General features: G+C 66.9%; 39 protein-coding genes and 3 tRNA genes (1 of these 42 running past the window's edge). 17 read left to right on the top strand and 25 right to left on the bottom strand.

Features of this window, described 5'->3' with window-relative positions; translation table 11 throughout:
* Positions 1–235: the beginning of a tRNA glutamyl-Q(34) synthetase GluQRS gene (gene gluQRS / locus ASE72_RS08485; RefSeq protein ID WP_056019615.1), read on the bottom strand. It extends 644 nt beyond the left edge of the window; 235 of the gene's 879 nt are visible here — the first part of the coding sequence; its start codon is at positions 233–235; its stop codon lies beyond the left edge, outside the window.
* A gap of 74 nt (positions 236–309) precedes the next feature.
* On the opposite strand from gluQRS, the gene ASE72_RS08480 reads away from it, so the two are divergent.
* The 3 genes from ASE72_RS08480 (at position 310) to ppc (ending at position 4,084) form a co-directional block, all read left to right on the top strand.
* Positions 310–876, top strand: a complete 567-nt coding sequence (locus tag ASE72_RS08480) for an HNH endonuclease (RefSeq protein ID WP_056019612.1) — start codon at positions 310–312, stop codon at positions 874–876.
* A 43-nt stretch (positions 877–919) separates the two neighbouring features.
* On the top strand, positions 920–1,297 hold the full coding sequence (locus ASE72_RS08475; protein WP_056019609.1) for an EF-hand domain-containing protein: 378 nt from the start codon (positions 920–922) through the stop codon (positions 1,295–1,297).
* 96 nt (positions 1,298–1,393) lie between these two features.
* A complete protein-coding gene (gene ppc, locus ASE72_RS08470; RefSeq protein ID WP_056019606.1) occupies positions 1,394–4,084 on the top strand; it encodes a phosphoenolpyruvate carboxylase in 2,691 nt (896 codons plus the stop codon).
* Positions 4,085–4,178: 94 nt separating this feature from the next.
* Here the strand turns inward: ppc and ASE72_RS08465 are convergent, their stop codons facing one another.
* The 3 genes from ASE72_RS08465 to ASE72_RS08455 form a co-directional block, all read right to left on the bottom strand.
* Positions 4,179–4,577, bottom strand: coding sequence for an acyl-CoA thioesterase (locus ASE72_RS08465; RefSeq protein WP_200916218.1), 399 nt, complete (start codon positions 4,575–4,577; stop codon positions 4,179–4,181).
* Entirely contained in the window at positions 4,574–5,119 is a 546-nt protein-coding gene (locus ASE72_RS08460) for a DedA family protein (RefSeq protein WP_235532301.1), read from the bottom strand. The genes ASE72_RS08465 and ASE72_RS08460 overlap by 4 nt, the downstream gene beginning before the upstream one ends.
* A gap of 223 nt (positions 5,120–5,342) precedes the next feature.
* Positions 5,343–7,430, bottom strand: coding sequence for a S9 family peptidase (locus ASE72_RS08455; protein WP_235532300.1), 2,088 nt, complete (start codon positions 7,428–7,430; stop codon positions 5,343–5,345).
* A 451-nt stretch (positions 7,431–7,881) separates the two neighbouring features.
* On the opposite strand from ASE72_RS08455, the gene ASE72_RS08450 reads away from it, so the two are divergent.
* The gene (locus ASE72_RS08450; RefSeq protein WP_056019594.1) at positions 7,882–9,717 is read left to right on the top strand and encodes an aminopeptidase P family protein; all 1,836 of its coding nucleotides are present in this window, start codon (positions 7,882–7,884) and stop codon (positions 9,715–9,717) included.
* Between the two features lie 4 nt (positions 9,718–9,721).
* Here ASE72_RS08450 and ASE72_RS20650 read toward each other — a convergent pair whose 3' ends face one another.
* Complete coding sequence (locus ASE72_RS20650) at positions 9,722–9,859, bottom strand: hypothetical protein (RefSeq protein ID WP_200916293.1); 138 nt, start codon at positions 9,857–9,859, stop codon at positions 9,722–9,724.
* 89 nt (positions 9,860–9,948) lie between these two features.
* On the opposite strand from ASE72_RS20650, the gene ASE72_RS08445 reads away from it, so the two are divergent.
* A tRNA-Thr gene (locus tag ASE72_RS08445) sits at positions 9,949–10,023 on the top strand.
* A gap of 85 nt (positions 10,024–10,108) precedes the next feature.
* Here ASE72_RS08445 and mdoH read toward each other — a convergent pair.
* The 3 genes from mdoH to ASE72_RS08430 form a co-directional block, all read right to left on the bottom strand.
* Entirely contained in the window at positions 10,109–12,025 is a 1,917-nt protein-coding gene (gene mdoH, locus ASE72_RS08440; protein ID WP_082445910.1) for a glucans biosynthesis glucosyltransferase MdoH, read from the bottom strand.
* Position 12,026: 1 nt separating this feature from the next.
* Entirely contained in the window at positions 12,027–13,559 is a 1,533-nt protein-coding gene (locus ASE72_RS08435; RefSeq protein WP_056019591.1) for a glucan biosynthesis protein, read from the bottom strand.
* 123 nt (positions 13,560–13,682) lie between these two features.
* The gene (locus ASE72_RS08430; RefSeq protein WP_327196480.1) at positions 13,683–14,258 is read right to left on the bottom strand and encodes a TetR/AcrR family transcriptional regulator; all 576 of its coding nucleotides are present in this window, start codon (positions 14,256–14,258) and stop codon (positions 13,683–13,685) included.
* Between the two features lie 142 nt (positions 14,259–14,400).
* Here ASE72_RS08430 and ASE72_RS08425 point away from each other — a divergent pair, with 142 nt between their 5' ends.
* Genes ASE72_RS08425 through ASE72_RS08415 form a run of 3 tightly spaced genes read left to right on the top strand, consistent with a single transcriptional unit; the run spans position 14,401 to position 20,318 of the window.
* Positions 14,401–15,624 carry an efflux RND transporter periplasmic adaptor subunit gene (locus ASE72_RS08425; protein ID WP_056019586.1) on the top strand — a complete coding sequence of 408 codons (1,224 nt, stop codon included), beginning with the start codon at positions 14,401–14,403 and terminating at the stop codon, positions 15,622–15,624.
* A 6-nt stretch (positions 15,625–15,630) separates the two neighbouring features.
* On the top strand, positions 15,631–18,801 hold the full coding sequence (locus tag ASE72_RS08420; protein ID WP_056019583.1) for an efflux RND transporter permease subunit: 3,171 nt from the start codon (positions 15,631–15,633) through the stop codon (positions 18,799–18,801).
* A gap of 5 nt (positions 18,802–18,806) precedes the next feature.
* On the top strand, positions 18,807–20,318 hold the full coding sequence (locus ASE72_RS08415; protein ID WP_443024743.1) for an efflux transporter outer membrane subunit: 1,512 nt from the start codon (positions 18,807–18,809) through the stop codon (positions 20,316–20,318).
* Positions 20,319–20,385: 67 nt separating this feature from the next.
* Here the strand turns inward: ASE72_RS08415 and ASE72_RS08410 are convergent, their stop codons facing one another.
* A complete protein-coding gene (locus tag ASE72_RS08410) occupies positions 20,386–20,973 on the bottom strand; it encodes an NADPH-dependent FMN reductase (protein WP_056019577.1) in 588 nt (195 codons plus the stop codon).
* A 173-nt stretch (positions 20,974–21,146) separates the two neighbouring features.
* Between ASE72_RS08410 and ASE72_RS08405 the strand changes: the two genes are divergently transcribed.
* From ASE72_RS08405 to ASE72_RS08395, 3 genes are all read left to right on the top strand, one after another.
* Positions 21,147–23,333: a transglycosylase domain-containing protein gene (locus ASE72_RS08405; protein WP_056019574.1), complete on the top strand. Its 2,187-nt coding sequence runs from the start codon at positions 21,147–21,149 to the stop codon at positions 23,331–23,333.
* 159 nt (positions 23,334–23,492) lie between these two features.
* Positions 23,493–24,494: a threonine aldolase family protein gene (locus tag ASE72_RS08400; protein ID WP_056019571.1), complete on the top strand. Its 1,002-nt coding sequence runs from the start codon at positions 23,493–23,495 to the stop codon at positions 24,492–24,494.
* An 11-nt stretch (positions 24,495–24,505) separates the two neighbouring features.
* Entirely contained in the window at positions 24,506–25,441 is a 936-nt protein-coding gene (locus ASE72_RS08395; RefSeq protein ID WP_056021977.1) for a DMT family transporter, read from the top strand.
* On the opposite strand, the gene ASE72_RS08390 is transcribed toward ASE72_RS08395, so the two are convergent.
* Complete coding sequence (locus tag ASE72_RS08390; protein ID WP_056019569.1) at positions 25,351–26,190, bottom strand: hypothetical protein; 840 nt, start codon at positions 26,188–26,190, stop codon at positions 25,351–25,353. The genes ASE72_RS08395 and ASE72_RS08390 overlap by 91 nt on opposite strands.
* Complete coding sequence (locus ASE72_RS08385; RefSeq protein ID WP_056019567.1) at positions 26,187–27,917, bottom strand: M28 family metallopeptidase; 1,731 nt, start codon at positions 27,915–27,917, stop codon at positions 26,187–26,189. Before ASE72_RS08385 ends, ASE72_RS08390 begins: the two co-directional genes overlap by 4 nt.
* 118 nt (positions 27,918–28,035) lie before the next feature.
* Between ASE72_RS08385 and pepN the strand changes: the two genes are divergently transcribed.
* A complete protein-coding gene (gene pepN / locus ASE72_RS08380; RefSeq protein WP_056019565.1) occupies positions 28,036–30,651 on the top strand; it encodes an aminopeptidase N in 2,616 nt (871 codons plus the stop codon).
* Between the two features lie 20 nt (positions 30,652–30,671).
* On the opposite strand, the gene ASE72_RS08375 is transcribed toward pepN, so the two are convergent.
* From ASE72_RS08375 to ASE72_RS08350, 6 genes are all read right to left on the bottom strand, one after another.
* The gene (locus tag ASE72_RS08375; RefSeq protein ID WP_056019563.1) at positions 30,672–31,031 is read right to left on the bottom strand and encodes a tRNA-binding protein; all 360 of its coding nucleotides are present in this window, start codon (positions 31,029–31,031) and stop codon (positions 30,672–30,674) included.
* Entirely contained in the window at positions 31,018–31,692 is a 675-nt protein-coding gene (locus ASE72_RS08370; RefSeq protein ID WP_056019559.1) for a glutathione S-transferase family protein, read from the bottom strand. Before ASE72_RS08370 ends, ASE72_RS08375 begins: the two co-directional genes overlap by 14 nt.
* 330 nt (positions 31,693–32,022) lie before the next feature.
* Entirely contained in the window at positions 32,023–36,537 is a 4,515-nt protein-coding gene (gene gltB / locus ASE72_RS08365; RefSeq protein WP_056021975.1) for a glutamate synthase large subunit, read from the bottom strand.
* Between the two features lie 88 nt (positions 36,538–36,625).
* Positions 36,626–38,068 carry an NAD(P)-dependent oxidoreductase gene (locus ASE72_RS08360; protein WP_056019556.1) on the bottom strand — a complete coding sequence of 481 codons (1,443 nt, stop codon included), beginning with the start codon at positions 38,066–38,068 and terminating at the stop codon, positions 36,626–36,628.
* Positions 38,069–38,220: 152 nt separating this feature from the next.
* Complete coding sequence (locus ASE72_RS08355; RefSeq protein WP_056019554.1) at positions 38,221–39,030, bottom strand: undecaprenyl-diphosphate phosphatase; 810 nt, start codon at positions 39,028–39,030, stop codon at positions 38,221–38,223.
* Between the two features lie 43 nt (positions 39,031–39,073).
* On the bottom strand, positions 39,074–40,051 hold the full coding sequence (locus tag ASE72_RS08350; RefSeq protein WP_056019551.1) for a complex I NDUFA9 subunit family protein: 978 nt from the start codon (positions 40,049–40,051) through the stop codon (positions 39,074–39,076).
* Positions 40,052–40,153: 102 nt separating this feature from the next.
* Between ASE72_RS08350 and ASE72_RS08345 the strand changes: the two genes are divergently transcribed.
* Positions 40,154–40,240, top strand: a tRNA-Leu gene (locus tag ASE72_RS08345).
* 139 nt (positions 40,241–40,379) lie between these two features.
* Here the strand turns inward: ASE72_RS08345 and ASE72_RS08340 are convergent.
* The 6 genes from ASE72_RS08340 to ASE72_RS08315 are packed head-to-tail and all read right to left on the bottom strand — an operon-like array spanning position 40,380 to position 48,035.
* Positions 40,380–41,831 carry a family 43 glycosylhydrolase gene (locus ASE72_RS08340; RefSeq protein ID WP_082445908.1) on the bottom strand — a complete coding sequence of 484 codons (1,452 nt, stop codon included), beginning with the start codon at positions 41,829–41,831 and terminating at the stop codon, positions 40,380–40,382.
* Positions 41,831–42,871, bottom strand: a complete 1,041-nt coding sequence (locus tag ASE72_RS08335; protein WP_082445907.1) for an arabinan endo-1,5-alpha-L-arabinosidase — start codon at positions 42,869–42,871, stop codon at positions 41,831–41,833. The genes ASE72_RS08340 and ASE72_RS08335 overlap by 1 nt, the downstream gene beginning before the upstream one ends.
* A gap of 52 nt (positions 42,872–42,923) precedes the next feature.
* Positions 42,924–44,501 (bottom strand): alpha-N-arabinofuranosidase, encoded by a 1,578-nt coding sequence (locus tag ASE72_RS08330; protein ID WP_443024742.1) that lies wholly within the window; start codon positions 44,499–44,501, stop codon positions 42,924–42,926.
* Positions 44,494–45,420 (bottom strand): Gfo/Idh/MocA family protein, encoded by a 927-nt coding sequence (locus tag ASE72_RS08325; protein ID WP_056019547.1) that lies wholly within the window; start codon positions 45,418–45,420, stop codon positions 44,494–44,496. The genes ASE72_RS08330 and ASE72_RS08325 overlap by 8 nt, the downstream gene beginning before the upstream one ends.
* Positions 45,421–45,422: 2 nt before the next feature.
* Entirely contained in the window at positions 45,423–46,415 is a 993-nt protein-coding gene (araD1, locus tag ASE72_RS08320) for an AraD1 family protein (protein ID WP_056019544.1), read from the bottom strand.
* A 54-nt stretch (positions 46,416–46,469) separates the two neighbouring features.
* The gene (locus ASE72_RS08315; protein WP_056021970.1) at positions 46,470–48,035 is read right to left on the bottom strand and encodes an aldehyde dehydrogenase (NADP(+)); all 1,566 of its coding nucleotides are present in this window, start codon (positions 48,033–48,035) and stop codon (positions 46,470–46,472) included.
* Between the two features lie 109 nt (positions 48,036–48,144).
* Here ASE72_RS08315 and ASE72_RS08310 point away from each other — a divergent pair, with 109 nt between their 5' ends.
* Complete coding sequence (locus ASE72_RS08310) at positions 48,145–48,906, top strand: FadR/GntR family transcriptional regulator (RefSeq protein WP_056019541.1); 762 nt, start codon at positions 48,145–48,147, stop codon at positions 48,904–48,906.
* A 37-nt stretch (positions 48,907–48,943) separates the two neighbouring features.
* Here ASE72_RS08310 and ASE72_RS08305 read toward each other — a convergent pair whose 3' ends face one another.
* The gene (locus ASE72_RS08305) at positions 48,944–50,263 is read right to left on the bottom strand and encodes a sugar MFS transporter (RefSeq protein WP_443024741.1); all 1,320 of its coding nucleotides are present in this window, start codon (positions 50,261–50,263) and stop codon (positions 48,944–48,946) included.
* 144 nt (positions 50,264–50,407) lie between these two features.
* Here ASE72_RS08305 and ASE72_RS08300 point away from each other — a divergent pair, with 144 nt between their 5' ends.
* The 3 genes from ASE72_RS08300 (at position 50,408) to ASE72_RS08290 (ending at position 56,842) form a co-directional block, all read left to right on the top strand.
* Positions 50,408–51,634 carry an aldose epimerase family protein gene (locus tag ASE72_RS08300; protein ID WP_082445906.1) on the top strand — a complete coding sequence of 409 codons (1,227 nt, stop codon included), beginning with the start codon at positions 50,408–50,410 and terminating at the stop codon, positions 51,632–51,634.
* A gap of 4 nt (positions 51,635–51,638) precedes the next feature.
* The gene (locus ASE72_RS08295; protein WP_056019532.1) at positions 51,639–53,441 is read left to right on the top strand and encodes an IlvD/Edd family dehydratase; all 1,803 of its coding nucleotides are present in this window, start codon (positions 51,639–51,641) and stop codon (positions 53,439–53,441) included.
* A 545-nt stretch (positions 53,442–53,986) separates the two neighbouring features.
* Positions 53,987–56,842 (top strand): TonB-dependent receptor, encoded by a 2,856-nt coding sequence (locus ASE72_RS08290; protein ID WP_162235470.1) that lies wholly within the window; start codon positions 53,987–53,989, stop codon positions 56,840–56,842.
* A gap of 649 nt (positions 56,843–57,491) precedes the next feature.
* Here ASE72_RS08290 and ASE72_RS08280 read toward each other — a convergent pair.
* A tRNA-Met gene (locus ASE72_RS08280) sits at positions 57,492–57,568 on the bottom strand.
* Positions 57,569–57,671: the final 103 nt, after the last annotated feature.

Below are 57,671 nucleotides of genomic sequence, written 5' to 3'. Positions count from 1 at the left end.
CATCCCAGTCGAGCCCGAGCCAGCGCAGATCCTCCACGATTCCCGCGACATGCTCGGGTCGGCTGCGGCCCACGTCGATATCCTCGATCCGCAGGAGGAACCGCCCGCCGCGTGTCCGCGCAAAGTCGTACGCGCGGATCGCCGACATCGCGTGCCCCAGGTGCAGCCGCCCCGTCGGACTGGGCGCGAACCGCGTCGTGACGAATGTCGCGCCGTTCACCGGACTTGACCCCATGTCCCGCGCCGTGCTGTCATGACACCGTCATCCCGGTGCGCGATAGCGGTTTCGGGAATTCTGTGGGAGGAGCCGTGTTTCACCCCGACCTGATACGCCACCCTGATGGGTGTCCGGCGCTCGTGCTCAATGCCGATTATACGCCGCTTTCCTATTATCCGCTGAGCGTCTGGCCCTGGCAGACCGCGGTAAAGGCCGTCTTCCTCGATCGCGTCGATATCGTCGCCAATTACGAACGCGAGGTGCGCAGCGCCAATTTCGCGCTCAAGCTGCCCTCGGTGATCGCGCTCAAGCAGTTCGTCAAACCGTCGCAATTTCCCGCCTTCACCCGCTTCAACCTGTTCCTGCGCGACAAGTTCACCTGCCAATATTGCGGCAAGCTGCGCGATCTCACCTTCGACCATGTCATCCCGCGCGCGCAAGGCGGGCGCACCACATGGGAGAATGTCGTCACCGCCTGCGCGCCGTGCAACCTCAAAAAGGGCGGACGCACGCCGCGCCAGGCCGCGATGCCGCTCCATCTCGAGCCGATTCGCCCGACCAACTGGCATCTGCACGAGCATGGTCGCAGCTTTCCGCCAAATTATTTGCACGAAACCTGGCACGATTGGCTTTACTGGGACATTGAACTCGAAGCGTGACCGGGCGATCGGCTGCGCGAAGTGGGTCTTGGGAGACTGATCGATGCGGGTGATCTTGGGTGTGATGGCGGCGGGTCTGGTCGTGGCGGGATGCGGCGACAAGGACGCGCAGCGCGCCCAGGCGGATGCCGGCGCGGCCGGGTTCGTGCCCCCTTCGGTCACCTCGCGGCTCGACTTCGGCGCCAGCATGGAGCGGCGGTTCCGCACGCTCGACCGCAACGCCGATGATCGCATCACCAAGGACGAGCTGCCCTCCCCCAATGCGCGGATCAAGGCGTTCGACCGCAACAAGGACGGCGTGATCACCGCGATCGAATGGAGCGAGGGGACGCTGCAATGGTTCGACCGGATGGACCTGAACCGCGACGGCACCGTCACATCGGAGGAACGCGCCGAATCGCGCAAACGCCAGCAGCCGTAATTTTATGTCGCAAACACGCCTCGGCGCAGCCAGAATTCATCGCGCGTCGAAGCGTCGACGGTTGACCTGATCCCTGTCGCAGCGCAGCAAAGGCGGATGGCAAGTCTTCCCGCAATCGCGAACAATCCCGACATCCGCTTCCTCGGCACGCTGCTCGGCGACGTCATCCGGCTCTATGGCGGCGACCGGCTGTTCGAGGCGACCGAGACGATTCGTCGCGCCTCGGTCGAGCGCCACCGCGATGCCTCGGCGGGCCGCGACGGCGATCACAGCGCGGTTGACCTCAGCCTCGAGAAACTCAGCCTCGACGAGACGCTCGACTTCGTGCGCGGCTTCATGCTGTTCTCGATGCTCGCCAATCTCGCCGAGGATCGCCAGGGGATCGCCGCCGAGGAGGGCGCCGACCTTGCCGCCGCGATCACCCGGCTCGAGTCCGAGGGGATCGACCGTACGCAGGTCCGCGCGCTGCTCGACCACGCGCTGATCGTCCCCGTGCTCACCGCGCACCCGACCGAGGTGCGGCGCAAGAGCATGATCGACCACCGCAACCGGATCGCCGAGCTCATGCTGCTGCGCGATACCGGGCGCGATACGACTCCCGACGGCGATCAGGTCGAGGACGCGATCCTCCGCCAGATCGCCTTGCTGTGGCAGACGCGCGTGCTGCGCCGCGACCGGCTCTATGTCGCGGACGAGGTCGATACCGCGCTTAGCTATCTGCGCGACGTCTTCCTCCCCGCGCTCCCCGCACTCTACCAGCGCTGGGACCGCGCGCTCGGCGAACGCACGCCGAGCTTCCTCAAGCCCGGCAGCTGGATCGGCGGCGACCGCGACGGCAATCCCTATGTCACCGCCGACTCGCTGCGGACCGCGCTTGCCAAGGCGAGCGAGGCGGTGCTCGGCTATTATTGCGAGGCGGTCCACGCGCTGGGCGCCGAACTGTCGATCTCGACCGAACATGCCACCGCCGACCCCGCGATCGAAGCGCTTGCCGCGGCGAGCGGCGACGACGCGACCAGCCGTGCCGACGAGCCCTATCGCCGCGCGTTGTCAGGCATCTACGCGCGTCTCGCCGCGACCCACCAGGCGCTGACCGGCAAGCCCGCGCCGCGTCCCGGCCGCCTGACGGGCGCCGCCTATGCGAGTCCCGCGGACCTGCGCGCCGATCTCGTCACGCTTGCGCACGGGCTCGGCACCGCGCTCAAGACCGGCGGCGCGCTCGGCCGGCTGATCCGCGCGGTCGAGACGTTCGGCTTCCACCTCGCCACGCTCGACCTGCGCCAGAACAGCGCGGTCCACGAACGCGTCGTCGCCGAACTGCTCAAGGTGTCGGGTGTCGAGCCGGACTATTGCGCGCTCGACGAGGAGGTACGCGTTGCGCTGCTCCGCCGCGAACTCGCCAACGCGCGCCCGCTCACCACCCGCTTTGCCGATTACAGCGAGGAAACCGCGGGCGAGCTCGCGATCCTCCAGGCCGCCGCCGACGCGCATGCCGCCTATGGCCCCGCCTGCATCACCAACTACATCGTCTCGATGGCGCAGTCGGTAAGCGACCTGCTCGAGGTCAATCTGCTGCTCAAGGAGGTCGGCCTCTACCGCCCCGGCGACACTCCGACCGCGGCGATCATGGCCGTCCCGCTGTTCGAGACGATCGGCGATCTCGAGGCCGCGCCCGCGGTGATGACCGCCTGGTTCGCGCTGCCCGAGATCGCGACGATCGCCAAGGCACGCGGTCATCAGGAGGTGATGATCGGCTATTCGGACAGCAACAAGGATGGCGGCTACCTCACGTCCACCTGGCAATTGTCCAAGGCGTCTACCGCGCTCAAGCCCGTGTTCGAACAGGCGGGCGTCGGCATGCAGCTGTTCCACGGCCGCGGTGGCGCGGTCGGGCGCGGCGGCGGCTCGGCGTTCGCGGCGATCCGTGCGCAGCCCAGCGGCACCGTGCAGGGCCGTATCCGCATCACCGAACAGGGCGAGGTGATCGCCGCCAAATACGGCACGCGCGACGCGGCGATGACCAATCTCGAGGCGATCGCCTCGGCCACCCTGCTCGCCAGCCTCGAGCCCGAACGCCTCTCGAGCGCCGACACCACGCGCTTCTGCGACGCGATGGACCGGCTCAGCGACACCGCGTTCCACAGCTATCGCGACCTCGTCTACGGCAGCAACGGCGACGACCGGGGCTTCCGCACGGTCTTCCGCCAGATGACGCCCATCGCCGAGATCGCCGGGCTCAAGATCGGCAGCCGTCCCGCCAGCCGCACCAAGTCCGACCGGATCGAGGATCTGCGCGCGATCCCCTGGGTGTTCAGTTGGGCGCAGGCGCGCGTCATGCTGCCGGGCTGGTACGGCGTCGGCCAGGCGCTCGCCGGGTTCGAGGACAAGGCGCTGCTCCGCGACATGGCGCAGGGCTGGCCGCTGTTCGCCTCAGCGCTCGCCAATCTGGAGATGGTGCTGGCGAAGTCGGACATGGCGATCGCCGAACGCTATGCGGGGCTGGTCGAGGATCGGGCACTGCGCGACACCGTTTTCGGCCGGATCCGCGACGGCTGGCAGCAGACGCATGACGGGCTGCTCGACGCGACAGGCCAGTCGCGCCTGCTCGAAAAGCACCCCGCGCTCGAGGCGTCGATCCGCTTGCGCCTGCCCTATATCGAGCCGCTCAACCTGCTCCAGATCGAGCTGATCAAACGTCGTCGCGCGGGCGAGGAGGATGCGCGCATCGGCGAGGCGATCCTGCTGTCGATCAACGCGATCGCCACCGGCCTGAGAAACTCCGGCTAATCTCCCTCTCCCCCCGGGGGAGAGGGAAGGGGCCCGCGGCCCTTGCCGCGGGAAGGGTGAGGGCAAGTGAGGCCAAAACCCTCACCCCAAACCCTCAGCCCGCCCCGTCAAAGAACGGCGCCGCAATCTCCGGCCGCACGCGCAGCAACCGCCCGCTCGCGCGGTCGAGCAGCGCCCATGTCGTCACCGCGTCGAGCTTCACGCGCCCGTCATCGCCGACGAACCGCACATGCCGGTCGAACCGCGCGCCCTTCGGTCCGCCCTCGACCCAGGTCTCGCCGGTCACGGTCTCGCCCGCGACCACGCTGCCGCGATAGTCGATCTCGTGCCGCGTCACGACCCAGACATAGGCTACCTTGTGCTCGGCGGGCGCGACCGCCTCCCAATGCGCGGTCGCGATCCGTTGGATCCACTGGACCCAGACGGCATTGTTGACGTGCCCCAGCTCGTCGATATCCGCCTCGGCCGCGGTGATCGTCATCGTGAAGGTCATGCGCTGCGCTCCCGCCATTTCCGCCACGCGAACCAGCCGCCGACCGCGACCACCGCTATACCGATGCCCATCAGGATCAGCCGCTCCGTACCGATCTGCGCCAGCCAGTGTTCGAAGACGTTGCCAAAGGCATAGCCGATCGCGCTGAACGCACAGCCCCACACGATCGCTGCGGCGAGGTTCACCGCCAGGAACAAGCCCTGTGAAATCCGGCTCGTCCCGATCGCGATCGGGCTGACGGTGCGGATCCCGTAGACGAAGCGATAGGCAAAGATGAACCGCCGCGGATAGCGTTCGAGCAGGTCGATCGCGCGCGCATAGGCTGATCGCCGCCGGATCGCCGCAATCGGGCGCGACTCGCGAAAATACCGCCCGCCGGCAAAGAACAGCTGATCCGCAACGAACGACCCGATCACCGCCGCCGCCATCGCGCCCGCCAGCGACACCAGCCCCTGATGCGCCAGCACCCCGCCCGTCACGACCGCCGCCTCCCCCTCGACCCCCGCGCCCAGAAAGATCGCAACGACACCGTAGCGGGCCACCAACGCCTCGATCGTCACGCGGCAAGCGACCTTTGTTCACGCGAAGGCGCGAAGGCGCAAAGATTAAGAGTTTTCACGCGGAGGCGCGGAGGACGCAGAGCAGAAAAGCATAACATTCTCACTCGTCTCCGCGTCTCCGCGCCTCCGCGCGAACCAATCTTCTTCGCGCCTTCGCGCCATCGCGTGAACACCCCCTTCTCGGCGGTGTCACGCGACCCAGGTCTCACCCAGCCACGCCCAATTGCCATAGCACGAACGCATGCTCCTCCGCCGCCTCGCGGAGCGACTCGAACCGGCCCGACTTGCCGCCATGCCCCGCGCCCATGTTCGTCTTGAGCAACAGCACATTGTCGTCGGTCTTCATCAGCCGCAGCTTGGCCGCCCATTTCGCGGGCTCCCAATAGGTCACACGCGGATCGTTCAGCCCTCCGCTGATGAACATCGGCGGATAGGCCTGCGCCTTGACGTTGTCGTACGGCGAATAGGAACGGATCAGCGCGAACGCCGCAGGGTCCTCGATCGGATTGCCCCATTCGGGCCATTCGCCCGGCGTCAGCGGCAATTCGGCATCGAGCATCGTGTTGAGCACGTCGACGAACGGCACGTCGGCGATCACCGGGCCCCAGAGCTCAGGGTCGGAATTGACCACCGCGCCCATCAGCTCGCCACCCGCAGACCGCCCGGCGATCGCGATCCGCCCCGCAGACGTCCACTTCGCCTCGACCAGCGCCTTGGCCACGTCGACGAAATCGTTGAACGTGTTCTCGCGCTTCTCCAGCTTGCCGTCGAGATACCATTGCTGGCCGAGGTCATCGCCGCCGCGGATATGCGCGATCGCATAGGCAAAGCCGCGATCGAGCAGGCTCATCCGCCCGGTCGAGAAGCCCGGCGGGATCGCATAGCCGTAGGCGCCATAGGCATAGAGGAACACAGGCGCCGACCCGTCGCGCACGAACCCCGCCGGATAGACGATCGACACCGGAATCTCGGTGCCGTCGCGTGCGGTGATCTTCAGCCGCTCGGTCGCGTATTTCGCCGCGTCGTAACCGCTCGGAATCTCCTGCACCTTGAGCATCGTCCGCTCACCGGTATCGACGTCATAGTCGTACACCGTCCCCGGCGTGACCATCGACTCATAGCCGAGCCGCAGCACGGTCATGTCATATTCGGGATTATCGCCGAGCCCGGCGACATAGCTCGCCTCGGGAAACTCGATCCGCTTGCCCTCGGTCGGCGTCTCGTACCGGTGGATCGCGATCTGATCGAGCCCGTCCTCGCGCCCGTCGACCACGAAGAAGTCCTGATAGCACTCCACGCCCGTCATGTAGAAGGTCGGCGACGCCGGGATCAGTTCGGTCCACGCCCCCGGCTCCTCGACCAGCGCGGTGCACAGCCGGAAGTTCGGATCAACGTCGTTGGTGTGGATGAACAGCGTCCCGTCATGCTCGTCGACGTCATATTCGCGGCCAACCTTCCGCGCGGACACCAGGATCGGCACCGCCAGCGGCTCATGCGCGGGCAGCAGGTAGATCTCGCTCGTCACATGGTCGCTCGTCGCGATCACGATCCACTTGCGCGAACTCGTCTCGCCGACGCCGACGCGGAAGCCCTCGTCCTCCTCGTGGAACAGCACGACGTCGTCCGCGATCGGCGTCCCCAGCCGGTGGAACCGCGCATTGTCGGTCCGCCACTGCTCGTTCGCCAGACCGTAGAGGAAGCCCGCATCGTCCGCGGTCCACACGATCTCGCTCAGCATGCCCGGGATGACGTCGGGCAGGTGCTCGCCGGTGTTCAGGTCCTTGACCCGGACCTCGAACCGCTCGCTGCCATTGTCGTCGATCGCATAGGCGAGATAGCGCCCGTCATTGCTGACCGAGAACGCGCCGAGCCGGAAATATTCATGCCCCTCGGCCAGCGCCGGCTCGTCGAGCAGCAGCTCGTCGGGACCGCCCGCAACGGGCTTGCGCCACCATTTCTTGTACTGCCCGCCGGTCTCGTAGGCGGTCCAGTAGAGCCAGTCGCCGTCCTTTTGCGGGACCGAGGATTCGTCCTCCTTGATCCGCGCCTTCATCTCTTCGTACAACGTGTCGGTCAGCGCCTTGTGCGGCGCCATCTGCGCCTCGAAATAGGTATTCTCGGCGGCGAGATACGCCAGCACGTCTGCGTCATCGACCTCGGGATAGTTGGGATCCTTCAGCCATGCATAGGGATCCTCGATCGTCACGCCATGCGCGGTGAAGCTGTGCGGCCGCTGCTCGGCACGCGGCGGCACGGATGGGGTCTCGGGCGAGGAGATGGCAGGGGAATTCATGGTCATCCCCCCTGTTACCGCCCCGACGACCGGAAGCCAACGCAAGAGGCCCTCCCCGCCTGCACCCAGACGCAGGCAACCGCGGCCCACGCCCCCTCCCCCGTCATCCCCGCCCCCTCCTCCCGTCATCCTGACGAAAGTCAGGATCCAGGGTTGCTAACCTGAGCGCTCGTGGCTCTGGATCCTGACCTTCGTCAGGATGACGGCGAGGGCGTGCGGACGCGGCGGCAGACGGAGGACGGGATAACGACGCGACACCCCCGCCCCTCGCGAGCAAAGCCCGCTGTCCTACACGCCGCGTTTCTGTCACAACGCGCGCCATGCCCTGTCACGGCCCCGTCCCGATCCCCGCGCATACGCGCGCCGATCTGCCCGACGACCCCGTGAGAACCCGGACCGCGATGCGTCCAGCGCGTCAACGTCCTCAACTTATGCCCCGACGAGAGACCCCATGACCCCTCCGACGCCCGCCCGACTCGCAACCCCGCTCGCAGACCGTCTCTCCGCGCTCCGCGCCCATCTCGCCACCGCCGGCCTCGACGGCTTCGTCGTGCCGCTGACCGACGAGCATATGAGCGAATATGTCGGCGGCTATGCGCAGCGGCTCGGCTGGCTGACCGGCTTCCAGGGCTCGGCGGGCAGCGCCGCGGTCCTCGCCGACCGCGCGGCGATCTTCACCGATGGCCGCTACACGCTCCAGGTCCGCGAACAGGTCGACGGCGATCACTGGGACTACGCCCCCGTGCCGCAGACCAGCGTCGCCGCCTGGCTCGGCACGCACGTCGCCGAGGGTGCGCGGATCGGCTATGACGCGTGGCTCCACACCAGCGCCTGGGTCGCCGAAGCGAGCGCGGTGCTCGCCGATCGCGGGGCTGAGCTCGTCGCGGTCGACGCCAACCCGATCGACGCGATCTGGACAGACCGCCCCGCGCCCTCGCCCGCCAAAATCACCATTCAGCCCGACAATTTCGCCGGCGCTTCGTCCGCCGAGAAGCGCGCGCGGATCGCCGACTGGCTCGCCGAACAGCGCGCCGACGCGGTCGTGCTCTCCGCGCTCGATTCGATCGCCTGGACGCTCAACATCCGCGGCGACGACGTCAGCCACACTCCCGTCGCGCTCAGCTATGCGATCGTCGGCGCCGACGGCACCACCGACCTGTTCGTCGCACCCGAAAAGCTCGACGATACCGTCCGCCAGCATCTCGGCAACGCGGTCCGCGTCCATGACCGCGCCGCGTTCCAGCCCGCGCTGCATGACTATGCAGGCAAGCGCGTCGCCGCCGATCCAGAGCGCGCCGTCGCCGCGATTTCCGACGCACTGACCGCGGGCGGGGCCAAGGTGCTCGCGCTGCGCGATCCCGTCGTGCTCGCCAAGGCGCTCAAGAACCCGGTCGAGATTGCCGGCCACCGCGCCGCCTCGGTCCGCGACGGCGCCGCGCTCGCGCGCTTCCTGCGCTGGGTCGAGACCGACTGCGCCGACGGCAGCCAGACCGAATTGTCCGCCACCGCGAAGCTGCTCGCGTTCCGCGAGGCGACCGGGCTGCTGAAGGACACGTCGTTCGACACGATCTCCGCGACCGGCGCGCACGGCGCGAGCCCGCACTATCACTGCACCGAGGAGTCGAACGTCCCCCTCGAGCCCGGCCAGCTCTATCTGGTCGATTCGGGCGGCCAATATGCCGACGGCACCACCGACGTGACGCGCGTCATGCCGATCGGCGCACTGTCACCCGAACAGGGCAAGGAGATCCGCGACCGCTTCACCCGCGTGCTCAAGGGGCATATCGCGATCGCGACCGCGGTGTTCCCCGACGGCACGCTCGGCGGCCAGATCGACGCGTTTGCAAGGCGCCCGCTCTGGGAGGCGGGGCTCGATTTCGCGCATGGCACCGGCCACGGCATCGGCGCGTACCTCGCCGTGCACGAGGGGCCACAGCGGATCGCCTCGCCCAACTATCCCGGTGGCGCGGCGATGGAGCCGCTGCGTGCGGGGATGATGCTGTCGAACGAGCCCGGCTATTACAAGGCGGGCGAATACGGCATCCGGATCGAGAATCTGCTGCTCATCGAACCGCGCAGCATCCGCGGCGCGGACCGCGAGATGCTCGGCTTCGAGACGCTGACCTTCTGCCCGATCGAGCGCACGCTGATCGAACCCTCGCTGCTCACGGAGCCCGAACTCGCGTGGCTCAACGCCTATCACGCGCAGGTGTTCGAAACGCTGTCGCCCGAGATGACGGGGCACGATCTGGCCTGGCTGCGCGAAAAATGCGCGCCGATCGGCTGACGCCCTAGTCTTCGGTCGCGGCCTTCGGCGTGGGTTCGGCCGCGGCGGCGCGCGCCTGCGCCTTGCGCCGCCGCAGGTTCTCGCGCAGCGCCGCCGCCATTCGCTCCGCCTTTTCGGCGGCCTTCTGATCCCGCATATCCATAATTACGCCCTATATTGCCGCACCGTGCCTTGACAATCGCGCCGCCCTCGTCTCTTAGCCCCACTCCGCCGGCAGCGATGTCGGCGAGTGCTGCCGTAGCTCAGTGGTAGAGCGCATCCTTGGTAAGGCTGAGGTCGTGAGTTCAATCCTCACCGGCAGCACCATCTTATTCCGTCCCGCCGATCGGCCGGACACTCCACCCGCCCGACTCCGACTGAAGACCACCCCCCAGCGGGGCGCCGAGGCGGGCTAGTGCGCAATCGCCCGCAGCGCCGAAGCCTCGGTCGCGGGCAACTGGTCGATCCCGGTGCGCGGTACCTGGAACAGGCCATGGCGCATCGCCGCCTCGCCGGCCGCATTGCTCGCGGTCCAGCTCGCCAGCCACGGCGACAGCAACAGCCCCAGCGTCACCGGCGCCAGCCACAGCGCGGTCACCGGCACGGCGGGTGACAGCGCGAGCAGCGCAACGCCCGCAACCAGATGCCACCGGTAGCGCGGCAGGACGGCGCGGATCGTTAGCCCGTCGCGGTCGCGGTTCTGCGGGTTCCATCCCGACGGCTGCCCACGGAAGATGCTGATCAGGTCCATCGTCTGCGTGAGCATGATGATCGGCGCGGACAGCATCGACAGCGGGATCTCGGCCAGCGTCGAGGAGATGATCGCACGCGCGCCACCGAAGGCTTCGCGCCGCGCCGTGTCCGACACCGCCCAGATGATCCCGAGCAGCTTGGGCCCGAACAGCAGCACCACCGTCATCGCCAGCACGCGCGCGGACGTCGTCGCCTCGACCAGCTTGCTTTCCCCCGCGAACGCCTGCGCGATCGTCGTCAGGATCAGCACCAGCCATGCGGGCGACGTCATATAGGCCGAGGCGCCGATCAGCAGCTGCAGCCGATTGACCCAGTGAAAGCCATCCGAATTCAGCAGCTGCAGATGCTGGATATTGCCCTGCGCCCAGCGCCGGTCGCGCACCGCCATGTCGATCAGCGTCGGCGGAAACTCCTCATAGCTGTCGTCGATCATGATCAGGTGCACCGCCCAGCCACGCCGGCGCAGCAGCGCCGCCTCGACCATGTCGTGGCTCATGATCGCCCCGCCGAAGGGCGCAGCGCCCGGCAGCACGGGCAGACCGCAACTCTCGGCGAAGGCGCGCGTGCGGATCATCGCGTTATGCCCCCAGAAGCTCGCCTCGGCACCCGACCACCATACCAGCCCGGCGGTCGAGATCGGCCCGTAGAGCCGGCTGTTGAACTGCATCCAGCGCTGGAACAGCGTCGTGCCACCGTAGATGGTCGGGACGGTCTGCAACAGCCCGACCGACGGCCGGCTTTCCATGACCTGCGCCATGCCGATCATCGCCTCGGCGCTCATCAGGCTGTCCGCGTCGAGCATCATCATATGGTCATAGGCGCCGCCGAACCGGCTGACCCAGTCGGCGACGTTGCCGGGCTTGCGCGCGACGTTGGCGGTCCGTCGCCGGTAGTGCAGCGGCACCTGCGAGCGCGCCGCCAGCATCGCCCAGGCCGCGCGTTCGCGCGGCTCGGCATCCTCGCCCGAGTCGCTCAGGACGAAGAACGCGAAACTGCCCGCCTCGCCCGCTGCGTCGACGTCGTGCATCATCCGCGCGATCCGGCCGAACACCGCGTCCACATCCTCGTTGTAGATCGGCACGAGCACGGCGGTCTTCCCGATCAGGTTGCCGCGGTTGCGTGGTGCGGGCACGAACCCGGGGTGCATGCCCGTCATCAGCAGGATGAACCCGATCAGCGAGGTCAGGAACCCAAACGCGATCCAGCCGAACAGCGGGAAGAACAACGCGAGCAACGCGACGTCCCACAGGTCGATCCCGTCGCCGAGCAGCGAATCCTGCACCGCAGCCGATGCGGTGGTCGCGATCAGGCTGGTCAGCAGGAACAGCAGCAGACGTCGCGACAGCATCCCCTCGGGCGATGTCACGACGCTGCGCGCGGTCGCGGCGCCACCCATCGCGTCGTCCGTTGCCGCTAGCGGTCCCCCCCCCGCCCCCATCGCGCGAAAATCCTGGATGGGCATCGCGATCGGCGCATCGGGCGGCAATTGGCGTGCCGCATCGCGCGAAGAAACCGGCGGGGCGGCAGGGTCAGGGGCGCCAGGGTCAGGGGCGGCGTCAGGGGCGGGGTCGGGCATGTCAGGCCCCGATCTGTGTCAGCAGCGTTTCGCTCAGCGACAGGGTGCCGCGCTTCAAATACAGCCGGACATCGGCGATCGCACCCCGCTCGGGCTCGATATCGACGGTGACGCGCCAGCGATTGGGCTGGCCGACGACGGGATAGGCGGCATTGGCCAGCACGCGACCACGCCCGACGTCGACCTGCGCGGTCACGCCGCTCGACCGGTCGAGCCCGGCCAGCGTCGTACCGACGAAATCGACGACCAGCTTGCGCGCGCCCGCGGTGGGTGCCGAGCCGGGCCGACCCGCGGCACCGCGCCACGTGTCCACCACATGCGCCGCCGCCGCGACGGAGGCGTCGCGCGACGCCCAGGTCAGGCGATAGTCGAACGTCAGCGTCTGACCCGCCTTGGCAGGCGCTGCGGGGACCCAGAACGCCGCGACATTGTCGACCGTCTCGCTTGCGGTCGGAAACGCGTACAGCGTCACCGCGCCCTTGCCCCAGTCGCCCTTGGGCTCGACCCACAAATTGGGGCGCCGGTCGTAGAATGCGCCGTCGTCCTGATAATGATCGAACGCGCGGTCGCGCTGGATCAGCCCGAAACCACGCGGATTGCTGTCCTGGAAACTGTCGAGCGTCGGGGTGGCGGGATTGTCGAGCGGTCGCCAGATCCGCTCCCCCGACCCGCTCGCCATGGCGAGCCCGTCCGAGTCGTGGATCTCGGGTCGCCAGTCGACTGCGGCTGCACGGTTGCCCTCGCCGTACCAGAACATGCTCGTCGCAGGCGCGATGCCGAGCCGCGCGACGTCCTTGCGCAACGTGATCGTCGACGACACGTCCTGCACCACGCCACCAGCGGCGCCGGACCCGGCCGTGTGACGACAGAGGAACCGGTAGGCGCCCGTCACGCTCGGCCCATCGAGCAGCGCATAGATCGTATAGGCCTGCGCGCCGTTCGGCTCGATCCAGAAGGCGGTAAAGGCGGGGAATTCCTCCTTGCCGTCGATCCCGGTGTCGATCGCGATGCCGCGTGCGGACAGGCCATATTGATCCTGCGAGCCGGCGGTGCGGAAATAGGACGCGCCGATGTACGCCATCCAGTCGCTCTTGCCGTCCGGCGAAACCGCGCGGAACCCGGCGAGCCCCAGCGCCGCGTGGTGTCCGGCGGTCGCCTGGAACAGGTCGGGGGCAAAATCGACGGCACGCGCCTGCCCGCCCTCGACGATATGGATCGCAACGGGCGTCGGTGCGTAACGGCCGAGCGGGAACAACCGGATCCCCCCCGCCAACGTCCTGTCAGGCTTGTAGGTAATCGATCCGACCGCATCGTAATCGATCGCCTCCGCCGCCGCGACTTTCGCGGGCGCACGATAGGGCTGGCTGGCGAGCGCCGCAGCGCGCGCCTTGAGCAAGTCCCAGGAGAAGGGCTCGACCTTGCCGCGTCCCGGCTGCGCCTGACGCCGCGTGCGGGTCTGCGCGCGCGCTGCGCCTGGCAGGATGCCCAAGGCGCCAAGCGCCAGGATGATGTCGCGTCGGCTGGTTTTGCTCATCCCGGCATTATCGAACGTCGCGCGCCGCAGTGCAACATCGCCGGCTGCGGCTCGGACCCGCCGGTCTGGAAACGCGGTGGATCCCACTGCCGATCGCGCGGCGAGACGGGATGATTCGTGCGCCTACAGGGCCTTCAAGGCGGCGATGATCATCTGGCTGGTGATCCTCGCGGTCTCGACTTCCGACAGACGCGGTCGCGACAGCGTGCGATGACCAAGCCCGAACATGAACGCCAGCACGAGCTCCTCGGCGCCGTCCAGGGCCTCGGACGTCAGCAACGGATTGGCGACGCACGCCAGCTCGCGAACGACCGAGCGGAACCCCAGACACAGCGTCGCGATCGTATCGGCGACGTCGCTGTTGCGGTGCGCCTCCGCCATGATGTCGAACGACAGCGCCTCGTCCCCCTTGGCAAGCGCGTGTCGGGCAAGATGTTCGAACCCGGCCTCGATCGTCACCCGCCCCGAGGTCACGTCGTCCGTCAAGGCACGCAACTCCGCCTCCTTGGCCTCGGAGTCCTCAAGAACGAGCGCCTTGATGAGCGCATTCTTGTCGGTGAACAGGCGATAGATCAGGCCAACGCTGACATCCGCTGCCGCCGCGAGTTCTGCCATCGATGTCCGGTGAAAGCCCTTGGTGGCATAAAGGTGCCGCGCCGCGTCGACGATCCGCTTCTGCCCTGCGCTCTCATGTTGCACTGCACCCAATACGCCACTCCAAAAGGTTTTTTTGCTTGACCCGGCGTTCGCACAATCATAGCGGCCACGCAAGCGGAATGAACGTTCATTCCGGCGTGCGGTTGCACCCGTTGGTGGGAGCGAGCGAATGGGAAAGCGGAATATGCGTCGATTGGACATCAAGGGTTCGGTAGCTCTCGGGGCGCTTGCCCTCGTGATGGCATGCAGCGAGCCGGCGCCCCCGCCACCGCCGACGCCGACCGTGGGCGTCGTCACGGTCGCGCAGGACTCGGTGACGCTCACGACCGAGCTTCCCGGCCGTATTGCGGCCGTCGAGACGTCGGAAGTCCGTCCGCAGGTCAGTGGCGTGATCCGCAGCCGGCTGTTCACCGAAGGCGCGCTCGTTCGCGCCGGTCAGACGCTCTACCAGATCGAGGACGCGCCTTATCGCGCGCAGTTGGGCACCGCGCAGGGGCAGCTCGGCGCCGCGCAGTCGCAGATCAACGCAACCAGCCAGCAGGCCCGCCGATACGGCGAGCTCGTCACGCTGAACGCCGTCAGCAAGCAGGAGGCGGACAACGCCACCGCCTCCGCGCAGCAGGCGCGCGCCAATGTTGCAGCGCAGCGCGCTTCGGTCGAAGCCGCGCGCGTCAACCTGAACTTCACGCGGATCAAGGCGCCGATTTCGGGTCGGATCGGCCGTTCGCTGGTGACCGTCGGCGCACTCGTTCAGACCGGCCAGACCGATCCACTCGCGACGATCCAGCGTACCGACACCGTCTATGTCGACGTCACGCAGTCGGCGGCGCAGTTGCTTGACCTGAAAGCGGCGATGGCGTCGGGCGGGGTCACCCGCGGCGATGGCAGCGCGCGCGTCCAGCTGCTGCTTCCCAACGGGCAGACCTATCCAATCGAGGGGCGCCTCCAGTTCGCCGAAGTCACGGTCGATCCGGCGACGGGCGCGGTGACGCTGCGCGCGAGCTTCCCCAATCCCAATGGGATCCTGCTTCCGGGCATGTACGTGCGTGCCAAGCTGGTCGAGGGTGTGCGCACCCAGGCGATCATGGCGCCACAGGAAGGCATCACCCGCGATCCACGCGGCAACGCGACCGCGATGGTGGTCAACGCGCAGAACAAGGTCGAGCAGCGGACCGTTACCACGGACCGCGTGATCGGCGACAAGTGGATCGTCACCAGCGGCCTGAAACCCGGCGACAAGCTGATCGTCGAGGGGCTGCTGAACCTGCGCCCGGGCACCACCGTCAAGGTCGGCAAGCCGCAGCAGGTCACCGTCCCCGCGGGCGGCGCGTCGAAGGGCGGCGCCGGCTCGGACGCGGCCGCAGGCGGCAACACGAACGGCAATTCGGCCGCGCAGGCCGGGAAGTAACCGCTTATGTCACGCTATTTCATCGATAGACCCATCTTCGCATGGGTCATCGCGATCATCCTGATGATGGCCGGCGTCCTCGCGATCCGGTCGCTGCCGATCGCGCAGTTCCCCGAGATCGCCGCGCCCAAGGTGACGGTCGCGACGTCCTATCCGGGCGCCGACGCGCAGACGCTCGAGAACACGACGACGCAGATCATCGAGCAGCAGATGAAGGGGATCGACAACCTTCGCTACTTCGCCTCGACCAGCGACGGCGCGGGCAACCTCGCGATCACGCTGACCTTCGAACAGGGCACCGACGCGGACATCGCGCAGGTCCAGGTGCAGAACAAGCTGCAACAGGCGACCCCGCTCCTGCCGCAGGAAGTGCAGCAGGCCGGGCTTCGCGTGACCAAGGCGACCGCCAACTTCCTGCTCGTGATCGCCGCCTATTCGCAGGACGGCAGCCATGACCAGGTCGATCTCGGCGATCTGATCGCCTCGAAGCTCCAGGATCCGCTCAGCCGGATCAAGGGCGTCGGCGACACGCAGGTGTTCGGCGCGCAATATTCGATGCGCATCTGGGTCGATCCGTTCAAGATGTCGAACCTCGGCGTCACCGTCACCGACATCACCTCGGCGCTGACCGCGCAAAACGCGCAGGTTTCGGCGGGTCAGGTCGGCAGCCTTCCCGCGGTCAAGGGCCAGGCGCTCAACGCGACCGTCACCGCGCAGTCGCGGCTGCAGACCCCGGACCAGTTCCGCCAGATCATCATCCGCTCGGCCACCGGCGGCGCCACCGTGCGCCTCGCCGACGTCGCGCGGGTCGAAATGGGCTCGGAAAACTACAGCTTCCAGGCACGCTACAACGGCAAGCAGGCGGCAGGCTTCGGCGTGAAGCTGGCGCCGGGTGCCAACGCGCTCGACACCGTCACGCTGGTGAAGGCCGAGGTCGAGAAGATCGCCAAGCAGTTCCCGGCCGACGTCAAGATCGCCTATCCGGTCGACAATTCGACGTTCGTCCGGCTGTCGGTCGAACAGGTGGTCCACACGCTGATCGAGGCGATCGTCCTCGTCTTCCTCGTGATGTTCCTCTTCCTCCAGAACTTCCGCGCCACCCTGATCCCGACGATCGCGGTGCCGGTCGTGCTGCTCGGCTCGCTCGCCGTGCTTCAGGTCGCAGGCTTCACGATCAACACGCTGACGTTGTTCGGCATGGTGCTGGCGATCGGCCTGCTCGTCGATGACGCGATCGTCGTCGTCGAGAATGTCGAACGCCTGATCCAGGAAGAGGGGCTCTCCCCCAAGGAAGCCGCGAAGAAGTCGATGGACGAGATCAGCGGCGCGCTGATCGGCATCGGCCTCGTGCTGTCCGCGGTGTTCCTGCCGATGGCGTTCTTCAGCGGCTCGACCGGCGTGATCTTCCGCCAGTTCTCGATCACCATCGTCTCGTCGATGGTGCTCTCGGTGCTGGTCGCGCTGATCCTGACGCCCGCACTCTGCGCCACCATCCTCAAGCCGACCAAGCATGATCACGGCGACAAGAAGGGCTTTTTCGGCTGGTTCAACCGGACCTTCGACACCGGCGTCGCCAAATATGGCAACGGCCTGCGTCGCGTCGAAAAGGGCTGGGTGCGTACGATGATCATCTATGCGGTCATCGTCGCCGGGATGCTGTTCGTCTTCTTGCGGCTGCCCTCGGGCTTCCTTCCCGAGGAGGATCAGGGGCTGATGTTCGCGCAGGTGTCGATGCCCACGGGCACGACGATGGAAGAGACCGCGCGGACGATGGACAAGCTGCGCGATCACTTCCTGGTCGATGAGAAGGCCAATATCGCGGGCATCTTCACGATCAGCGGCTTCGGCTTTGTCGGCCAGGGCCAGAATGTCGGTCTCGCCTTCATCCAGCTGAAGCCATGGGAGGATCGCGAAGGCGACGCGAATACCGTCGCCGCCGTCGCGCAGCGCGCCAACCAGGCGCTCGCCGGGATCCGTGCGGGCATGGTGATCGGCTTCGTGCCGCCCGCCGTGCAGGAACTGGGCAACGCCAACGGCTTCGACTTCATGCTGAAGGACAATGCCGGCGTCGGTCACGACAAGCTGCTCGAGGCCCGCAACATGCTGCTCGGCATGGCGAGCCAGGACAAGCGGCTGATGCAGGTTCGCCCGAACGGGCTGGAAGACGCACCGCAGCTCAAGCTGAACGTCGACCAGGCTCAGGCAGGCGCGCTCGGCCTCAGCCAGGCGGACATCAACACCACCGTCAGCACCGCGTTCGGCGGGTCGTACATCAACGACTTCATCGACCGTGGCCGCGTGAAGAAGGTGTTCGTCCAGGCCGACGCGCCGTTCCGCACGTCGCCCGCGGACCTCGGCAACTTCTATGTGCGTGGCGCCAGCAACGCGATGACCCCGCTGTCGTCGTTCGCGACGACCAACTGGACCTACGGCCCGGCGCGTCTCGAACGCTATAACGGCGTCGCCTCGTTCGAGATCATGGGGTCGCCCGCACCCGGCGTCAGCAGCGGCACCGCGATCAAGGCGATGGAGGAGATGGCCGCCAAACTGCCGCCCGGCATCGGCTATGAATGGACCGGGCTCAGCTATGAGGAGCAATTGTCGGGTGGCCAGGCCGGCTATGTCTATGCGCTGTCGCTGCTGATCGTGTTCCTGTGCCTCGCGGCGCTCTACGAGAGCTGGTCGATCCCGATCGCCGTGCTTCTCGTCGTCCCGCTCGGCGTCCTCGGTGCGGTGCTCGCAGCGATGATCGCAGGGCTGAACAACGACATCTATCTCCAGGTCGGTCTGATCACGACGATCGGCGTGGCGGCGAAGAACGCGATCCTGATCGTCGAATTCGCCGAAGAGAAGATGGCGGACGGGATGAACGCGGCCGATGCCGCGGTCGAGGCGGCCAAGCTGCGTCTGCGCCCGATCCTCATGACGTCGTTCGCGTTCATCTTCGGCGTGCTGCCGCTCGCGCTGTCGAGCGGTGCCGGTGCCGGCGGTCAGAACGCGATCGGCTGGGCGGTGGTCGGCGGCATGCTGTCCGCGACCGTCCTCGCCATCTTCTTCGTGCCGTTGTTCTTCCTGCTGGTGAAGCGCCTGTTCAAGCAGGACAAGCCGGCAAAGAACGCTACCAACGACCATCGTGACGGCGACACGCCGCACGATCAGCGGCCGCAGGAGGCCTGACCGCCATGCCATCGTCCTTCATGTCCCGGCGCCTCGCGCTGACCTTTGCCGCCGGCCTCACGCTGGCGGGGTGCAACCTCGCGCCGAAATACGTCCGCCCGGACCTGCCGGTCGCACCGACCGGTCCGGTCGGCCCCGCCTACGCGACGAGCGATCCCGTCGGCGCGATCGTTCCGGCCGACACCGCCTGGTCGGCATTCTTCACCGACGACCGGCTGCGTCGCGTGATCCAGCTCGCGCTCGACAACAACCGCGACGTGCGTATCGCGGTCGCCAACGTCGCGCAGGCCCGCGCGCAATACCGCGTCCAGCGTGCCGATCTCTTCCCGACGCTTGGCGCAACGGGGAGCGCGACGTACCAGAAGTCGCCGTTCGGCGCGGTCGGCGGCGGAGTCGGCGGTGGGGTCGGCGGCGGTGCCGGCGGTGGCGCGGGTGGCGGTGCAGGCGGCGGTGCAGGCGGTGGCGCGGGCGCAGTTGCCGGCGGTGGCCGCTTCGACATCTATTCCGCCAATCTCGGCATCTCTGCCTGGGAAGCCGACCTGTTCGGGCGCATCCGCAACCTGACCGAAGCCCAGCAACAGGCCTATTTCGCGGCGGAGGAAAACCGCAACGCCGCACAGGTCACGCTGGTCGCCGAGACCGCGACCGCGTGGCTGACGATGGCCGCCGACCAGGACCGTCTGAGGATCGCGCAGGATACCGAGCGGGCATTCGGCCAGACGCTCAAGTTGACCCAGGATCGGTTCCGCGTCGGCATCGCGTCCGAACTCGAGGTGCGCCAGGCGCGGACGACCTATGATCAGGCTCGCTCGGACATCGCCGAAGCGACGACGCTGATCGCGCAGGACCAGAACGCGCTGAACCTGCTCGCAGGTACCACCGTGACCCAGGAGCTGCTGCCCGCCCGGATGCCGGAGACGAGCCCAACGCTCGAGACGTTGCCCGCGAACCTGTCATCCCAGGTGTTGCTGCGTCGTCCCGACGTCGCTGCGGCGGAGCATCAGCTGGTCGCGGCCAACGCCAATATCGGTGCCGCGCGTGCGGCATTCTTCCCGAACATCTCGCTGACCGCGAGCCTTGGGACGCTCAGCCTCGGCCTGTCGAACCTGTTCGGCAACGGCAGCGAAAGCTGGTCGGTCGCACCGACGATCACGCAGCCGATCTTCGATTTCGGGCGCAACAAGGGCAACCTGCAATATGCCAAGGCGTCGCGTGACGCGATGCTCGCAACCTATGAGCGGACAGTCCAGACCAGCTTCCGCGAAGTCGCCGACGCGCTCGCGCGGCGCGGTACGATCAACGCGCAGCTGTCTGCACAGACGTCGTTGCGCGACAATGCCGCGGGTGCGTTCAACCTGTCGCAACTGCGCTTCCGGGCCGGGATCGATCCGTTCCTCAACACGCTCGATTCGCAGCGATCGCTGTACACCGCGCAGCAGAGCCTTCTCGCGACCCGGCTCGTGCGCGATACCAACGCGGTGGAACTGTACCGCGCGCTGGGTGGCGGGCTGAAATAGCAGCGAGACCGCCGCCGAGACCGTCATCCCCCCGAGCGCCGGGATGACGGTCCTGGCGGGCGCGTGGTCAGTTGGCCGGTTCGGACAGCGGCGCGAACCGTGCGACCTGACGGCCGACCAGACGAAGCTGCTCGATGACCGCGGGATCGCTGGCGCCGCCCTCGTCGTCGAACTTGGTGACCTGTGTATTGATCGCGGCCGCGAACGGCGTCGGCCAGCCGCGCAGTGCATGGACGATCGAGCGCAGCGCCGCGATCGTGCTCCCGGTCGCCTGCCAGCCATAGGCGGTCGCGATCAGCCCGACGGGCATGTCGGCCAGATAGGACCGCTCCGGGTCACGCGCGGTCTCCTCGAGCAGGTCGAGCGCGTTCTTCACGACGCCGGAAATGCTGCCATGATAGCCGGGGCTTGCGATGATCACCGCCGACGCGGCTCGGACTGCGGCGACGAACGCCTGCTCGTCGGCGGTGCGCGTCGTTGCCTTTGGATCGTACAGCGGCAGCCGCGCCATGTCCGCGCCGCCGAACATCTGCGTACGATAGCCCTGTTTCTCGACCGCATCGAGCGCGATGCGCAACGCGCGCTCGGTCGACGACACGCCGCCGATCGTGCCGCCGATGCCGACGACGAGAGGGAGAGATTCGGAAGAGGTCACGTTATCACCCGGTTCGATCGTTTCGCCTGCTCTTCCCCGTTTCGCGGCACGATGACAACAGCCCATCGACGCGGTGCCCGCGTGGCGATACCGCGACGCTGTCGCTCAGCCTGCATACACGATAGGCATGCGCACAGGCTTGTCCGAACTGTAATAGAACGATAACACACCAGATGCCCGACCGCTGGAACGACCCGATGCGCCCCGATCCCTTCGATACAGACCGTTCCGGCCACGGCGGAGGCGGCGAGCGCGAACCCTATGCCTATGAACGCGAACGCCTGATCACCGAGCGCGAACGCCTGCGCGAGCGCTACGAGCGTGAACGCGCCGGCGAAGAGCCCGCAGCATTTGGCGAAACCGATCCCGACACGGGCTACACCGTCGCGCGACCACGGCGGCGGGGCGGCATTGGCCGCTGGATCATCCGCGGGACGGGGATCGGCATCATCCTGATGGTGATCGCGATCATCTGGCTCGCCTTCACCGCGCCGCTGTCAAAGTCGCTCCAGCCCCCGACGCCGCCCTCGATCACGCTGACGGCGAGCGACGGCACGCCGATCGCGCGGCGCGGCGCGATCATCGGCAAGCCGGTCGACGCCGCGACGCTCCCCCCGCACGTCATCCAGGCATTCCTCGCGATCGAGGACCGGCGATTCTATTCGCACTGGGGCATCGATCCCCGCGGCATCGCGCGGGCGGCCTGGGCGAACATGGGATCGGGCGGTGTCCGCCAGGGCGGCAGCACGATCACGCAACAGCTTGCGAAGAATGCGTTCCTCGATTCGGATCGGACCGCGACGCGCAAGATTCGCGAGGCGATGATCGCCGTCTGGCTGGAGGCGTGGCTGTCGAAGGATGAAATCCTGTCGCGCTATCTGTCCAACGTCTATTTCGGCGACAACACCTACGGGATCGCCGCGGCGTCGAAGCATTATTTTGGTCGCACGCCCGACACGCTCAATATCGGGCAGGCCGCGATGCTCGCCGGGCTCGTCAAGGCGCCGTCGCGGCTTGCTCCCACGTCCAATCTCGAAGGCGCACGCAAGCGTGAGGCGGTCGTGGTCGGCGCCATGGTCGCCGCGGGGTTTCTGACCAAATCCGAAGGCGACGCCGTCAGGCCGCAGCGCGTTCTGTCGAGTCCGCCGGCGCAGCTCCCCAGCGGCACCTATTTCGCCGACTGGATCCTGCCCGAGGCGCGCGACCAGGCTGGCGAGGTCAAGACCGAGACGACCGTCAAGACGACGCTCGATCCCCGGTTGCAGCGCGCCGCCGAGCGAAGCGTCGCACGCGCCGGCCTCCGGCAAGCGCAGGTTGCGCTCGTGGCGATGCGCCCCGACGGCCGCGTCGTCGCGATGGTCGGCGGCAAGAACTATCGCAAGAGCCCGTTCAATCGCGCGACGCAGGCACGGCGGCAGCCCGGGTCGACGTTCAAGCTGTTCGTCTATCTCGCCGCGATGCGGTCGGGCCTGACCCCCGATTCGACGATCGAGGACCTCCCGGTGACGATCGGCGACTGGACGCCCAAGAACAGCGATGGCCGCTATCAGGGGACGATCACGTTGCGCCAGGCGTTCGCGCGGTCGTCGAACGTCGCCGCCGCACGACTGACGCAGCAGGTCGGCGTGAAGGCCGTGATCAAGGCCGCGCGCGACCTCGGCATCTCGACGCCGATCCCGAACGAGGCGACGATCGGCCTCGGCACGTCGGCGGTGTCGCTGCTCGAGCTGACGGCCGCTTACGCCGCGATCGCGCGCGAGACCTATCCGGTGCAGCCGCGTGGTCTGGCGGATGTCCGCGAAAAGGGATGGTATCAGTCGCTTACCGGTGGCTCGACCGCGATTCCGGCGACGATCCATGACGAGATGCTCGATCTCCTTGCCGCCTCGATCCGCGAAGGAACGGGGCGCAGTGCGAACCTGACGGTCGATGCGTTTGGCAAGACGGGCACGACATCGGATAACAAGGACGCGCTGTTCGTCGGCTTTGCGCGTGACCTCGTCGTCGGAGTCTGGGTCGGCAATGACGACAACAGCTCGAACCCCGGCCTGTCGGGCGGCGGGATCCCGGCACGGATCTGGCGCGATTTCATGCAGTCGGCGCTGGGGATCGCGCCCGTCGCCGCCCCGCTGCCACCGGTCGAGGAGGTCGATCCCGATGCGTTGCCGGCGGACGACCCCGACAATGCGGTGCTCCCGCTCGGCGGCGAGATCGAGGGGCTCGGCTTCAACCTCAAGATGGGCGAGGACGGGACGATCTCGGTCGGCCCGTCGCGCCGCGACCGGGACGAGGGACCGCCGCCGCCACGCGACGATCGCCGCCCGCCCGAGGACGAGCCGGGGTATGACGGGGGGCAGTGATCCTCTCCCCCCGCCGCCGTCATCCTGACGAAAGTCAGGATCCAGTGCCCCGAATGACCCCGCCCGCGGCTCTGGATCCTGGGTCGAGCCCAGGATGACGAAGTAGAAGGGGACGCCGCCGCCGTTGACGCCATCACCGCATCGCAGCATGTCCTCGCCATGCGATTTTTCTCCGACAATGCCGCCCAGGTTCATCCACTCGTCATGGCCGCGATCGGCGCTGCCGACACGCTCGACACCGCCTATGCGGGTGACGCGTGGAGCCAGCAGCTCGACGGGCGCCTGTCTGCGCTGTTCGAAACCGAGGTCGCGGTCCTCTGGGTCCCCACCGGCACCGCGGCCAACTGCCTCGCGCTGGCCGCACTCTGCCCGCCGCATGGCGGGATCGTCTGCCACCGCGACGCGCACATCCAGAACGATGAGGGCGGCGCGCCCGAATTCTACACGCATGGCGCCAAGCTGTTCCTCGCCGACGGCATCGGTGCGAAGCTGACGCCCGAGACGATCCGCATCGTCCTCGATGCGATCCCCGACGACGTCCACCGCGTCCAGCCGCACGCGATCTCGCTCACCAACGCGACCGAATATGGCCGCGTCTACCAGCCGCACGAAGTCGCCGCGATCGGCGCGCTGGCAAAGGAGCGTGGGCTCGGCTTCCACATGGACGGCGCGCGCTTTGCCAACGCGATGGTCCATGCCGGGTGCTCGCCCGCCGACATGACGTGGCGCGCGGGTGTCGACGCGCTGAGCTTCGGCTTCGTCAAGAACGGCGCGATGAGTGCGGAGGCGCTGGTCTTCTTCAATCCCGAGCTCGCGGCCGTCACGCACTACCGCCGCAAGCGCGCAGGGCTGCTGCTGTCGAAGGGGCGCTACCTTGCCGCGCAGATCCTGGCGATGCTCGACGACGATCTGTGGCTCGCCAATGGCAAGGCCGCCAACGACGCCGCTGCACGCCTCGCGACGGCCGCGGGTGACCGGCTGGTCCACCCGGTCGAGGCGAACGAGGTATTCCTGCGCGTGACCCCGGACAAGGCCGCCGCCCTGCGCGCGAAAGGCTTCGACTTCTACGACTGGGCGGCGGGCGAGATCCGTCTCGTCACCGCCTGGGACAGCCCGCCGGATGCCGTGGGGCTGCTCGCCGACGCGATCCGGGCGTTATGACGGCCTCCGACATGACCGGCTCCGGCATCAGCGGACCGTCCGACCCGCCGCAGTCGACCCGCGCGGCGATCCTGATCCCGTTCGGCATCGTCACGCTGATCTGGGGTTCGACCTGGCTCGTGATCCGCGATCAGCTCGCAGTGGTGCCGCCGAGCTGGTCGGTCTGCTACCGCTTTCTCGTCGCGGGGATCGCGATGGCGATCTACGCCACCGTCCGCCGCGAAAGCCTCCGGCTCGACGCGCGCGGCTTCGCCTTTGCGGCGATCCTCGGCACCGCACAGTTCGTCTGCAACTTCAACTTCGTCTACCGGGCGGAGCATTATGTGACGTCGGGGCTGGTCGCGGTGGTGTTCGCGCTGTTGCTGGTGCCGAACGCGATATTCGGGCGTATCTTTCTCGGCCAGCGGCTGGGACGCCAGCTCGTCACCGGTTCGGCGATCGCGATGGCGGGCGTTGCGCTGCTCTTCATCAACGAGGCACGCGTCGATCCGCACGGATCGACCTCCGCACTCATCGGGATCGGCTTCACGCTGTGCGCCATCCTGTCCGCCTCGACCGCGAACGTGATGCAGGGGACGCAGACGGCGAAGCGCTATCCGATGGGATCGATGCTCGCGGTGGCGATGCTGATCGGTGCCGCGCTCGACGCGGCGTTTGCCTGGACGACGACCGGGCCGCCGGTATTCGAGATGCGCGCGGGGTATATCGCCGGCATCCTCTATCTCGGGCTGTTCGCCTCGGCGCTCGCCTTCCCGCTCTATTTCAACGTCATCCGCGCGATCGGCCCGGCAAAGGCGGCCTATTCGGGCGTGATCGTGCCGGTGATCGCGATGCTGCTATCGACGATCTTCGAGCATTATCGCTGGTCGACGCTCGCCGTTGCCGGCGCCGTGCTCGCGGGGATCGGGCTCGTGACCGCGTTAAGGGCGCGCAGGCCCGCACGGTAATCGGGCCAGACCGGCGCCCAGCCGAGCACGCGCTTCGCCTTGCCGTTCGCGACACGGCGGTTCTCGCGATAGAACCCGCGTCCCATCGCCGACAGGTCATCGAGCGTGACGAACGGCGGGGCGGGCAGCCCGAGCAGCATCGCGGCGAACGCGGCGACGTCGTTCTGCGATGCGGGCAGATCGTCGGCGATGTTGTACGCCCCCGCCGGCGCATCCATTCCGGCGATCACCCCCGAGACGATGTCGTCGACATGCGCGCGGCTGAACACCTGGCCCGGACAGTCGATCCGGTGTGCCTTGCCCTCGCGCACGCGGTCGAGCGGCGATCGTCCGGGGCCATAGATGCCGGGCAATCGGAACGTCCGCGCGCCGATCGCGAGCCAGTCCGCGTCCGCCGCCGCGCGTGCGCTGCGCCGGCCGCCGCCGATCGGGGCGGTCTCGTCCACCCACGCGCCGCCGGCATCGCCGTACACGCCGGTCGACGACAGATAACCGAGCCACGCCCGGGACCGCAGCAGCAACGGGCCGTACCGCACGAGCACCGGGTCGGCTTCGTGCTCGGGCGGGACCGACGAGAGGATATGCGTCGCCGCGGCAATCTCGGCCGCGACCGCGTCGCTATCGTCGAAGCGGATCGTGCCGTCGCGCCCGTCCCGCGTCGTGCCGACGACATGCCAGCCATCGGCGGTCAGACGCTCCGCGACCAGCGATGCGGTATACCCCAGCCCGAAGACGAGCAGGCGGCTCATTTAGCGACCGCGCCCGGGCTCATCCGACCCTTGTAGAGCGTCCCGAAATAATCGCCCGCGTTCCACACCGGACGCTGGGCGCCGTCGGCGATCTCACGCGCGATCCGGTAGTTCGCATCGACGAACCGGACACCCTGGTCCCACAGGATCGGCTGCGACAGATCGTCCGACGGCTTGTGGTAATTGTTCGCCATGAAATAGGAGACCGCGGCCTTGCCCGGCCCCTTCTGGCCCGGCCACAGGAACACCGCCGGAATGCCCTTCTGGACGAACCGGAAATGATCGGAGCGGACGAAGATCCCTTCCTCGGGCATCGGGTCGGGCGACAGCCCGACACCGATCGCCGCGACCGCCTTCTGGACGATCGGCCCCAGCGTCGAGCGCTCGGCACCGAACACGACCATATCCTCGAACTTGTAGGTGAGGATCGGCATGTCGAGGTTCACGTCCGCGACGATGTCGGTGAGCGGCACGGTCGGGTGGTTGGTGAAATAGTCGCTGCCGACTAGCCCCTTTTCTTCGCCCGTGACGGCTAGGAACATCACGGTGCGCTTCGATGCCTGGCCGCTGCTCGTGAAGCGCTTGGCCTCCTCGATCAGGCTGGCGATCCCGATCGCGTTGTCCAGCGCGCCATTGTTGAGCGCATCGCCCTCCTTTGCGCCATTCGCGGGGCGCGTGATGCCGATATGATCGAGATGCGCGGACAGGACGACGACCTCCTTGCCGAGCACCGGATCGGTCCCCGGAATGATGCCGACGACGTTGCTGCTCGCAGCAGGTGCGAAACTTGTCTTGGTCGCGACGGTCAGCGTGCCGGTCAGCGGCGCGGATCGGAACTTCGCGTTATCCGACTTCGCCTGCTTGGCGACCGTCTTCCATGACGGACCGAAGAGCTTGGCCGCGCCGATCACGCTCAGCGTGCCGAGCGACGGCGCACCCGGTGCGTCGACCTTGCCGGTGCCGTCGGGATTCGCCCAGGTCATCCGCGCCATGTCGTAATATTGCGCAGACCGCGCGAATGGCCGCGCCTTTGCCGTGCGCGGATTTTCGAGCGTGATCACGCCGATCGCACCCTTGCTCTCCGCGATCCGCGCCTTGGTCCCGCCCGACCCGAAAAACGCGCGCTCCTCGCCACTGAACCGCGCGGGGGCACCGCCGAAATAGGCGACGATCTTGCCGCGGACGTCGACGCCGGCATAATCGGTCTGCTTGTACTGCGGTGCATCGATCCCGTAGCCGACGAAGACGATCGGCGCGCTCACCGTGGTGTCCGCTTTCGCGCCGTTGGCGGCAGGGACGTAATCCTCCGCAAAGACGAGCGGCACGGCCGCCCCCGACCGCGGCGCCCAGGCGAAGCTGCCCTTGCCCGCCGCCTTGTAGCTGACCAAGGGAACGCGCTGCAGATAGCCCGCATCGTCGCCCCCCGGACGCAGCCCCGCGGCATAGAATTGCGCGGCGACATACTGTGCGGCGATGTCGAATTCGGGGCTGCCCGCCTCACGCCCCTTCATCGCGTCGGAGGCCAGGAACAGGACATGCGCCTTCATCGCGGCCTGATCCGCGGGCAGCGGCGCAGCAAGCTTTGCGTTGAGAATTGCCGGGTCGGGCTTGGCCGGCATGGTCGTCGTCGTCGCTGCCGGTTTCGGGGTGGGCGTCTGCGCCAGCGTCGCAGTCGACATGGCCGTGGAAGCTGCGAGCAACGAAAGCGCGCCGATGAACCGATACATGCCGAAATCCTCGCAAGACGAACGTGTTGCAGCCGGGTAGCACGCCGATGGCGCCGCGCAAGCTCGGCCCGCAAGCTTTGGCTGGCGGAGCCCGCGACTGTGCCTATATTCATCTGCTATGCTCGATATCCAACACAGTCTCGCCCAGCCCGACATCGCGGCCCCGGCCTCCATCCGTCGGGCGGATTATCAGGCACCGGCGTGGCTGGTACCGACGACCAGGCTCGATTTCGCCCTTGATCCGGTCGCGACGCGCGTCACCGCGACGCTGTCCGTCACGCGCAACGGCGATCATCGCGATCCGCTCCGGCTCGATGGCGCCGGGCAGCGGCCGCTGTCGATCACGGTCGACGGCGTCGCGGTCAGCGACTGGCGATTCGAGGGCGAACAGCTCGTGATCCCGTTGTCGGGCGACGCGCATGTCGTCGAGACGCAGGTCGAGATCGCCCCCGATCGCAATACGCAGCTGATGGGGCTCTATGCCTCGGGCGGCATCCTGTGCACGCAGTGCGAGGCGGAGGGCTTTCGCCGGATCACCTATTTCCCGGATCGTCCCGACGTCCTCAGCCGCTATTCGGTGCGCATGACCGCCGACAAGACGCGGTTTCCCGTGCTGCTGGCGAATGGCGACCCGGTTGCGCACGGCGATCTCCACGACGGCCGGCATTGGGCGGAATGGAACGACCCCTTCCCCAAGCCCTCCTATCTGTTCGCGCTCGTCGCGGGCGATCTGTCGGTGAATTCGGGGCGCTTCACGACCATGTCAGGCCGCGACGTCGCGCTCGGCATCTGGGTGCGCAAGGCCGATCTGCCCAAGACCGATCACGCGTTGAAGGCGCTCGAGCTCGCGATGGCGTGGGACGAGACGACCTATGGCCGCGAATATGACCTCGATGTGTTCAACATCGTCGCGGTCGACGACTTCAACTTCGGCGCGATGGAGAACAAGGGTCTCAACATCTTCAACTCGCGCTACATCCTGGCCGACCCGGATACCGCGACCGATTACGACTATGACGCGATCGCCGCGGTGGTCGCGCATGAATATTTCCACAACTGGTCGGGCAACCGCATCACCTGCCGCGACTGGTTCCAGCTGTCGCTGAAGGAAGGCTTCACCGTCTACCGCGACCAGGGGTTCTCCGCCGATCAGGGGAGCCGTGCGGTCAAGCGGATCGAGGACGTCCGGGGCCTGCGCGCGGCGCAGTTTCCTGAGGATGCCGGACCGCTCGCGCATCCGGTGCGCCCCGAAACCTATCAGGAGATTTCGAACTTCTACACCGCGACGATCTACAACAAGGGCGCCGAGCTGATCCGAATGATCGCATCGATCCTTGGTCCGCAGAACTTCCGCGCCGGCACCGACCTGTTCTTCGACCGGTTCGACGGGACGGCCGCGACGTGCGAGGATTTCGTCGCGAGCATGGAAGCGGCCAGCGGTGTCGATCTGACGCAGTTCCGCCTGTGGTATTCGCAGGCGGGTACGCCGCGCGTGACCGCGCGGCTTGCGCATGATGCCGCCGCTGCCCGCGCGACGCTGACCTTGACGCAGCATATCCCGGCGACGCCGGGGCAGCCTGACAAGCAGCCGATGGTCCTGCCGCTCCTGGTCCGACTGTTCGGTGCGGACACCGGCGCGCCGCTGGCGGAAGAACGCCTCGTCATGCTCGATACGGCTACCGATCAGGTGATCTTCGAGAATGTCCGCGAGCGTCCGATCCTGTCGATCAACCGCGGCTTCTCGGCGCCTGCAATCGTCGACAGCGATCGATCCCCGTCGGACCTCGCCTTCCTCAGCGCGCATGACGACGACCCGTTCGCGCGCTACGAGGCGATGCAGCAGCTCATGCTCGACACGCTCGTCGCCAATGCGACGACCCCCGGCCAGGTCGATCATGCCGGCGTGATCGCGGCGGTCGCCAAGACGCTCGCGGATCCCGCGCTCGATCCCGCCTTCGTCGCGGAGGCGGTCATGCTCCCGTCCGAAGCGTATATCGGCGACCAGATGGCGGTGGTCGACCCCGAGGCGATCTTCCGCGCGCGCGATGCGCTTCGCCGCGACCTCGGCCGATCGTTGGAGCCACAGTGGCGCGTGGCATACGAATCGGCCGCATCCGGCTCGTTCGTCTACACCCCCGTCGCGAAGGGGCAGCGTCGGCTGCGGACGGTGTCGCTCGGCTATATCGCCGCAAGCGGCGCGACAGACGCGGCCGATCTCGCGTTTGCGCAGTTCGAGACCGCCGACAACATGACCGACCGACAAGGTGCGCTGGCGACGCTGGTCAACGTCGCGTCCGACCATCGGCGGCGCGCGCTCGACCTCTTCTACGCGCGCTACCGCACCAATCCCCTCGTGCTCGACAAATGGTTCCAGACGCAGGCGCTGTCGTCACGCGACGATGCCGGCGCGATCGTCGCGAGCCTTGCCGGTCATCCCGATTTCAGTCTCGCCAATCCCAATCGCGCCCGTTCGCTCGTCGGCGCGTTCGCTGCCAATCAACGTGCGTTCCATGCAGCGGACGGCAGCGGCTATCGTTTCCTAGCGGAGCAGTTGATCGCGCTCGACCGGCTCAATCCGCAGACCGCGGCGAAGCTGCTGCCCCCGCTCGGTCGGTGGCGCCGGTTCGACACGGCGCGCGCCGCGCTGATGCGGGCCGAGCTCGAGCGGATCCTGAAAACGCCAGGCCTGTCGAAAGACGTGTTCGAGCAGGCATCGAAAAGTCTGGAGGAATAGGCCCCGGCGTCCGGACGGCGTCAGAACAGCCGGCCGCCGTTCGGGACCGTCCCGGACGGCTGGACGAGTACGACCTTGCCCTCCGTATCGGGAAATCCGAGCGTCAGCACCTCCGACATCATCGGGCCGATCTGCCGCGGTGGAAAGTTGACGACCGCTGCGACCTGACGCCCGACGAGCGTCTCCGGCGTATAATGCTCGGTGATCTGCGCGGACGACCGCTTCGTACCGATCTCGTCGCCGAAATCGATCGTCAGCTTGAACGCGGGCTTGCGCGCCTGCGGAAACGGCTCGGCCGACACGATCGTGCCGACGCGGATATCAACCTTGGCAAACTCGTCGAACGTGATCGCGGGGACCGGCATCTCAGAAGTCGACATTGTCATAATGTGCGGGCGGCGCGATGAGCTCCATCCGCTCGCTCAGCAAGGGACGGAAGCTCGGGCGGCTCTTCAATCCGCGATACCAGCGTGCGGTCTGCTCATGGCCCTTCCAGTCGATCCCGCCGAGATAGTCGGTGACCGAGATCTGCGCCGCCGCCGCCAGATCGACGAGACTCATCGTCGCGCCGCCCAGCCAGTTGCGATGGTCGAGCAGGTAATCGGTATAATCGAGATGGCCGACCGCCGCCTTCATCGCTTCGCGCAGCCCCTTCGCGTCGGGTGCCGCCCGGTGCGCGAGGCGCTTGACCATGCGTTCGTGGAGCAACGGCCCCGTCACGTCGCGGTAGAAATGCGTGTCGAACCACGTCACCAGCCGGCGGATCTCCGCACGGTTGGTCGCGGTGCCGTTGATCATCGCCGACTTCTCGACGGTTTCCTCGAAGAATTCGCAGATCGCCATCGAATCGATCAGCGGCGCGACGCCGCGCGACGCGTCGACCATCACCGGCGTCTGCCCCGCGGGGTTCATGTCCATGAACTCGTCGCGCCGCTCCCATGGCGATTCGCGGACCAGCTCGTAGCCGACGCCCTTCTCACCCAGCAGCAGGCGCACCTTTCGCGAGAAGGGACACAAGGGGAATTGATAAAGCTGCCACATACCCTCCGTTTAGGCGGCATGGGGCGGGTGTGTCACTAGCGCGGGTTGGGCGGCGAGTAAGAAGATTTGGTGCACGCGAAGACGCGGAGACGCGGAGGTATCGCGTTCGTCGGAAAGCAAAGCCTGTTTCCCCGCGAAGGCGGGGATCCAGACTGGGCTCCCGCCTTCGCGGGAGAACAAGGGGCGGGCGCTTGCTCAAAAATAGAAGGCACCTCCCCGGCGAAGGCTGGGGCCCAATTGGGGGCCGTCGGTAACGAAGCGCCGCGCTCCGTTACTGCGAACTTTCCAGTTGGGCCCCGGCCTTCGCCGGGGTGGAATACGCGGCAGACACTATTCCGCCGCCACCAGCTCCGCGCTGTCGTCGAGCGGATGGCTCAGCCGCGTCAGCATTTCCTTCGGTACCACCTGCCAGAAATGCGGCGCCACGCGGTCCCAGTCCTCGAGCAGGCCCTTCGACCATTTGCTGTCGGTGGTGTCGGCATGGTCGCGCACGAGGTCGAGCAGTATGTCCGCCCAGTGCAGCGCCTTCACGCGGTCCCAGGTGATGTTTTCGGGGTTCGCGCGCTTTTCGAACACGCCCTCGGGGTCGTAGATGAACGCCATCCCGCCGGTCATCCCCGCGCCGAAGTTCGCGCCGACCTTGCCCAGCACCACCGCGATGCCGCCGGTCATATATTCGCACCCGTTCGCGCCGCAGCCCTCGACGACCACGTTGGCGCCCGAATTGCGCACCGCGAACCGCTCGCCCGCCTGCCCCGCCGCGAACAGCCGCCCGCTGGTCGCGCCGTACAGCACAGTATTGCCGATGATCGTGTTGTCCTGGCTCGCGAGCGGCGAGCTTACCGCGGGCCGTACGATGATCGTCCCCCCCGACAGCCCCTTGCCGACATAGTCGTTCGAATCGCCGAACACCTCCAGCGTGATCCCCTTGCACAGGAACGCGCCCAGCGACTGGCCTGCACTCCCCCGCAGACGGATCGTGACGTGATCGTCGGCGAGCGTCGACATCCCGAACTTGCGCGTGATCTCGCTCGACAGCCGAGTCCCCACCGCGCGGTGCGTGTTGCGCACCGAATAGGTCAGCTGCATCTTCTCCCCGCGCGAGAACACCGCGGCGGCATCCTTGATGATCTGCGCATCGAGGCTGTCGGGCACTTCGTTGCGGAACGTCGACAGGCTGAACCGCCGCTGCGAATCGTCGGCATCGACCTTCGCCAGGATCGGGTTGAGATCGAGATCGTCGAGATGCTCCGCGCCGCGGCTGACTTGCCGCAACAGTTCGGTGCGGCCGATCACGTCGTCGAGGCTCTTCACGCCGAGCCGCGCGAGGATGTCGCGGACCTCCTCGGCGATGAACGTCATCAGGTTGATCACCTTCTCGGGCGTGCCGACGAACTTCTGCCTGAGCGCGTCGTTCTGCGTGCAGATGCCAACCGGACACGTGTTCGAATGGCACTGCCGCACCATGATGCAGCCCATCGCGACGAGGCTCAGCGTGCCGATCCCGTATTCCTCGGCCCCGAGGATCGCCGCGATCACGATATCGCGACCGGTCTTCAAGCCCCCATCGGTGCGCAGCCGCACGCGCCCGCGCAGGCCGTTGAGCGTCAGCACCTGGTTGACCTCGGACAGCCCCATTTCCCACGGCGTGCCGGCATATTTGATCGAGGTCTGTGGGGAAGCGCCGGTGCCGCCGACATGGCCGGCGATCAGGATCACGTCGGCATGCGCCTTCGCCACCCCCGCCGCGACCGTGCCGATCCCCGCCGACGAAACGAGCTTCACGCAGACGCGCGCCCGGGGATTGATCTGCTTCAGGTCGTAGATCAGCTGCGCCAGATCCTCGATCGAGTAGATGTCGTGATGCGGCGGCGGCGAGATCAGCGTCACGCCGGGCGTCGCATGGCGCAGCTTGGCGATGAACTCGGTGACCTTGAAGCCGGGCAGCTGGCCGCCCTCGCCGGGCTTGGCGCCCTGTGCGACCTTGACCTCGATCTCCTCGCACGCGTTCAGATATTCCGCGGTCACGCCGAACCGCCCGCTCGCGATCTGCTTGATCGTCGAGTTCGCATTGTCGCCGTTCGCGTAGGGCACGAACCGCGCCTTGTCCTCGCCGCCCTCGCCCGACACCGCCTTCGCGCCGATCCGGTTCATCGCGATCGCCAGCGTCTCGTGCGCCTCCGGGCTCAGCGCGCCGAGCGACATGCCCGGCGTGACGAAGCGCTTGCGGATCTCGGTGATCGCCTCGACCTGGTCGACCGGAACGCCTTCCGCGGGGAAGTTGAACTGGAGCAGATCGCGCAGGTACACCGGCGGCAGGTCCGACACGCCGCGCGAGAATTGCAGGTAGCTCGTATAGCTGTCGGTCGCGACCGCGGTCTGGAGCAGATGCATCAGCTGCGCGGAATAGGCATGCGTCTCGCCGGTGTGGCGCTGGCGATAGAAGCCGCCGATCGGCAGCGTCGCGACGCCTGAATCGAACGCCGCTTCATGGCGGTCGGTCGCGTTGACGTGGAGCGACTTGTAGCCCTCGCCGCTGATCTTGGCGGGCATGCCGGGGAACAGGTCGTTCACCAGGCTGCGCGACAAGCCGACCGCTTCGAAGTTGTAGCCGCCGCGGTAGGACGAGATCACCGCGATGCCCATCTTCGACATGATCTTGAGCAGCCCCTCCTCGACCGCGACGCGGTGGCGACGCAGGCATTCGGCGAGGTCGAGGTCACCGAACAGCCCGCGCGACTGGCGATCGACGATCGCGGCCTCGGCCAGATACGCGTTCACGGTGGTCGCACCGACGCCGATCAGCACCGCATAATAATGCGTGTCGAGGCATTCGGCGGTCCGCACGTTGATCGACGCATAGGAGCGAAGGCCGCGACGGACGAGATGCGTGTGGACAGCGGCCACCGCGAGCACGCCGGCGATGCCGACACGGTCTTCGCTGATCGCCTCGTCGGTGAGGAAGATCTCGCTCTTGCCCTGCCGGACGGCTTGCTCCGCCTCGTTGCGGATCCGCTGGATCGCCGCGCGCAGCTTCTCCGGCCCGCCGCCGACCTCGAACGTGCAATCGATCTCGGCGACCGCACTGCCGAAATGCGCCTTCAGCCGCGACCAGTGCTCGCCCGTCAGCACCGGCGAATCGAGCACCAGCACGCGCTCGCGCTGGTCACGGACGTCGAGGATGTTGGCGAGATTACCGAACCGCGTCTTGAGCGACATCACGTGGCGCTCGCGAAGCGGATCGATCGGCGGGTTGGTCACCTGCGAGAAATTCTGGCGGAAAAACTGGCTGATGAGGCGCGGCTTGTCCGAGATCACCGCGAGCGGCGTGTCGTCGCCCATCGATCCGATCGCTTCCTTGGCGGATTCGACCATCGGCGACAGGATCAGCTCCATGTCCTCCATCGTCTGTCCCGCGGCGATCTGGCGGCGTGCAAGCTCGGCGCGGTCGTAGCGCACGACCGCGTCCTCGACCGAGGGAAGATCGGCGAGCGTGTGGAATTCGCCGATCATCGCGGCGTAATCCGCCTCGCCCGAGATGCGATCCTTGACCGCGCGATCCTGCAACAGGACGCCCTCGTCGAGATCGACCGCGATCATCTCGCCCGGCCCGAGCCGCCCCTTGGCGATGATCGTCGATTCGGGGACGACGACCATCCCGCTCTCGGAGCCGACGATCAGCAACCCGTCCGACGTCAGCGTGTACCGCAGCGGCCGCAGCGCGTTGCGGTCCATCCCCGCGACCGCCCAACGGCCATCGGTCATCGCCAGCGCGGCGGGGCCGTCCCACGGCTCCATCACGGAGGCGAGATACTGGTACATCGCGCGGTGCTCGGGCGGCATGTCGGGCGCCGCGGCCTCGGGCACCAGCATCAGCTTGGCGGTCGGCGCATCGCGCCCCGAACGACAGATCGCCTCGAACACCGCGTCGAGCGCGGCGGTATCGGACGCGCCCGCCGGGATCACCGGCTTGATGTCCTCCGAATTGTCGCCGAACGCGAGGCTCGCCATCCGGATCTCGTGGGAGAGCATCCAGTTCTTGTTGCCGCGAATCGTGTTGATCTCGCCGTTATGCGCGAGGCAGCGGAACGGTTGCGCCAGCCACCATTGCGGGAAGGTGTTGGTCGAATAGCGCTGATGGAAGATCGCGACGCGGCTCTCGAACCGCTGGTCGCACAGATCGGGGTAGAACACCGACAGCGATTCGGCGAGGAACAGCCCCTTGTAGATGATCGAGCGGCACGACAGCGAGCAGATATAGAAGCCCTGGATCTGCGCCGCGATCACGCGCTTCTCGATCCTGCGGCGGACCAGATACAGCGTCTTCTCGAATTCGGCGGCGTCCTGCTCGTCGGGCAGCGGCCCGGCGATCATGATCTGCTCGATCTCGGGACGCGTCGCCTGCGCCTTCTGGCCGATCACCGACACGTCGACGGGCACCTGGCGCCAGCCATAGATGGTATAGCCCGCCTCGATGATCGCGCTCTCGACGATCGTCCGGCAATCCTCCTGCGCGCCCAGATCGGTGCGCGGCAGGAAGATCATGCCGACCGCGAGCCGGTTCGGGCGCACCTTGTGCCCCGACGCCGCGACCGCATCGTCGAAGAACCGCAGCGGCAGGTCGATATGCAGCCCCGCGCCATCGCCGGTCTTGCCGTCCGCATCGACCGCGCCGCGGTGCCAGACCGCTTTCAGCGCATCGACCGCCGACTGCACCACGCGTCGCGACGCGCGGCCATCGGTGGCGGCGACGAGCCCGACGCCGCAGGCATCGCCCTCATATTCGGGACGGTACATGCCCTCTTCGGCGAGACGGGCGCGTTGATCGGTGGTGAAATCGGTCATCGTCACTTCTTCTTCTGCTCGAGCGTGGCGCTGCGCCACATCGGCGATGGCAGGCTGACGACCGCCAGCGCCACGGCCCGCCGGTCAATCAGGCCGCGACCCTGGCGCTCGCGGCCTTTGCTTTCAGGTATTTGTGCATCGTCGCGGCGACATCGCGGCCGTCGCGGATCGCCCACACGACCAGACTTGCACCGCGGACGATGTCGCCCGCCGCGAACACGCCGTCGAGGCTCGTCATCAGCGTCTTGCCGTCGACCAGCACGGTGCCCCAGCGGCTGACGCCCAGTTCGGGCGTTGCGAACAGCGTCGGCAGGTCCTCCGCGTCGAAGCCGAGCGCCTTGATCACCAGATCGGCATCGACGGCATAATCGCCCGCCGGATCGGGTTCAGGCGTGCGTCGGCCGCTGGCATCGGGTGCGCCGAGCCGCATCTTGCGGACCGTCACGCCGGACACCGCGTCACCCCCGTCGAAGCTCTGCGGACCCGACAGCCAGACGAACTCGACGCCCTCCTCCTCGGCATTCGCGACTTCGCGCTGCGATCCGGGCATGTTCGCGCGGTCGCGGCGATACAGGCACTTCACCGACGTCGCGCCCTGGCGGATCGCGGTTCGGACGCAGTCCATCGCCGTATCGCCGCCACCGATCACCACGACGTTCTTGCCCTCGGCATTCAGGCTGCCGTCGTCGAACGCGGGCACCGCATCGCCGAAGCCCTTGCGGTTCGACGCGACGAGGAAATCGAGCGCCGCCACCACGCCGCGCGACCCGCCACCGGGCAAGTCCATCGCGCGCGCCTTGTAGACGCCCGTCGCGATCAGGATCGCATCGTGCCGGGACCGCAGTTCGTCGAGACTGGCATCGTCCCCGACGGCAAAACCGGCGTGGAACACGATGCCCGCCGCCTTCAGCCGGTCGATACGCCGCATCACGATCGGCTTTTCGAGCTTGAACCCCGGAATCCCGTAGGTGAGCAGCCCGCCGGCGCGGTCATACCGGTCGTAGACGTGAACGTCGTACCCATGTCCGCGCAGATATTCCGCCGCGGTGAGCCCTGCCGGACCCGCGCCGATCACGCCGACCGACTGGCCGCGCGCGGATCCCGGGACGAGCGGTTCGACCCAGCCTTCTTCCCACGCGGTATCGGTGATGAATTTCTCGACCGCGCCGATCGTCACCGCGCCATGCCCGGTAAACTCAATCACGCAATTGCCCTCGCACAACCGGTCCTGCGGACAGATGCGCCCGCAAATCTCCGGCATCGTCGAGGTCGCGTTGCTGAGTTCATACGCCTCTCGCAAGCGCCCTTCGGCCGTCAGCCGCAGCCAGTCGGGAATATGGTTGTGGAGGGGACAATGCACCGAGCAATAGGGCACGCCGCACTGCGAGCACCGCCCCGCCTGGTCCTCGGCGGGCTCGACCGCATAACGCTGCGCGATTTCCTTGAAATCGTCCGCGCGCTCAACCGCCGTTCGCTTGACCGGATAGGATTGCTCCCGCCCGACAAATTTCAACATTGAATCGTTCGCCATGCGCGCCTCCGGCTGCCGCAATATTGCGCCAGCCGGGGTTTGTCACCGGTGAATCAGCATATTGGGCAGTGATGCTGTCGCACTTTTCGATCTAATTCCAGGAGGGGAAGTTAGCCGGGAAGAGAATTGAGCCTTTAATATCCAGATCGGACCTATTTGGTCAGAAGCCAGATCAGCGCGGCGGATCCCGCCACGATGCGATACCAGGCGAAGGGCACGAACCCATGCTTGGTGACGATCCCGACGAACCATTTCACAACGAGCAGCGCGACGACAAACGACACGATCGCACCGATGGCGATCGCGAACAGCCCGACGCCCGCGCCGCTCGTCAGCGCCTCGCGATTCTTGAGCAGCTCGAGCGCACTGGCACCCAGCATCGTCGGGATCGCGAGGAAAAAGCTGAACTCGGCCGCGGTGCGCCGCTCGACCCCGAGCGCGAGCGCGCCGAGAATCGTCGCGCCCGACCGGCTGACGCCCGGGATCATCGCGAGGCACTGGAGAAAGCCGATCCCGACGACCGTCCGCAACGGGATATCCGCGACGCCGCTGATGTCGCTGCGCGGCGCGAACCGCTCGACCGCCAGGATGGCGAAGCCGCCGACGACGAGCGCGATCGCCACGACCTCGGCGTTGCCGAGCAGCGCCTCGATATAGTGATGGAGCGCGAGGCCGATCACCGCGGCGGGGATGAACGCGACGACGAGGTTGCGCAGGAACAGCCAGGATTTCGGCTCGCCCTTCACCAGCCCCATCGCGACCGCCCAGAAGGTTCGCCAGTACAGCACGACGATCGCGAGGATCGCGCCGAGCTGGATCACGACGTTGAACACCTCCCACCGGCCGGCATCATAGCCCAGCAGGCGGGTCGCGAGGATGAGATGCCCGGTCGAGGAGACGGGCAGGAATTCGGTGATCCCCTCGACGATGCCGAGGAGGATGACGGTAAGAAGTTCGGTCAAGCAGGGCTCCCGCAGCGCGGTGTATCAGGACGAGCGACGGCGATCAGGCCGCGCCGGTATCGAAATCGCTCGTGGCATGCATCTCGGCGCGCGTTGCGGCCCTGCGTCCGAAACGGCCGGCCTTGCGGAAGCGCACGAGCCAGCCCGGGGCAACGCTCGACATCGGCGTCGGCTCGATCCCCATCGCCGCGAGGCCATCGACCCCAGTGACGACATTGTCGCTTTGCAGCATCGTCCACTGGTCCTTGGTGATCGGCGCACCCGGCAGGAAGCCGGCCTTGGCGATCAAAGCGCCGGCGAAATCGGGCAGCTCGACGATCGACGGATCGCGACCGATCGTCTTGGCGATCCAGCGGATCAGCTCGCCCATCGTGACGACGTCCGGCCCGCCAAGCTCGAGCGTCTGGCCGGCAAAGCGCGCAGGCGACGTCACCGCGGCAACGACGGCGTCCGCAACATTGCCGACGAACACCGGCTGAAACTTCGCAGGCGCGCGCAACACGGGCACGACCGGCGCCTTGGCGATCATGCCGGCAAAGCGGTTCACGAACTGGTCTTCCTGGCCGAAGACGATCGACGGCCGCAAGATGGTCGCACGCGGAAACGCATCGAGCACCGCCGCCTCGCCCTGCCCCTTGGACTTGCCGTACGCCGATGCCGACGCCGGATCCGCACCGATCGCGGAGACATGGACGAGCGCCTCGACCCCGGCCTTTGCCGCCGCCCTCGCGACGGTCTGCGCGCCGAGCGCCTGGACCCGCTGAAAATCACCGGACAGGACACCGACAAGGTTCACCACCGCGTCGGAGCCGTGAATCGCGTGCGCGATCGTCTCGGGCTTGGTGACGTCGGCGCCGACGAACTGCGTCTGGCCGAGCCCTCCCAGCGGCTTGAGAAAGAAAGCCTGCCGCGGGTCGCGTTGCGCGATGCGGACGCGCGCACCAGCCGCGAGCAGCGCCTGCGCTACATAGCGACCGACGAACCCTCCGCCCCCGATCAGCGTTACCAGCTTGTCGTTCATCGCACGTCTGTCCAATATCTTTTGCCTTCGCGCCCTTTGCCCCAGCAAGAGGGTTGTTGACAAGCATTGCGACCCTCCACTAGAGGCGCCCTCCTACCCCGTGCCCGGATGGCGGAATTGGTAGACGCACCAGCTTCAGGTGCTGGCGATCGCAAGGTCGTGGAGGTTCGAGTCCTCTTCCGGGCACCAGTTTCCGATAAGCGACGTTTACAGTGTAAACGGTCGCTTATGGAGCCCTTCAATACAACCCGGTCGAACAGCTATCGCGCCAACCGCAAGGCCGCGCGATCACCCGGTGTTTGCCAGGGGTAATCGCGCGCCGTATTCTCTAGCGTGTCAAAAAAGTTGCGGACGCGCGGTCGGATGCGCGCGTCACCGTGCCGAGGGACAACGTGTCGCCAGCCTGGCGTACGACCATGCCCGCTTTGCCGAACGCGGCGAGCGTGACGCCCGCTGCTCCCGCCAGTCCAGGCCGCAGGACGAAGCTTGCACTGGCCGCAAAGGCGCTACCCTCGGTCCTTGCCGCAACCCCAATCCGTCCATCCGCCTGCGCGACGAGATAGTGACCGGGCGCATCGATCGGGACGAGCGCGATGCTCCCGGATCCTGCGAGCCCCGGCACCTGCCGGAACTGACTGGAAGGGATATCCCCGCGCCCGATCGATACGCGCGCGCCGTCGTGTCGCAGGAACGCGCGCTTGTCGCTGACGGGCGAGAAACGGTCGGGTACCGGCCCGTTGCCGACGGGAATGCCGAAATCGGGGGTGCCGTCGGGTTTGTAATAGAGACGCTGCATCCGCGTATGGCGGTTCGGATCGAACAGCGGGTCGCCCTTGATCGCCGCATAATCGCGCCCGTGATACACCAGCACGTCGCGGCCCTGCTCGTCGACGGTGAAGCTGTTGTGGCCGGGCCCGTACACCCCCGTCGTCGATGACGACACGAAGACGGGCTCGGGCGATTTCGTCCAGGAGCGCGCGTCCATGATATCCGCCTTCGCATCCGCGGTCAGCAGGCCGAGACAGTATCGCGCGTCGGTCGCGCTTGCCGAATAGGTAATGAACAGCCTGCCGTTACGCGCCAGCAGCGCGGGCGCCTCGGCGACCTTATAGCCCTGGATCTCCCAATCGAGCGTCGGCACCGCGATCCGTACCGGCGGACTGGCGAGCGTGATCGGCGTGGCGAGCGGGGCGAGATACAGGTTGCTGTTCGTGTCGATCCCGGGCTCCTTCTGGGCCCAGCACAGATAGCGCGTGCCGCGGTGCACGAACGACGTCGAATCGAGCGTGAAGCTGTCCCACGGCGTCTTGAGCTGCCCCAGCAGCGACCAGCGCGCCGTCATCGGATCGGGGCCGTCGGCGACCAGCGCATAACTGCGGATCCGGAACACGTCCTCGCCGCCGCCGCTCGGGCCGGCCGCGAAATACACGATCCAGCGGCCGTCGATCCGGTGCAGTTCGGGTGCCCAGATGAACCCCGACAACGGGCCGCTCGCAAGATGCCGCCACAGGACCTGCTCCCGCGCGGTGGTCAGCCCGGCCAGCGTTCGCGACCGTCGCAGAACGAGCCGGTCATACTCCGGCACAGATCCCGTCATGTAATAATAGCCGTCGGTGTGCCGGAACACCTGTGCGTCCGCGCGCTGGCGGACGACCGGATTGACGGGAACGGGGATCGCGGCGGGTCCCGTACCGGGCAGTCGCGCGATCGCGCCGCTCGCCGAAGCCGCACCCGCACCGGCACCGGCAAGAAACAGGCGGCGTGTCAGGTCGATCATCATCAATACTCCGCCACGGGCCAGCCATCGGCGCCCCAGGTGATGGGGGCGATCCGCAACGTCGGCGCGCCATTCTTCGTCCGGTCGTACGCGTGATAGACGACGTAATCCTTGCCGTCGGTGTCCTGCATCACGCCGGGATGCCCGGGCCCGCGGAAGCGTTGCTGCTCCTGGAGATCGGCCCGCAGGAAGATCGTCCCGCCGCCGTTCATCATCGCGCTGCCGTCCTTGCCAAGATACGGGCCGGTGATCGCCTTCGAGCGACCGACGACGGTGTAATAGGTGCTGTTCGTGCCCTTGCAGCAATAGTCGTAGCTCGCGAGCAGCCAGTAATACCCGCCATGGCCGATGATGAACGGCGCCTCGACCGGCGCGGGTCCACCCGCAGGCGCGGGGCGTCGGGCGATCGCATGGGGTTTGGCTGCCGGATCGAGCAGCTTGCCCGTCCTGGGGTTCAGCGCAAACAGCTTGATCCCGGTCCAGAAGCTGCCGAGCGACAACCATTCGCGACCCCCGGCATCGACGACGTGGTTCGGATCGATCGCGTTGAAATCGTCCTTGGCGGTCGACATCACCACCAGCCCCTCGTCGCGCCAGCCATAGCCCGGCGCCCTGGGGTCGAGCGTCGGGCTCGTCGCCAGCCCGATTGCCGAACGGTTCGAACCGAAGGTGGAGACCGAATAATAGAGCCGGTACCGCCCGTCCGCCGCGCGCGAGATATCGGGCGCCCACATCCCCTTCGTGCCCGGCACCGCCCGCGTCGCCCAGTCGGGCAGCCGTGCGAGCGGCGGCGTGCCCGCGGTCCAGTGGACCAGGTCGGGCGACGTGCGCGCGCTCAGCATCTGGCCGTCGAGCCCCGTGCCGTAGACGTAATAGGTAGAGCCTGCGCGGATCATCACCGGATCGTGGACCGGTGCGGTGTCCCCTGTCAGACTTGCGTTGAGCGCACCGCGCGACGGCGCATCGGTCGTCTGCGCGCCCACGCTGCCCGTCAGCGTCAGCGCCAGCGCGATCATTCCGGTCGCCCATCGTGGTGCGGCCATCGTCCTCTCTCCCGGTCTGTGCGCCCGCCGGTTGCTCCGGCGGGCGTCACGGTCATTTCAGTTCGAGCATCACCACCGACATTGCCGGCAACGTCACCGCCAGCGTCCCGCCGCTCAGGCGCGCGCCGTTGAACGCCGCCGGGGCAACGGCGTTGGGCGTGTCAAAGGTGTTGAGCGCGGTCATCGTCGACGCGGTCAGCACCTGTCCGGTGACGCCCTGCGCCGTCACGCCAGGCAGTGCGGCGGAGACGCTCGTCGGCCTGTTCGGATCGAGATTGGCGAGCGCGATCCGCACCACGCCATCCTTGCCACGCACCGCCGACGCGCTGACCGATGGCATCGTCCACTGGTCCTTGTTGTACCAGCGCGACTTGATGTCGATCGGCAGCACGGTGCCGTCCATGTACGGCTTGTACATCGCGAAGACGTGATAGGTCGGCGTCAGCACCATCTTGGCGCCGTCGGTCAGGATCATCGCCTGCAGCACGTTCACCATCTGCGCGATCGCGGTCATCTTCACGCGGTCCGCGTGCTTGGCGAAGATGTTGAGGTTGATCGCGGTGACGAGCGCATCGCGCAGCGTGTTCTGCTGGCGCAGGAAGCCCGGGTTCGTCCCCGGATCGCCGGCATACCACGTGCCCCATTCATCGACCGCGAGCCACATCGTCTTCTTCGGATCGACCTTGTCCATGATCGCCGCATGCTTGGTGATCAGCTCGTCCATTCTGAGCGTCTCGGACAGCGTCTCGGCCCAGCCACGCTCGTCGAACACGGTCGCCGACGCGCGCGGCGGCCAGCCGCCCGGGACGGTGTAATAATGCAGCGACAGCGCATCGACCTTGCCGACCAGCTCGCGCGCCATCGTCTCGGTCCAGTGATAGTCATCGACGTTCGCGCCGCTCGCGATCTTCATCACGCGCGTGTCCTTGGGCGCCTTGATGAAGGTTGCGTAGCGTCGCGTGAGGTCCGCGGCATATTCGGGGCGCATGTTGCCGCCACAGCCCCACAGCTCGTTGCCGACGCCGAAATAGGGCACCGCCCACGGCGCCTTGTGGCCGTTCTTCGCGCGCTCGTCGGCGAGCGTCCCCGAGGGCGAGGTCATGTATTCGACCCACTCCGCCATCTCCTGCGGCGTGCCGTTGCCGACATTGCCCGCAATATAGGGCTCCGCGCCGAGCTGTCCGGCAAGGTCCATGAACTCGTGCGTGCCGACCGTGTTGGGCTCGGTGACGCCGCCCCAGTGCGTGTTGATCTTGACCGGGCGCTTGGCCTTGGGGCCAATGCCTTCGCGCCAGTGATATTCGTCTGCGAAGCAGCCGCCCGGCCAGCGCACGACGGGCACGCCGATCCCGCGCAATGCGGAGACGACGTCGGCACGGAAGCCGCGGACATTGGGAATCTTCGACTTCTCGCCGACCCACAGCCCGCCATAGATGCCGGTGCCCAGATGCTCGGCGAACTGCGTAAAGATGCGCCGGTCATAGGTCGCGCCGGGCGTGTCGCCATGGACGGTCACCGTTGCGGCGGGCGTCGTCGGCGCCTCGGTCTGCGCCGCGCCGACCCCCGCGGTCGACAGCAACAGCGCGGCGGCCAGGCGTTTAAACGTGCGCGTCACCTTTACCTCAATCATCGAAAGCCTCCACCGATTGGCGTGTGCCGCGCAGGAACGCGTCGGCAACGAGTGTGAACGGGGTCGTGTCGACCTCGCTGCGGCGATCGCGGATCAGCGACGCGAAGCGGGCGTAGAGGCCCGGATATTCTTCGTCGTCGTTATGAACCGTACCGCTTGGCAGCGTCAGGACGGCGCCGCCCTTGGCGAGGCTGAGCGTCCCTGCATCGGTCTCGACGACGATGTCCCAGCTTTGCGGGCCCGTCTGGCGCCAATCGAGATCCATGCTGATCGGCGTGCCGGCATTGCTGCGGAACGTCAGATCGGCCGCGATCGGTGCGGCGCGGTTCGCCGGCGTCGACAGCGTGGCCGACGTCAGGAAGAACGGCTGCGGCAGGATTTCGGTCGCGATCGACAGCGCGTTGATGCCGGGATCGAACACGCCAAGCCCGCCCGGCTCCCAGATCCAGGCCTGCCCCGGATGCCAGACGCGGACGTCCTCGCGCCAGACGATCGACACGCGCTCGATCCTGCGATCGGCCAGCCACGCCTTGGCCGGCGCGACGCCCGCGGCAAACCGCGAATGCCAGCCCGCGAACACCGTCGCTCCCGCTCCGGCAGCGTGCGCCTCCAGCGCATCGACCTCGGCGAGCGTCGCCCCGGGCGGCTTTTCGAGAAAGACGTGCACGCCCTTGTCGAGCGCCATCGCCGCAAGCTCGTAGCGGACCTGCGGCGGCGTGCAGAGCGCGATCGCGTCGATCGCCGGACCATCCGCCAGCAGCGTCTCGAGCGATTTGAAGTTGGCGATGTCCTCGACGCCCGGATCGCGCGGGCTGACGCTGGCGACGAGCGCGAAATCGGCGTTGCGCGCAATCGACGGCAGATGCTGGTCGCGCGCGATCTTGCCCATGCCGACGACGGCGATGCGGATCGGATCCATCGTCACAGCGCCTTGACGACGACGGGCTGCGACGCGGCCCTGGTCAGCGTGTTGCGCAGCGGCAGCGTGAAGGGTGCGGCCTCGATCTCGAAGACGTCGCCTTCGCGCGTCGTCACGCCGTCGGCGAACGACAGCGTCGCGGTGCCGAAGAAATGGACATGGATATCGCCCGGACGCCGGAACAGGTCATATTTGAAATGATGCGCCTCGAGATTGGCGATGCTGTGCGACATGTTCGCCTCGCCCGACAGGAACGGCTTTTCCCACAGCAGCGCGCCGTCGCGGTGGATTCGGCTCGCACCCTCGATATGCTCCGGCGGCGTGCCCACCAGCAATTCGGGGCCGAGCGACGCCTGACGCAGCTTCGAATGCGCGAGCCACAAATAATTGTGCCGCTCGGTGACATGGTCGCTGAACTCGTTGGCGAGACACAGGCCGAGCCGGAACGGCGTGCCGTCCGGGCCGATCAGGTAGATGCCGGCAAGCTCGGGCTCCTCGCCGCCGTCCTGCGCAAAGGCGGGCATCGTCAGCGACCCGCCGGGTGCGACGAGGCCCGAGCCGTCACCCTTGTAGAACCATTCGGGCTGCTGTCCGCGCTCGCCTTCGCCCGGCTTGCCGCCCTCGACGCCCTCGAGGAACATCCGCATCGAATCGGTCTGCGTCTCGGCATCCGCCGCGGCGCGGTGCATCTTGTCGCGTCCCTCGGCAGAGCCGAGATGCGTGAGGCCGGTGCCGGTCATGACGAGATGCGCCGGGTCGAGATGATCGATCGGCGAGGTCAGGCGACCCGCGGCGAGTTCTGCGGCGATATCGACGCTGGCACCCGTTCCGCACGCCGCGACGGCGGTGGCGAGATCGCTGCCGTCGGCAATCGCCCGCCCGGCCAGATCGCGGACGCTGTCGATCCCGGTGACGAACGCCGCCCCCTCATCGGTGGCGGCGATCACCGATCGCGTGCCGTCGACGCCAATATGCTGCAACAGGCGCAAAGTCATATGTCTCTCCTAAGCGGGGCGCCGCTGGTTCCGGTTCGCCCCCAGATAGTCTCGTCAGTTGGCGGGAACGCCGTCGATCAGCCGCGGTGCGTCGGTGCCGTCGCGCAACACCGCCGGCAGAAGCTCGGGCATCAGGTTCTGGTACGACACCGGCCGCAGGAACCGGTCGATCGCCAGGCTGCCGACCGAGGTCGTGCGGCCGTCGGACGTCGCCGGGAACGGCCCGCCATGCACCATCGCATGCGCAACCTCGACACCGGTCGGCCAGCCATTTGCGAGGATCCGCCCGGCCTTGCGTTCGAGCAGCGGGATCAGCCGCGACGCCATCTCGGCATCGCCCGCATCCATCTGGATCGTCGCGGTCAGCTGCCCCTCCGCAGCGCGCAGGACGGCGTGAAGCTCGTCCTCGTTCGCGCACCGCACCAGCAGCGACGACGCACCGAACACTTCATGGCCAAGCGCCGTGTCGGCAAGGAAGCGTGCCGCGGTCGTTTCGAAAAATGCCGCCTGCCCCTGGGCGACGCCTTCACCGACCTGGCCGCGTGCAATCTCGTTCACCGCATCATGGCGCGCGAGCGCGGCGACGCCCTGCTCGTACGCGGCGTGGATCCCGCCGGTGAGCATGGTCGCAGCGGGCGCCTCGGGCAGCGCGGTCGCCGCAGCGGACACGAAGGCATCGAGCCCCTCGCCCTCGACCGCGAGGACGAGACCGGGGTTGGTGCAGAACTGCCCCGCGCCCATCGTCAACGAGCCGACGAATGCCGTGCCGAGCGCAGCACCCCGCGCCTTCAGTGCCTCGGGGAGGAGTACGACCGGATTGATGCTCGACATCTCGGCATAGACCGGGATCGGAATCTCGCGGGTCTGCGCCAGCTTGACCAGCGCCAGCCCACCCGCCCGCGATCCGGTAAAGCCGACCGCGGCGATGCGGGGATCCGCGACCAGCGCACTGCCGAGATCATTGCCGGGGCCGACGAGGTGCGAGAAGACGCCCTTCGGCAATCCACAGGCGACGACCGCGGCCTCGATCGCGCCGGCGACCATCGCGCCGGTCGCGGGATGCGCGGGATGGCCCTTCACCACCACCGGGCATCCGGCGGCGAGCGCCGATGCGGTGTCACCGCCCGCGGTCGAGAACGCGAGCGGAAAGTTGCTCGCACCGAAGACCGCGACGGGGCCCAGCGGGATCATCCGCAACCGCAGATCGGGGCGCGGCAGCGGCGCGCGATCGGGAAGCGCGGGATCGATCCGCAGCCCCATCCAGCCGCCGCGGCGGACGACGCCCGCGAACAGCTTCAACTGCCCGATGGTGCGACCGCGCTCGCCTTCCAGCCGCGCGCGCGGCAGGCCGCTTTCGCGCATCGCCGTGACGATCAGGTCGTCGCCCAGCGCCGCGATCCCCGCACCGATCCGCTCGAGGAAATCCGCACGCGCGTCGTTGCCGGTCGCGCGGTAGGCGTCGAACGCCGCCTCCGCGGCGCTGCACGCCGCCGCGACATCGGCAGCACCGTGAACCGCGAAGGCGTCTCCCGTTGCGGTACCGGTCGCGGCGTCGATCGAATGGAAGCGCTCGGCGTGACCGGCTTCGACGATAGTGGCGTTTTCATGCGTTTCGGACATCAGCGGCCCTCCCTTATACTCGGACATATAAGCGCGCCAAAGCTTTTGCAATCTTTGTCGTTCCTTGATTCGGGCCGGGCTGGTAATCGGGTGTCATGGAGCAGGATGCATGACGAAAATCGACGATGTAGAATATGAGGATGGCGTCGATGCCACGTCGCTTCGTCCGCCCCGCGGCACCGGGCGGCGGCTGCACGGGGCCGTCGCGCACAAGCTCGGCACCGCGATATTGTCGGGGGAATATGCGCCGGGCGATACGCTGTCGGGCGAGGTCGAGTTTTCGAAGACACTCGACGTGTCGCGGAGCGCGTACCGCGAGGCGGTGCAGGTCCTGACCGCGAAGGGGCTGGTGGAAAGCCGGCCCAAGATCGGCACGCGCGTCCTGCCGCGCAGCCGGTGGAACCTACTCGACCCCGACGTGCTCGCTTGGGCGTTTGCGGGGGAGCCCGATGTCGCGTTCGTCCGCAGCCTGTTCGAATTGCGCGGGATCGTCGAACCCGCCGCCGCTGCCTTCGCGGCGCAGCGATGCGACCGGTCGGACCTCAAGACGATGAAGGAGGCCCTCGCCGCGATGCGGCGACACACGCTGGCGACCGAGGCCGGACGCGCCGCGGATCGCAATTTCCACGATGCGATCCTGCACGCGACGCGCAGCGATGCGCTGATCGTGCTGAGCGCAAGCATCGGTGCGGCGGTAAGCTGGACGACGCAGTTCAAACAGCGTGGGCGCGCGTTGCCGCGCAACCCGATTCCCGATCACGCGCGGGTCTATGATGCGATCGCGGCGGGCGATGCCGTCGGCGCCAGCGACGCGATGCGCACGCTCGTCGATCTGGCGCTGGAGGATACGCAATTGTCGATGGAGCCCTGACGCTCCATCGACATCATCATTGGCGTTTCGACCGCCGTCAGACGATCTGCTGGTCGGGCAACGGATCGGTGACCCTCGACCCCCATACCGCATAGAACAGGATGTAGAGCTCGCACGCCGCGGTCAGCAGGAACGACGCCTGCAGCCCGTAGCGGTCGGCAAGCCAGCCCTGCACGATCACCAGCGCGCCACCGGCGATCGCCATGATCAGCAACCCCGAGCCCTCTTCCGTCAGCGGGCCGAGCCCCTTGATCCCGAGCGTGAAGATCGTGGGGAACATGATCGAGTGGAACAGCCCCACCGAGATCAGCGCCCACATCGCGACATGCCCCGTCGTGAACGTCGCGATCAGCATCACGACGAACGCGCCGATGCTGGCAACAGCGAGGACGCGCTCGGCGGGGATCGTCCGCATGACATAGCTTCCGACGAGGCGTCCGATCATCATGCCGCCCCACAGGATGAACAGGTAATGCGACGCCTGTTCGTGCGTGAGATTGCCGATCTGCGGCTGGCTGACGAAGTTGATGAACAGGTTGGCGACACCGATTTCGGCGATCAGGTAGATGAAGATCGCCGGGATGCCGAGCACGAGGTTGCGGTGCGACCAGAGCGACAGCCCCTTGCGTTCCGTCTTCGCCGAGCGCTGCGTCGATGCGCCCATCGCGGGAAGCGGGAACCGCGCGATGACCACCGCGAGCACGATCAGCACGGCTGCGACGATCAGATACGGCAACACCACCGACTGCGCATCGGCGAGCCGCTCGGCCGGCGTCAGAACCGCGGTCGAACCGGCGGCGGCGGTGCCGGACGTCGACCGGCCGAGGATGAGATACCCGCCGAACAACGGCGCGAGCGTCGCACCCGCCGAGTTGAACGCCTGGACCAGGTTCAGCCGCGACGACGCGGTCTCGGGCGGGCCGACCACCGCGACATACGGGTTCGCCGCCACCTGAAGCAGCGTGATCCCGCTGGCGATCACGAACAGCGCGACGAGCGTGACGCCATAGGACGGCAGGCGCGCGGCGGGCACCATCATCAACGCGCCGACCGCCATCAGCCCGAGCCCGAACACCATCGCGCGCTGGTACCCAACGCGCTCGATCAGCTTGGCCGAGGGGATCGACGCGAAGAAATAGGCGATGAACCACACGCTTTCGATCAGCGTCGTCTGCGTATAGCTGAGGTCGAACACGCTGCGCAGATGCGGCAGCAACGTGTTGTTAATGACCGTGATGAAGCCCCACATGAAGAACAGGCTGGCCAGCAGCGTCAATGCCGAGCGATAGCCGGGACTGCCCCCGGGTACCGCAGAGGCGGGTCCGGACCCGACCGCTTCGTACGTCTGTATCGGCATCGCCATAATCATCTCATCCTCAATGCCGTGCCGGCGACTGTTCAGCAGTCTTTTCCGGCAAGGCTTGCCCCAAATTGTCTTGTCCGACTATATAGCGATCCAAGGCGCGTCAACGGCGTCGGGCTATTAAGGACGGGAACTGGGATGCGCACAATCGGAATCAGGGACAGTGTCATCATCGGCAGCGATACGGCAGGTAGCGGTACCAGTGATGCGAGACGGTCGAGCCATGTGCTCCGTCACTCCGGTATCGTTGCCGCGGCACTGCTCGGCGCGCTGTCGGCGCAGACCGCAGACGCGGCCGAGGCCAAGCGCGCGGCGTTTGGCACGCTTCCCGATGGCACCGCGATCGAGGCGGTCACGCTGACGGGCACAAACGGCGTGAGCGCCCGGATCATGACGCTGGGTGCGACGCTCCAGTCGCTCAATGCGCCCGATCGCGCCGGACGTGTTGCCGACATCACGCTCGGCTATGACGACGCGGCGAGCTACGTCACCGCTCCCAATTACTGGGGTCAGACGATCGGTCGCTACGCCAACCGGATCGCGGGGGGACGTTTCGCGATCGACGGCAAGACCTATCAGGTCCCGCTCAACGACAAGACCAACAGCCTGCACGGCGGAACGATCGGGTTCGACAAGCGGGTCTGGACGATCGCGTCGGTCAAGAGTGGCGCGCAGGCGCAGGTCGTGATGACGCTGACCAGCGCGGCGGGCGATCAGGGCTATCCGGGCACGCTTGGCGTCAAGGTCACCTATTCGCTCGACGACAAGGGTTCGCTGACGATCGATTTCGACGCGACCACCGACGCACCGACGATCGTCAACATGACCAATCACGCGCTGTTCGATCTCGCCGGCGAAGGCTCTGCCACCGGAATCTACGCACAGCGCCTGACGATCCCCGCGCGCCGCTATACCCCCGTCAACGCCACGCTGATCCCGACTGGCGAACGCAAGCCCGTCGCGGGTACGGTCTTCGACTTCACGCGCGGCCGCCTGCTCTCGGACGGGATCCGCGATGGCCGCGATCCGCAGATCGTCGTCGGTCATGGCTGGGATCATAATTTCGTGCTCGACAAGGGCGTGACGACCGAGCCGGGTCTTGCCGCACGCGTCGAGGATCCGGCATCGGGCCGCGTCCTCGAGGTCCTGACGACCGAACCCGGCGTCCAGTTCTACTCCGGCAATTTCATCGACGGCTCGCTTGTCGGCAAGTCGGGTCACATCTACCGCATGGGCGACGGGCTTGCGCTCGAACCACAGAAATTCCCCGATACCCCCAACCAGCCGGCGTTCGGCTCGGCCCGGGTCGATCCGGGCAAACCCTATCACCACCGCATGATCTACCGCGTCTCGGTCTCGCGCTAATCCAATGGAGCATCCAGTGAGCCCTTCCCCCAAGCTGCGCAGCCGCGCCTGGTTCGACAATCCCGAAAACATCGACATGACCGCGCTCTATCTCGAGCGCTATCTGAACTTCGGCCTGAGCCTCGAGGAGTTGCGCTCGGGCAAGCCGATCATCGGGATCGCACAGACCGGCAGCGACCTCTCGCCCTGCAACCGCCACCATCTCGTGCTGGCCGAACGGCTGCGCGAGGGCATCCGCGAGGCGGGCGGGATCGCGCTCGAATTCCCGGTCCACCCGATCCAGGAAACCGGCAAGCGCCCGACCGCGGGCCTCGACCGCAACCTCGCCTATCTGGCGCTGGTCGAGGTGCTTTACGGCTATCCGCTCGACGGCGTCGTGCTGACGATCGGCTGCGACAAGACCACGCCCGCCTGCCTGATGGCGGCGGCGACGGTCAACATCCCCGCGATCGCGCTGTCGGTGGGTCCGATGCTCAACGGCTGGCACAAGGGCGAGCGGACCGGCTCGGGCACGATCGTGTGGAAGGCGCGCGAGCTGCTCGCGACCGGCGCGATCGACGATGAGGGCTTCATAAAGCTCGTCGCCTCGTCGGCGCCGTCGACCGGCTATTGCAACACGATGGGTACCGCGACGACGATGAACAGCCTCGCCGAGGCGCTCGGCATGCAGCTGCCCGGCTCGGCCGCGATCCCCGCGCCCTACCGCGACCGCCAGGAGGTCGCGTACAAGACCGGCAAGCGTATCGTCGACATGGTCGCCGAGGACCTCAAGCCGTCGGACATCCTGACCAAGGAGGCGTTCCACAACGCGATCGTCGTCAATTCGGCGATCGGCGGATCGACCAACGCGCCGATCCATCTCGCCGCGATCGCACGCCACATCGGCGTCGACCTGCCGATCGACGACTGGCAGACGCATGGTCACAAGGTGCCGCTGATGGTCAATCTCCAGCCGGCCGGCGAATATCTCGGCGAGGATTATTATCATGCGGGCGGCGTGCCCGCGGTCGTCGCCGAACTGATGAAGCAGGGGCTGATCCACGAGGACGCGATCACCGCGAACGGCCGCACGATGGGCGACAATTGCCGCGATGCGACGATCGAGGACGAGCGCGTCATCCGCCCGTTCGTGACCCCGCTGCTCGAGGATGCCGGCTTCATCGTGCTCCGCGGCAATCTGTTCGACAGCGCGATCATGAAGACCAGCGTGATCAGCCCCGAATTCCGCGACCGCTATCTGAGCAATCCGGACGATCCCGAGGCGTTCGAGGGGCCCGCGGTCGTGTTCGACGGCCCCGAGGATTATCACCACCGGATCGACGATCCCTCGCTCGGCATCACGACCGACACGCTGCTGTTCATGCGTGGCGCGGGGCCGATCGGCTATCCGGGCGCTGCCGAAGTCGTCAACATGCGCCCGCCGGCGTATCTGATCCGCGAAGGGGTGCATGCGCTCCCGTGCATCGGCGACGGTCGTCAGTCGGGGACGTCGGGTTCGCCCTCGATCCTCAACGCGAGCCCGGAGGCGGCGGCGATGGGTGGCCTCGCGCTGATCCGCACCGGCGATCGCGTCCGGATCGATCTCGGCAAGGGGACGGCCAACGTATTGATCGGTGACGAGGAGCTCGCCGAACGCCGGCGAACGCTGACCGCCGCCGGTGGCTACGCCTTCCCGCGGTCGCAGACGCCGTGGCAGGAAATCCAGCGCGCCACCGTCGGCCAGATGGAAACCGGCGCCATTCTCGAAGGCGCGGAGAAATATCAGCGCATCGCACAGACCATGGGGCTGCCCCGCGATAATCACTGATCCGACCAGCGCCCCCGCATCGTCGTTCAACGCGCGATGCGGGGCGCATTTGCACGCGACAGACCCTGCCGCCCATGCCCGTCTCGCCTGCATGATAGACCGCGGAGCCCGCGGCCGGCTCCTGTCCGAACACCCCGCTCATCAGCACTAGCAGGCCGTTCAGAACGAACGGATCGCGCGCGTCCGACGCTACGGATTCATGCGGGAAAGGCGTGGCCGCGCCAATTCGGGTTGTCGGAGTGATAACCGCGTTTGTGGCCGTTGCTGCCTGCCAGATCAACGCCCAGCCTCAGCACGCCGCGCAAGCCTGATCATCTCCCGAAATGCCGGATCTCGTCCGAACCGCGCGATCTGCAATGGTAAACGTGCAGACAGTCGGCTGCTCTAGGCGATTTCAGCACGGCCGCTCCTGCCGCGGATACAGCACCGACAGACGATCAAGACCCCGAGCCTCTTGTCCGACAAAAACTGTTGCGAGCGCAATCGGATCATACTATCGCGATTCGCAAGTCGCACGGGGAAGCTGCGACGTCAGGGAGAGATTTATGACCGCGAAAGCACTGCTTTGCGCATCCGCAGGCGTCTTGGCGCTTGCCACCGTCACGCCGGCCTTTGCCCAGACTAGCGAGGCGACACCGGCGCAGTCATCGAAGACGCCCGCGGCGGGCAAAGGGCAGGATCTTCCCAAACCGACCACCGCGTCGGATCGCAACGCCAACCCCGCAGCGCCCCAGCCATCGATCCAGGAAAGCCCGGCCGAGGACAGCGGCGAGATCATCGTGACCGGCCTTCGTCGCAGCCTCCAATCGGCACAGGCGATCAAGCGCAATTCGGACGGCATCGTCGATGCGGTCGTCGCCGAGGATATCGGCAAGCTGCCCGATACGTTCGCCTCGTCGGCGCTGGCGCGCGTTTCGGGCGTCCAGGTCTCGCGCGGCGGCGGCGAGTCGGCAGGCGTCACGGTTCGCGGCCTGCCCGATCTCAGCACGACTTATAACGGACGCGAGATCTTCACCGCCGAAGGGCGATTCGTCCAGATCCAGGATTTTCCCGCGGGCACGGTCGCCGCGCTCGAGGTGTACAAGTCGGGCACCGCGAACCTGATCGAAGGCGGCATCGGCGGGCAGGTCAACGTTCGCGGCCGGCGTCCGTTCGACTTCAACGGGTTCGAACTCTCGGGCTCGCTCAACGGCGTGAACTGGCAGCAATCGGGAAAGCTCTCGTGGAACGGCAACCTGCTCGTCAGCGATCGCTGGGATACCGGGATCGGCGAGATGGGGTTGCTCGTGAATGCCTCCTATGTCGGGATAAACTTCCTCGACTCGCTGCGTGAACAGTCGCTTGTCGTCGGTACGACAAATGCGGCGAATGCGCCCGGCACGACCGGTGGCGTGCGCTATCCCGACGCGCAGTCGCTGTTCCTCGGCTATGGGCGACGCTGGCGCCCGTCGGCGAATGCGGCCTTCCAGTGGAAGCCGACTCCCGAACTCGAAATCTATGCCGACGGTCTCTTCCAGGGGTATCGCGGGCGCGATTCGAACCGGTTCATGTTCGTGCCGATCTTCGGTGGCCCCGACTTCACGCTGACCAACCTCGCGACGCGCGCGGGGGCCTCGAACATCGCGCAGAGCGCGACGGTCACCGGCGCCAATGCGCCTGACGGATATTATGGGTCGGCGAACGGCGAGACCAACACCTATCAGGCCGGCGGCGGCGCGATCTGGAAGCGCGACAATCTCCAGATCTCGGGCGATGTCGCCTATACCGACAGCACCTACACCTTCGACCTCGTCAATATCGACTATACGTTCCGCAGTTCCCCGGTGCGCAACGTCGTCTTCGAATCCCCAGGCACCGACGGCGGTCCGACATTCGACTTCGCCAACTTCAACCTGACCGACCCGGCGAATTACATCAGCCGCGGCTTCTTTCAGGAATATCTGAAGGTCGGCGGCAAGGACATTCAGTCGCGTGTCGACGTCCAGTATGACTTTGACGGCGGCCTGCTCAAGCGCTTCCAGTTCGGCGTCCGCTACAATGACCGCGATGCCAATCGCGATCGCGGCGCCCCCTATATCTTCACCTTGCCCGCACAGCAGCCGATCACCGCCTTGCCCGTTTCGACGGAGAGCACGCTGGCCGGATTCGGCTATAACAACACCTTCCCGATCCACACGTTCGCCGCGATCCCGTCGAACAGCATCCGCGGCAATCTCGCGGCGCTGCGGACCTTCTACGGTGCCCCGGCAGGACGCCCCGAGTTCAATCCGTCAGAGAATTTCCGTGCGAACGAAAAGGCGCTGGCTGCCTATGCGCAGGTCAAATACGGCTTCGACATCGGCACGGTCGTCGTCGACGGCGTCGTCGGTGTACGCGCGGTCCGGACCAAGAACACGATCAGCGGCTTCCTGCGCGACGAACAGACGCCCGGCAATTTCCTGATCACGCCGATCACCGCGAAGAACGAATATACCGACTATCTTCCCAACGTGAGCGCACGCGTCGCCGCGACGGACGAACTGCAGCTGCGGCTTGCGTACACGCAGACGCGGACGCGGCCCAACTTCTTCGACCTCAACCCCGCGCTGACGGTCGGGTCTCCGCCGACGATCGACCCGAACAACCCGCCGAACCCGAACGATCCCAACAGCAACGTCCGCACCATCACCGCGGGGAATCCGAACCTGTCGCCGCTGACCTCGAACAACTACGATGCCAGCCTCGAATGGTATTTCTCGCGCACCGGGTCGCTCACAGGCGCGATCTTCCGGCGTGACGCGCAGGGCTTCATCTCGAACACGACGGTGTTCACCACCGACCCCGTCTATGGCCGCGTCCGCTATACGCAGCCGGAGAATACGGGCGCCACGCGGTTCCAGGGCGTCGAGGTGGGCTTTGCGAGCTTCCTCGATATCGACGGGTTGCCCGATTGGGCAAAGGGGTTCGGGCTTCAGGCAAACGGCACCTATGTCGATTCGCGCGGCGATCTCGCCTCGACGCTGGCAACGTCACCCAACGTCGCCGGCCAGCAACAGCGGTTCAACGGCGTGTCGAAATGGACCTACAACCTGATCGGACTCTATGAGCGGCCGTTCTTCTCGGCACGCCTCGCGTATAATTTTCGCTCGGACTTCGTGCAATATTACAGCCAGGAGCCGCTCGACCTCGACGCCAACGGCGCACAGCGCACCGGCGGCGTGATCGAGAAGGGCCGCGGCCAGCTCGATTTCTCCACGACGGTGACGCCGATCCCCAACGTGACGCTGGCCTTCGACATCGTCAACCTGCTCGGCAATCCGATCCGTCGGTACCGCGACTTCAACGACGCGGGCGATCAGTTCGCGCGGCAGATTTTCTATCTCGAGCGCACCTACTCGCTCGGCGTGCGATTCCGCTTCTAACGCTGTCCGTCATAGGGTGGACGATGACGTCGATCATCGTCCACCTTCGCGCGCCCACACCCCGAGGTCGCTCTTCAACCAACGCGCTGCCCGCCGTTCACCGGCGATAGACGCTCTCGACCTCAAGAACTCGATGCCTGCTGAATAGGCGCGAGGAGGCGCGGCTTGGTTGACCCGGCGCCCCTCACGACCCGACAGCCCCCGTCCTTGACCAGCGACAATGTCCGGCCGCTCGCCGATCAGGTCATGCGTGATGTGGCGCGGCGGACGGGCACGACCTGCTGCCAATACAGTTGCATCGATCGCTTGGCCCTCGCAGGCTTCAAGAGCGGCAACCTGGCCGCGAAACGCCAAGCTGAGAGCTGGCCTAGAACGGATATCAAGGTAAATCCGACACCCATCATCCTACCACACCTGGCGCTGCCGCTGTTGGAGGAGAAGTTCAGCCGCTTGCGCGAGACAGCGTCGCGGAGACGGTCCGCGGCAAAGCTGCGGAGACCCTGTCGATGCTCATCGAGCGCTTGACGATCTATCCAGACGGTAATGCTGATCCAGAAGGCGGCGTCGTGCAATGGTCGCGGATGTGCTGGCGTGCGTCACAAACGACAACGCCGCCCGTGAGGGCGGCGTTAGGTCGATGTGTGGAATTTGGTTGCGGGGACAGGATTTGAACCTGTGACCTTCAGGTTATGAGCCTGACGAGCTACCGGGCTGCTCCACCCCGCGATAGGATCCCATCAAAGTAGTACTTTGATGGGGGCCCGACAGTCTGCGCTTGCAGACATTGGGTGTGTAGAAGACGTTGTGAATGGGTTTTGATATTCGTGTG

Source organism: Sphingomonas sp. Leaf20, assembly GCF_001421535.1.
In the GTDB taxonomy this organism is placed as follows: domain Bacteria; phylum Pseudomonadota; class Alphaproteobacteria; order Sphingomonadales; family Sphingomonadaceae; genus Sphingomonas.
This window is presented reverse-complemented; position numbering and strand designations above follow the sequence as displayed.

Bases quoted from the DNA above. Each gene is read 5' to 3' on its own strand.
- ASE72_RS08300 (WP_082445906.1), top strand. From the start codon at position 50,408: ATGCGCACAATCGGAATCAGGGACAGTGTCATCATCGGCAGCGATACG.
- araD1 (WP_056019544.1), bottom strand. From the start codon at position 46,415: ATGACTTTGCGCCTGTTGCAGCATATTGGCGTCGACGGCACGCGATCG.
- ASE72_RS08420 (WP_056019583.1), top strand. From the start codon at position 15,631: ATGTCACGCTATTTCATCGATAGACCCATCTTCGCATGGGTCATCGCG.
- ASE72_RS08315 (WP_056021970.1), bottom strand. From the start codon at position 48,035: ATGTCCGAAACGCATGAAAACGCCACTATCGTCGAAGCCGGTCACGCC.
- ASE72_RS08295 (WP_056019532.1), top strand. From the start codon at position 51,639: ATGGAGCATCCAGTGAGCCCTTCCCCCAAGCTGCGCAGCCGCGCCTGG.
- ASE72_RS08435 (WP_056019591.1), bottom strand. From the start codon at position 13,559: ATGAGCAAAACCAGCCGACGCGACATCATCCTGGCGCTTGGCGCCTTG.
- ASE72_RS08360 (WP_056019556.1), bottom strand. From the start codon at position 38,068: ATGGCGAACGATTCAATGTTGAAATTTGTCGGGCGGGAGCAATCCTAT.
- gltB (WP_056021975.1), bottom strand. From the start codon at position 36,537: ATGACCGATTTCACCACCGATCAACGCGCCCGTCTCGCCGAAGAGGGC.
- ASE72_RS08390 (WP_056019569.1), bottom strand. From the start codon at position 26,190: ATGAGCCGCCTGCTCGTCTTCGGGCTGGGGTATACCGCATCGCTGGTC.
- ASE72_RS08335 (WP_082445907.1), bottom strand. From the start codon at position 42,871: ATGGCCGCACCACGATGGGCGACCGGAATGATCGCGCTGGCGCTGACG.
- ASE72_RS08370 (WP_056019559.1), bottom strand. From the start codon at position 31,692: ATGTGGCAGCTTTATCAATTCCCCTTGTGTCCCTTCTCGCGAAAGGTG.
- ASE72_RS08400 (WP_056019571.1), top strand. From the start codon at position 23,493: ATGCGATTTTTCTCCGACAATGCCGCCCAGGTTCATCCACTCGTCATG.
- ASE72_RS08330 (WP_443024742.1), bottom strand. From the start codon at position 44,501: ATGATTGAGGTAAAGGTGACGCGCACGTTTAAACGCCTGGCCGCCGCG.
- ASE72_RS08425 (WP_056019586.1), top strand. From the start codon at position 14,401: ATGCGTCGATTGGACATCAAGGGTTCGGTAGCTCTCGGGGCGCTTGCC.
- ASE72_RS08385 (WP_056019567.1), bottom strand. From the start codon at position 27,917: ATGTATCGGTTCATCGGCGCGCTTTCGTTGCTCGCAGCTTCCACGGCC.
- ppc (WP_056019606.1), top strand. From the start codon at position 1,394: ATGGCAAGTCTTCCCGCAATCGCGAACAATCCCGACATCCGCTTCCTC.
- ASE72_RS08455 (WP_235532300.1), bottom strand. From the start codon at position 7,430: ATGAATTCCCCTGCCATCTCCTCGCCCGAGACCCCATCCGTGCCGCCG.
- mdoH (WP_082445910.1), bottom strand. From the start codon at position 12,025: ATGCCCGACCCCGCCCCTGACGCCGCCCCTGACCCTGGCGCCCCTGAC.
- ASE72_RS08450 (WP_056019594.1), top strand. From the start codon at position 7,882: ATGACCCCTCCGACGCCCGCCCGACTCGCAACCCCGCTCGCAGACCGT.
- ASE72_RS08415 (WP_443024743.1), top strand. From the start codon at position 18,807: ATGCCATCGTCCTTCATGTCCCGGCGCCTCGCGCTGACCTTTGCCGCC.
- ASE72_RS08375 (WP_056019563.1), bottom strand. From the start codon at position 31,031: ATGTCGACTTCTGAGATGCCGGTCCCCGCGATCACGTTCGACGAGTTT.
- pepN (WP_056019565.1), top strand. From the start codon at position 28,036: ATGCTCGATATCCAACACAGTCTCGCCCAGCCCGACATCGCGGCCCCG.
- ASE72_RS08340 (WP_082445908.1), bottom strand. From the start codon at position 41,831: ATGATGATCGACCTGACACGCCGCCTGTTTCTTGCCGGTGCCGGTGCG.
- ASE72_RS20650 (WP_200916293.1), bottom strand. From the start codon at position 9,859: ATGGATATGCGGGATCAGAAGGCCGCCGAAAAGGCGGAGCGAATGGCG.
- ASE72_RS08350 (WP_056019551.1), bottom strand. From the start codon at position 40,051: ATGAACGACAAGCTGGTAACGCTGATCGGGGGCGGAGGGTTCGTCGGT.
- ASE72_RS08305 (WP_443024741.1), bottom strand. From the start codon at position 50,263: ATGCCGATACAGACGTACGAAGCGGTCGGGTCCGGACCCGCCTCTGCG.
- ASE72_RS08310 (WP_056019541.1), top strand. From the start codon at position 48,145: ATGACGAAAATCGACGATGTAGAATATGAGGATGGCGTCGATGCCACG.
- ASE72_RS08465 (WP_200916218.1), bottom strand. From the start codon at position 4,577: ATGACCTTCACGATGACGATCACCGCGGCCGAGGCGGATATCGACGAG.
- ASE72_RS08405 (WP_056019574.1), top strand. From the start codon at position 21,147: ATGCCCGACCGCTGGAACGACCCGATGCGCCCCGATCCCTTCGATACA.
- ASE72_RS08475 (WP_056019609.1), top strand. From the start codon at position 920: ATGCGGGTGATCTTGGGTGTGATGGCGGCGGGTCTGGTCGTGGCGGGA.
- ASE72_RS08325 (WP_056019547.1), bottom strand. From the start codon at position 45,420: ATGGATCCGATCCGCATCGCCGTCGTCGGCATGGGCAAGATCGCGCGC.
- ASE72_RS08395 (WP_056021977.1), top strand. From the start codon at position 24,506: ATGACCGGCTCCGGCATCAGCGGACCGTCCGACCCGCCGCAGTCGACC.
- ASE72_RS08290 (WP_162235470.1), top strand. From the start codon at position 53,987: ATGACCGCGAAAGCACTGCTTTGCGCATCCGCAGGCGTCTTGGCGCTT.